General features: G+C 33.4%; 57 protein-coding genes (2 of these 57 cut by a window edge). 17 read left to right on the top strand and 40 right to left on the bottom strand.

What is annotated here, in order from left to right:
• From IRZ83_RS14840 to IRZ83_RS14740, 21 genes are all read right to left on the bottom strand, one after another.
• Window positions 1-15, bottom strand: the 5' end (the start) of a protein-coding gene (locus IRZ83_RS14840; protein WP_029272801.1) for an MDR family MFS transporter. It extends 1572 nt beyond the left edge of the window; the window shows 15 of its 1587 coding nt (coding positions 1-15); it begins with the start codon at window positions 13-15; its stop codon lies beyond the left edge, outside the window.
• A gap of 1 nt (window position 16) precedes the next feature.
• Entirely contained in the window at window positions 17-1096 is a 1080-nt protein-coding gene (locus IRZ83_RS14835; protein ID WP_029272802.1) for an HlyD family secretion protein, read from the bottom strand.
• Between the two features lie 12 nt (window positions 1097-1108).
• Complete coding sequence (locus IRZ83_RS14830) at window positions 1109-2440, bottom strand: TolC family protein (RefSeq protein WP_194569940.1); 1332 nt, start codon at window positions 2438-2440, stop codon at window positions 1109-1111.
• Window positions 2430-3059 carry a TetR/AcrR family transcriptional regulator gene (locus IRZ83_RS14825; protein ID WP_029272804.1) on the bottom strand — a complete coding sequence of 210 codons (630 nt, stop codon included), beginning with the start codon at window positions 3057-3059 and terminating at the stop codon, window positions 2430-2432. The genes IRZ83_RS14830 and IRZ83_RS14825 overlap by 11 nt, the downstream gene beginning before the upstream one ends.
• Before the next feature lie 258 nt (window positions 3060-3317).
• Window positions 3318-4079 (bottom strand): tryptophan synthase subunit alpha, encoded by a 762-nt coding sequence (gene trpA, locus IRZ83_RS14820; protein ID WP_194569938.1) that lies wholly within the window; start codon window positions 4077-4079, stop codon window positions 3318-3320.
• A gap of 242 nt (window positions 4080-4321) precedes the next feature.
• Window positions 4322-5059, bottom strand: coding sequence for a carbon-nitrogen hydrolase family protein (locus IRZ83_RS14815; RefSeq protein WP_194569936.1), 738 nt, complete (start codon window positions 5057-5059; stop codon window positions 4322-4324).
• A 16-nt stretch (window positions 5060-5075) separates the two neighbouring features.
• Window positions 5076-5393, bottom strand: coding sequence for a gamma-glutamylcyclotransferase family protein (locus IRZ83_RS14810; protein ID WP_194569934.1), 318 nt, complete (start codon window positions 5391-5393; stop codon window positions 5076-5078).
• A 137-nt stretch (window positions 5394-5530) separates the two neighbouring features.
• Window positions 5531-6712 carry a tryptophan synthase subunit beta gene (trpB, locus tag IRZ83_RS14805; RefSeq protein WP_029272808.1) on the bottom strand — a complete coding sequence of 394 codons (1182 nt, stop codon included), beginning with the start codon at window positions 6710-6712 and terminating at the stop codon, window positions 5531-5533.
• Between the two features lie 12 nt (window positions 6713-6724).
• Window positions 6725-7357: a phosphoribosylanthranilate isomerase gene (locus IRZ83_RS14800; protein WP_194569932.1), complete on the bottom strand. Its 633-nt coding sequence runs from the start codon at window positions 7355-7357 to the stop codon at window positions 6725-6727.
• Window positions 7358-7478: 121 nt separating this feature from the next.
• On the bottom strand, window positions 7479-8264 hold the full coding sequence (gene trpC, locus IRZ83_RS14795) for an indole-3-glycerol phosphate synthase TrpC (protein WP_194569930.1): 786 nt from the start codon (window positions 8262-8264) through the stop codon (window positions 7479-7481).
• Window positions 8265-8354: 90 nt separating this feature from the next.
• Complete coding sequence (trpD, locus tag IRZ83_RS14790; RefSeq protein WP_194569928.1) at window positions 8355-9347, bottom strand: anthranilate phosphoribosyltransferase; 993 nt, start codon at window positions 9345-9347, stop codon at window positions 8355-8357.
• 100 nt (window positions 9348-9447) lie between these two features.
• Window positions 9448-10014 (bottom strand): anthranilate synthase component II, encoded by a 567-nt coding sequence (locus IRZ83_RS14785; protein ID WP_194569926.1) that lies wholly within the window; start codon window positions 10012-10014, stop codon window positions 9448-9450.
• An 85-nt stretch (window positions 10015-10099) separates the two neighbouring features.
• Complete coding sequence (locus IRZ83_RS14780; RefSeq protein ID WP_194569924.1) at window positions 10100-10543, bottom strand: hypothetical protein; 444 nt, start codon at window positions 10541-10543, stop codon at window positions 10100-10102.
• 87 nt (window positions 10544-10630) lie between these two features.
• On the bottom strand, window positions 10631-12031 hold the full coding sequence (locus tag IRZ83_RS14775; RefSeq protein WP_029272815.1) for an anthranilate synthase component I family protein: 1401 nt from the start codon (window positions 12029-12031) through the stop codon (window positions 10631-10633).
• A 298-nt stretch (window positions 12032-12329) separates the two neighbouring features.
• Window positions 12330-13610, bottom strand: a complete 1281-nt coding sequence (locus IRZ83_RS14770; RefSeq protein WP_194569922.1) for a hypothetical protein — start codon at window positions 13608-13610, stop codon at window positions 12330-12332.
• 205 nt (window positions 13611-13815) lie between these two features.
• Window positions 13816-14382 (bottom strand): YceI family protein, encoded by a 567-nt coding sequence (locus IRZ83_RS14765; protein WP_029272817.1) that lies wholly within the window; start codon window positions 14380-14382, stop codon window positions 13816-13818.
• A gap of 32 nt (window positions 14383-14414) precedes the next feature.
• Entirely contained in the window at window positions 14415-15047 is a 633-nt protein-coding gene (locus tag IRZ83_RS14760; RefSeq protein WP_029272818.1) for an NAD(P)H-dependent oxidoreductase, read from the bottom strand.
• A gap of 5 nt (window positions 15048-15052) precedes the next feature.
• Window positions 15053-15514, bottom strand: coding sequence for a MarR family winged helix-turn-helix transcriptional regulator (locus tag IRZ83_RS14755; RefSeq protein WP_194569920.1), 462 nt, complete (start codon window positions 15512-15514; stop codon window positions 15053-15055).
• A 469-nt stretch (window positions 15515-15983) separates the two neighbouring features.
• Entirely contained in the window at window positions 15984-16463 is a 480-nt protein-coding gene (locus IRZ83_RS14750) for a DUF6691 family protein (RefSeq protein ID WP_194569918.1), read from the bottom strand.
• A 10-nt stretch (window positions 16464-16473) separates the two neighbouring features.
• Window positions 16474-17037: a YeeE/YedE family protein gene (locus tag IRZ83_RS14745; protein ID WP_029272821.1), complete on the bottom strand. Its 564-nt coding sequence runs from the start codon at window positions 17035-17037 to the stop codon at window positions 16474-16476.
• Window positions 17038-17125: 88 nt separating this feature from the next.
• A complete protein-coding gene (locus IRZ83_RS14740; protein WP_194569916.1) occupies window positions 17126-18541 on the bottom strand; it encodes an MBL fold metallo-hydrolase in 1416 nt (471 codons plus the stop codon).
• A gap of 227 nt (window positions 18542-18768) precedes the next feature.
• Here IRZ83_RS14740 and IRZ83_RS14735 point away from each other — a divergent pair, with 227 nt between their 5' ends.
• The 3 genes from IRZ83_RS14735 (at window position 18769) to cydB (ending at window position 22151) form a co-directional block, all read left to right on the top strand.
• On the top strand, window positions 18769-19362 hold the full coding sequence (locus IRZ83_RS14735; protein ID WP_194569914.1) for an HD domain-containing protein: 594 nt from the start codon (window positions 18769-18771) through the stop codon (window positions 19360-19362).
• Between the two features lie 363 nt (window positions 19363-19725).
• Window positions 19726-21072 carry a cytochrome ubiquinol oxidase subunit I gene (locus tag IRZ83_RS14730; protein WP_194570152.1) on the top strand — a complete coding sequence of 449 codons (1347 nt, stop codon included), beginning with the start codon at window positions 19726-19728 and terminating at the stop codon, window positions 21070-21072.
• Between the two features lie 2 nt (window positions 21073-21074).
• On the top strand, window positions 21075-22151 hold the full coding sequence (gene cydB / locus IRZ83_RS14725) for a cytochrome d ubiquinol oxidase subunit II (protein ID WP_029272825.1): 1077 nt from the start codon (window positions 21075-21077) through the stop codon (window positions 22149-22151).
• Window positions 22152-22586: 435 nt separating this feature from the next.
• On the opposite strand, the gene IRZ83_RS14720 is transcribed toward cydB, so the two are convergent.
• Entirely contained in the window at window positions 22587-23369 is a 783-nt protein-coding gene (locus tag IRZ83_RS14720; RefSeq protein WP_194569912.1) for a sulfite exporter TauE/SafE family protein, read from the bottom strand.
• Between the two features lie 207 nt (window positions 23370-23576).
• On the bottom strand, window positions 23577-24218 hold the full coding sequence (locus IRZ83_RS14715; RefSeq protein WP_194569910.1) for a Crp/Fnr family transcriptional regulator: 642 nt from the start codon (window positions 24216-24218) through the stop codon (window positions 23577-23579).
• Between the two features lie 386 nt (window positions 24219-24604).
• On the opposite strand from IRZ83_RS14715, the gene IRZ83_RS14710 reads away from it, so the two are divergent.
• From IRZ83_RS14710 to IRZ83_RS14695, 4 genes are all read left to right on the top strand, one after another.
• On the top strand, window positions 24605-24916 hold the full coding sequence (locus IRZ83_RS14710) for a rhodanese-like domain-containing protein (protein WP_029272829.1): 312 nt from the start codon (window positions 24605-24607) through the stop codon (window positions 24914-24916).
• A gap of 75 nt (window positions 24917-24991) precedes the next feature.
• A complete protein-coding gene (locus IRZ83_RS14705) occupies window positions 24992-26572 on the top strand; it encodes an NADP-dependent glyceraldehyde-3-phosphate dehydrogenase (protein WP_194569908.1) in 1581 nt (526 codons plus the stop codon).
• 230 nt (window positions 26573-26802) lie between these two features.
• Window positions 26803-28674 (top strand): M1 family metallopeptidase, encoded by a 1872-nt coding sequence (locus tag IRZ83_RS14700; RefSeq protein ID WP_194569906.1) that lies wholly within the window; start codon window positions 26803-26805, stop codon window positions 28672-28674.
• 152 nt (window positions 28675-28826) lie between these two features.
• Window positions 28827-29441, top strand: a complete 615-nt coding sequence (locus tag IRZ83_RS14695) for a tetratricopeptide repeat protein (protein ID WP_194569904.1) — start codon at window positions 28827-28829, stop codon at window positions 29439-29441.
• Between the two features lie 35 nt (window positions 29442-29476).
• Here the strand turns inward: IRZ83_RS14695 and IRZ83_RS14690 are convergent, their stop codons facing one another.
• Window positions 29477-30067: an outer membrane beta-barrel protein gene (locus IRZ83_RS14690; protein ID WP_194569902.1), complete on the bottom strand. Its 591-nt coding sequence runs from the start codon at window positions 30065-30067 to the stop codon at window positions 29477-29479.
• A gap of 144 nt (window positions 30068-30211) precedes the next feature.
• Between IRZ83_RS14690 and IRZ83_RS14685 the strand changes: the two genes are divergently transcribed.
• From IRZ83_RS14685 to IRZ83_RS14665, 5 genes are all read left to right on the top strand, one after another.
• Entirely contained in the window at window positions 30212-30616 is a 405-nt protein-coding gene (locus tag IRZ83_RS14685; protein WP_194569900.1) for a GNAT family N-acetyltransferase, read from the top strand.
• A 259-nt stretch (window positions 30617-30875) separates the two neighbouring features.
• Window positions 30876-31259, top strand: a complete 384-nt coding sequence (locus IRZ83_RS14680; protein ID WP_029272835.1) for a hypothetical protein — start codon at window positions 30876-30878, stop codon at window positions 31257-31259.
• Between the two features lie 175 nt (window positions 31260-31434).
• Complete coding sequence (locus tag IRZ83_RS14675) at window positions 31435-32517, top strand: efflux RND transporter periplasmic adaptor subunit (protein ID WP_029272836.1); 1083 nt, start codon at window positions 31435-31437, stop codon at window positions 32515-32517.
• A 127-nt stretch (window positions 32518-32644) separates the two neighbouring features.
• Complete coding sequence (locus tag IRZ83_RS14670) at window positions 32645-35812, top strand: efflux RND transporter permease subunit (RefSeq protein ID WP_194569898.1); 3168 nt, start codon at window positions 32645-32647, stop codon at window positions 35810-35812.
• The gene (locus IRZ83_RS14665) at window positions 35805-37244 is read left to right on the top strand and encodes a TolC family protein (RefSeq protein WP_029272838.1); all 1440 of its coding nucleotides are present in this window, start codon (window positions 35805-35807) and stop codon (window positions 37242-37244) included. Before IRZ83_RS14670 ends, IRZ83_RS14665 begins: the two co-directional genes overlap by 8 nt.
• 107 nt (window positions 37245-37351) lie before the next feature.
• Here IRZ83_RS14665 and IRZ83_RS14660 read toward each other — a convergent pair whose 3' ends face one another.
• Together IRZ83_RS14660 and IRZ83_RS14655 are read right to left on the bottom strand one after the other, a co-directional pair.
• A complete protein-coding gene (locus IRZ83_RS14660) occupies window positions 37352-39019 on the bottom strand; it encodes an ATP-binding protein (protein ID WP_317174570.1) in 1668 nt (555 codons plus the stop codon).
• Window positions 39020-39100: 81 nt separating this feature from the next.
• Window positions 39101-39283 carry a hypothetical protein gene (locus IRZ83_RS14655; RefSeq protein WP_194569894.1) on the bottom strand — a complete coding sequence of 61 codons (183 nt, stop codon included), beginning with the start codon at window positions 39281-39283 and terminating at the stop codon, window positions 39101-39103.
• A gap of 328 nt (window positions 39284-39611) precedes the next feature.
• Between IRZ83_RS14655 and IRZ83_RS14650 the strand changes: the two genes are divergently transcribed.
• On the top strand, window positions 39612-40241 hold the full coding sequence (locus IRZ83_RS14650; protein ID WP_194569892.1) for a hypothetical protein: 630 nt from the start codon (window positions 39612-39614) through the stop codon (window positions 40239-40241).
• A gap of 366 nt (window positions 40242-40607) precedes the next feature.
• Complete coding sequence (locus IRZ83_RS14645; RefSeq protein ID WP_194569890.1) at window positions 40608-40973, top strand: hypothetical protein; 366 nt, start codon at window positions 40608-40610, stop codon at window positions 40971-40973.
• Between the two features lie 14 nt (window positions 40974-40987).
• Here the strand turns inward: IRZ83_RS14645 and IRZ83_RS14640 are convergent, their stop codons facing one another.
• From IRZ83_RS14640 to IRZ83_RS14585, 12 genes are all read right to left on the bottom strand, one after another.
• Window positions 40988-42340 (bottom strand): GH1 family beta-glucosidase, encoded by a 1353-nt coding sequence (locus tag IRZ83_RS14640; protein WP_194569888.1) that lies wholly within the window; start codon window positions 42338-42340, stop codon window positions 40988-40990.
• 210 nt (window positions 42341-42550) lie between these two features.
• Window positions 42551-42760, bottom strand: coding sequence for a hypothetical protein (locus IRZ83_RS14635; protein ID WP_194569886.1), 210 nt, complete (start codon window positions 42758-42760; stop codon window positions 42551-42553).
• Window positions 42761-42777: 17 nt separating this feature from the next.
• On the bottom strand, window positions 42778-43191 hold the full coding sequence (locus IRZ83_RS14630; protein ID WP_194569884.1) for a hypothetical protein: 414 nt from the start codon (window positions 43189-43191) through the stop codon (window positions 42778-42780).
• 165 nt (window positions 43192-43356) lie between these two features.
• The gene (locus IRZ83_RS14625) at window positions 43357-43560 is read right to left on the bottom strand and encodes a hypothetical protein (protein ID WP_228520705.1); all 204 of its coding nucleotides are present in this window, start codon (window positions 43558-43560) and stop codon (window positions 43357-43359) included.
• 180 nt (window positions 43561-43740) lie between these two features.
• On the bottom strand, window positions 43741-44637 hold the full coding sequence (locus IRZ83_RS14620) for a hypothetical protein (protein WP_194569882.1): 897 nt from the start codon (window positions 44635-44637) through the stop codon (window positions 43741-43743).
• Window positions 44638-44641: 4 nt separating this feature from the next.
• Window positions 44642-45910 carry an ABC transporter permease gene (locus tag IRZ83_RS14615; protein WP_194569880.1) on the bottom strand — a complete coding sequence of 423 codons (1269 nt, stop codon included), beginning with the start codon at window positions 45908-45910 and terminating at the stop codon, window positions 44642-44644.
• Window positions 45911-45912: 2 nt separating this feature from the next.
• Window positions 45913-46308: a hypothetical protein gene (locus IRZ83_RS14610; RefSeq protein WP_029272849.1), complete on the bottom strand. Its 396-nt coding sequence runs from the start codon at window positions 46306-46308 to the stop codon at window positions 45913-45915.
• A gap of 21 nt (window positions 46309-46329) precedes the next feature.
• A complete protein-coding gene (gene yidD / locus IRZ83_RS14605; protein ID WP_194569878.1) occupies window positions 46330-46611 on the bottom strand; it encodes a membrane protein insertion efficiency factor YidD in 282 nt (93 codons plus the stop codon).
• The gene (locus IRZ83_RS14600) at window positions 46608-46841 is read right to left on the bottom strand and encodes a hypothetical protein (RefSeq protein ID WP_194569876.1); all 234 of its coding nucleotides are present in this window, start codon (window positions 46839-46841) and stop codon (window positions 46608-46610) included. The genes yidD and IRZ83_RS14600 overlap by 4 nt, the downstream gene beginning before the upstream one ends.
• 157 nt (window positions 46842-46998) lie before the next feature.
• The gene (locus tag IRZ83_RS14595; RefSeq protein ID WP_194569874.1) at window positions 46999-47667 is read right to left on the bottom strand and encodes a response regulator transcription factor; all 669 of its coding nucleotides are present in this window, start codon (window positions 47665-47667) and stop codon (window positions 46999-47001) included.
• A 7-nt stretch (window positions 47668-47674) separates the two neighbouring features.
• The gene (locus IRZ83_RS14590; protein ID WP_194569871.1) at window positions 47675-49384 is read right to left on the bottom strand and encodes a tetratricopeptide repeat-containing sensor histidine kinase; all 1710 of its coding nucleotides are present in this window, start codon (window positions 49382-49384) and stop codon (window positions 47675-47677) included.
• Window positions 49385-49438: 54 nt separating this feature from the next.
• The gene (locus IRZ83_RS14585; protein WP_194569869.1) at window positions 49439-49633 is read right to left on the bottom strand and encodes a hypothetical protein; all 195 of its coding nucleotides are present in this window, start codon (window positions 49631-49633) and stop codon (window positions 49439-49441) included.
• A gap of 344 nt (window positions 49634-49977) precedes the next feature.
• On the opposite strand from IRZ83_RS14585, the gene IRZ83_RS14580 reads away from it, so the two are divergent.
• Window positions 49978-50913 carry a hypothetical protein gene (locus tag IRZ83_RS14580; protein WP_194569867.1) on the top strand — a complete coding sequence of 312 codons (936 nt, stop codon included), beginning with the start codon at window positions 49978-49980 and terminating at the stop codon, window positions 50911-50913.
• 76 nt (window positions 50914-50989) lie between these two features.
• On the opposite strand, the gene IRZ83_RS14575 is transcribed toward IRZ83_RS14580, so the two are convergent.
• Window positions 50990-52573: a murein L,D-transpeptidase gene (locus IRZ83_RS14575; RefSeq protein ID WP_194569865.1), complete on the bottom strand. Its 1584-nt coding sequence runs from the start codon at window positions 52571-52573 to the stop codon at window positions 50990-50992.
• Window positions 52574-53118: 545 nt separating this feature from the next.
• Here IRZ83_RS14575 and IRZ83_RS14570 point away from each other — a divergent pair.
• Window positions 53119-54153, top strand: a complete 1035-nt coding sequence (locus IRZ83_RS14570) for an AI-2E family transporter (RefSeq protein WP_317174572.1) — start codon at window positions 53119-53121, stop codon at window positions 54151-54153.
• A gap of 6 nt (window positions 54154-54159) precedes the next feature.
• On the opposite strand, the gene IRZ83_RS14565 is transcribed toward IRZ83_RS14570, so the two are convergent.
• Window positions 54160-56790, bottom strand: a complete 2631-nt coding sequence (locus tag IRZ83_RS14565; RefSeq protein ID WP_194569863.1) for a glycoside hydrolase family 3 C-terminal domain-containing protein — start codon at window positions 56788-56790, stop codon at window positions 54160-54162.
• A gap of 221 nt (window positions 56791-57011) precedes the next feature.
• On the opposite strand from IRZ83_RS14565, the gene IRZ83_RS14560 reads away from it, so the two are divergent.
• Window positions 57012-57671, top strand: the 5' portion of a protein-coding gene (locus IRZ83_RS14560) for a LacI family DNA-binding transcriptional regulator (protein WP_194569861.1). 387 nt of this gene lie beyond the right edge of the window; 660 of the gene's 1047 nt are visible here — the first part of the coding sequence; the start codon lies at window positions 57012-57014; the stop codon falls past the right edge of the window.

Below are 57671 nucleotides of genomic sequence, written 5' to 3'. Positions count from 1 at the left end.
TTGTACTGCTGTCATTTTATTTTAAATGTACGTCTACATCAACATTCATTCCTGGTCTCAATAATTTTACTTTCTCAGGATCATTTGTTGGGTCTAAACTAATTTTTACTGGCAATCTTTGAATTGTTTTTACGAAGTTACCTGTTGCATTATCAGGAGGCAATAAAGAAAAACGAGATCCTGTAGCAGGTGAGAATGAAGTTACAATTCCTTTAAACTCATAATTAGGATAAGCATCAACTTTTAAACTAACTTTTTGTCCCACAATCATTTTGTTTAATTGTGTTTCTTTGAAGTTAGCTACAACCCAAGCTTCATTATTATTAATGATATAAAATAAAGATTGTCCTGGCTGTACCAATTGTCCTGGCTGAATGTCAACTTTAGAAACCTGTCCGTCAATTGCAGCAGTTACAACAGTATAAGTAAGGTTTAATTTTGCAACATCCAACATCGTTTTAGCTCTTTTAATGTTTGCTGCAGCAACCTCAGTTTGTTTGTCAGAAACTTTAGATTTTGACTGAATTACAGATTTTTGGTACGAACTTGCTCTTTGCTGTTGTTCTAAAACACGTACTTGGTTTTCTGCTTCGTCTTTTGCAGTCTGAGCTTGTTCAAATTGTTGTTTTGTAATGGTATGAGTTTTATACAAATTATTGTAACGGTTGAAATCATTCGTAAGCTGTCTCAATCTAATTTTTGCACTTTCGATAGAACCACCGGCAGATTTCATATTCGCATCAGAAACGGAGATGCTTGCATAAGCACTTCCAATATCAGCTTTTGCAGCTTCGTATTGACCTTCAGCACCTAGTAATGCAGCATTAGCTTCATCAATTTTCAATTGATAATCTCTCTTGTCGATAGTAAATAAAGTATCTCCTTTTTTTACAAAATCATTATCTTTTACATACACTTTGCTGATGTATCCAGATACTCTAGGAATAATTGGATTCATTTTTTTCTCAATTTGAGCATCATCAGTTTCTTCGTGTGCTAACGAGTGCATGTATTTTGTTATTCCGTAAGTTCCGCCCACCAAAATCAATACGGTTAGTATAATGATGAATTTAGTATTTGTTTTTTTCTTTTCCATGAGAGCTATCGATTATATTTTAGAAAGATTGAATGATTGAGATAATTGTCCTGATACTGAAAGTAATTCGTAATATTTTTGAATAATAGTTGCTTTAGACAAAGCTGTATTTATTTTGGCATTCAGATGTTCTACATCCGCTTCAACTAGGTCATTTGTATCTGATAAGCCATTGTCAAATTTATCTTTTACAAGTCTGTAGTTTTCTGCAGCTTGAAGAAGTGCTTCATCATAAACAACACTTTGATTAATAGCCAAGTCATAATCTTCTATAGATTTCTGAACTTCCACTTTAATACGATCTGTCATTACAGCTTCTGTGCTTTTTACTTCTAAAGCTCTGCTTTCAGCAGCTTTTACATTGGCGCTGTTTTTTAGAATTCCTGATAAATCATAAGATAAACCAATTCCAAAATTCATTGCATATTTAACAGTGATAAAATCTTTAAGATCCAAAGCTGTATAACCGCCTAATAATGCAAGCGAAGGATAATATCCTGATTTTGCAATCTTAATGTTGGCTTCGCTGGCTTTTTGCTGGAAACGAATTGCTTCTAAATCTTTTCTGTTCTCAAGTGCCAATGCATCAGATGTTGGCGCATTGCTTGTTTTTAAATTAAAGAAGTCAGCTTCATTAATCTGAAGTTTTACACTCGGATCTAATTTTAATAGCGTTGTCAGGTAAAAGTTGATGTTATTGATGTTGTTATTTGCTTCATCAATTGATAATTGCGTTTTTGAAACTAATAACTGTGATTTCAATAAATCATTTCTCGGAATGATTCCGTTTTTCTCCAATTCCGTAAAATCAGTTACACGCTGTTTTGCTTGTTTTTGATTTTCGTTTAAAAGATCTAATGTTTTTTGTGCTTTGTATAATGCAGTGTAATAGGTGATTACGCGTAAAGCAACATCTTCTTTGGTTTTTGCAGCATAAGAACTTTCCGCTTCGTATAAATTATCAGAAGCGATGATGCTGTTTTTAATTTTAAAACCTGAAAATATAGGCAAGCTAAGATTAGCCATTCCAAGCATCGCCTGATCTGGAGATGCCATAGGTTCAGCACTTGCTTGATCACCACCATTATTATGAAGATCAATAGAAGCTTTTGTCAATCTTTGGTATTGCCCTGAAATTTTTAGATCAGGATATTGATTGTTTTTAACCTCTTGTAATTCGTATTTTTTTGTGTTTACCTTAGTATTGGCAAGCGTAACTTCGTTACTTTTTTCCCAAGCCATTTTCACGGCTTCATCTAAGGTTAAACTTGTTTTTTCTTGTGCTTCTATTGATGATATTCCGATAAAGAAAATCCCAAAGAGCATTAATTGATTAATTTTCATAAACAAGTAGAGCTTTTATAGTTTGTTGAATGTGCTTTGTAAGACTGGTATTAATATAATCATTGTACAATGCTTCGGTATTTAAATGAAGCAAATCCTGAAAGAATAATTTGTTCATGTGAAAATGAAAAAATGTCCCCATTATAGTTGGGGTAATCAGCGGGATAATAATATCTTTTCTGAAAACGCCTTTTGTCTGACCTTCTCGGATAATGCTTTCCAGCGATTTTAAATTTCCTTTTTTCAGTTCTGTAAACGCCATTAAATTCTGTTCTCTTTTTTTTGAGGTAAATTCAAAGTGTAAGATTCTGAAAATTCCTCTGTTACAATTTATTCTGTTAATGTAAATTTCGATTAATTTATTGACTTTATCTAAAGGTTCTAGATTTTCCTGCAATAAATTTTCTAATTGTAATTTTAAATCAGAAGTTTTGTAAAGAATTAAAGCTTCAAGAAGTCTTTCTTTTGAACCAAAATAATACGAAACCATGGCAATGTTAATTTTTGCCTCTTTGGAAATATCCCGTATCGATGTACCTTCAAATCCTTTTTCTGAAAATAGCTTTTCAGCAACATCTAGAATCTGGATTTTTTTATCGTTTAATTCGATGTTTAACATGGTATTTTTTCTAATTAAGTACAAAATTAAACAAGCGTTTAATTTAAACAGGTGTTTAATTTTTATTTAACAAAATATTAACATAAAACGGTTTCGATTATTTAAAGCAAAAAAAAGCTGAAACACTTAGTATTTCAGCTATATTAGTTTATTTGAATCACACTCATAATTCGACAAAGATTGGCGGCTTTGCAAGCAGAATTTCTAGTGAGATTCCTCCTTCGTCGGAATGACAAACAGGATGTTTAGTTTCGATAATTAACGAATCTCCCCAACAAACTCTTTGATTTTTCCAGAACCGCTTTCACTCAAATGCTTAATAAAAGCACTTCCGATAATAGCCCCTTTTGCAAATTTAGTTGCTTGAGTAAAAGTTTCTTTATTTGAAATTCCGAAACCAATAATTTGTGGATTTTTCAAATTCATATTTGATATTCTTTCGAAATAATCTTCCTGAACATTTCCAAAACCAGATTGAGATCCCGTAACACTTGCAGAACTTACCATATAAATAAATCCGTTTGAAACGCTGTCAATAAAACGAATACGTTCGTCTGAAGTTTGTGGCGTAATCAAAAACACATTTATTAATCCGTATTTTTCGAAAATCGCTTTGTATTCATCTGCATAAACATCAACTGGTAAATCAGGAATAATAAGTCCGTCGATGCCAATCTCTGCACATTTTTTGCAAAAAGCCTCAACTCCATATTGCAACATCGGATTAAAATATCCCATAATAATCAACGGAATTTTTACGCTTTCGCGGATGTCTTTCAGCTGATCGAAAAGAACTTGGGTTGTCATTCCGTTATGAAGTGCCGCTGTAGAACTGGCCTGAATCGTTGGTCCGTCTGCCAAAGGATCGCTAAATGGCAAACCAATTTCAATTAAATCAACACCGTTTTTTTCTAAATCCTGAATAATCTGAACTGTATCATTTAAGTTAGGATATCCCGCAGAAAAATAAATAGAAAGGATCTTTTTATCTTCTTGTAATTTTTGAGTTATTCTGTTCATTTCGTTTTTTTTATTTTTTCTCCTAATAGGTTTCGAAAACCGGTTAGGTATTAGTTTTTATTTTTGCCACTCCCGAAGTTCTCGGGATAAAGGATTTTACGGATTAACTGCAACTTTATTTCACTGAGATTAAAATCTATTTAAGCCAATTTGCGCAGATCTTTTAATTAATTTAAATCTGCTCTAATCTGCTTAATCTGCATGAAACCAATTTTTTTTAATCTTTAATTTTGGTATTAATTTTAAATTTTCACTATCCTGCTTATCCAATTATCATTGTTCTTTTCTACTAATAATAATCCCGAATCCGAATCATTCATTTGTGCAATTAATTCGCCCTTATTATTCCAAAAAGCACTTTTTCCGCCCGACGGATAACCCCACGATTCACCGCTGAAGTTGGACATCAAAACATTCATTTTGTGTTTTTGAGCATAACTTTGCAAATCTCGATATGCATTCGGAATTCCGTTTGGGGAAAAGAAAATACTCGCAATGTAAATATCAGTTTCTTTTTTGCACGCATTTTCTGGATGCAGCGGATTATCAATATCGGCACAAATGGCAAAGGAGATCTTTTGATTTTCAATTTCCAGCATCGGATTGTAATCAAATGAAGATTGAAAAAAATCATCTTCGCCTTCATGTAGAAATTGTTTCGTGTAAATTGCAACCGAATTATCGGGAGAAATTACAAATTCGCCAATAAACAATTGATGTTCAATTTGAATTGGCGCTCCGGCAATAATTACAATATTATTTTTGACAGCTAACTTTTTCAGATGATCCAAACGTGCATCGTCTTTTTTGAAGGCTAATTTCTGTGCATTTTCTCTTTCATAACCTGAAATTGATAATTCAGGAAATGCAATTAATTGTGCTCCATTTTTTACAGCCAATTCGATAAGGCGATAATGATCTAATAAATTAGCCTCAATATTTCCTCTAGTTGGTTTTGTCTGTGCGGCAGCTAGAATCATTTTCTGTTTACAATTATTAATTTTCGATATATACCCAAGCAGTTGTTCCCGAATTTAAGGTAACCTGAACTCTTTTATAAGAATTAGATTCAAATTGATCTGCTTTAGCTAAATCAGCTTTAGAAATAGAGAAAGCAACACCATGTATAATTTCTGATGGATTTTCACTCGGTACTACCACAACATAGTCTGCCATTCCAAATTCTTCTTCGATCTGCAGGCTTTTTAGTTTGTAGCCAAGAAGCTGATCTGGAGTTCCGGTTAATAATTTATTAAAAACCCGCCTTTGAACTTCTTTTGATCTTAATGTTCCGTAAGAGAATAATTTTTCCATAATTGCTATTTGTTATTTTCCTCGTTATTTGTTTTTGCGTTAGGGATAGGAGCGGTATCCTTTTTTATGGCTTTTTCTGCCATAAAAAAGATATAGCGGATAGCCTGGTCGAAGGTAGCGCCCAAATTGCTATTCTGTTATAATTTAAAATAATCAATATAATTGTCTAAATCTTTATCACCTCTTCCGGAAAGACTAATAACCACAATATCTGTCGGTTTAAATTTTTTCTGATCTAAAACTGCAAAAGCGTGCGCACTTTCAATAGCCGGAATAATTCCTTCTAGCTTAGTTAATTGCAACCCTGCGTTCATAGCATCATCATCTGTTACAGAGAAAAATTCACCGCGGCCCGTTTGTGCCAAATGTGCATGCATTGGGCCAACACCAGGATAATCTAAACCTGCAGAAATAGAATACGGTTCTGTAATTTGTCCGTCTGAAGTTTGCATCAAAAGCGTTTTACAGCCGTGAATAACGCCCACTTTTCCTAATTTGCTCGTTGCTGCGCTGTGACCACTGTCAACACCTTTTCCGGCAGCTTCAACCGCAATAATTCCAACTTCTGGCTCGTGCAAAAAGTGATAATAAGTTCCGGCAGCGTTACTTCCTCCGCCAATGCAAGCTACAACATAATCAGGGTTTTCACGTCCTTCTTTTTCCTTTAACTGCCATTTAATTTCTTCGGAAATTACACTTTGAAAACGCGTAACCATATCCGGATAAGGATGCGGGCCAATAGCAGATCCTATAATATAATGTGTGTCAACCGGATTGTTGATCCAATCTCGAATCGCTTCGTTAGTTGCATCTTTCAACGTTCTTGAACCCGAAAGTGCCGGACGAACTTCTGCGCCTAACATTTTCATACGGGCAACGTTTGGAGCCTGTCTTGCAATGTCGATTTCTCCCATGTAAACGATGCATTCCATTCCCATCAAAGCACAAACTGTAGCAGTTGCAACTCCGTGCTGACCAGCTCCGGTTTCGGCAATAATTCTTTTTTTGCCTAAACGTCTGGCAACTAATATCTGGCCGATCGTATTGTTTACTTTATGTGCTCCGGTATGATTTAAGTCTTCTCTTTTTAAGTAAACTTTCGTATTGTATTTTTCAGACAAACGCTTAGCAAAGTACAATGGACTTGGGCGCCCAACGTAATCTTTCAGCAATTGATCAAACTCGGCCTTAAAATCAGGTTCGCTGGTTATTTTTAAATAATTCTGGCGTAATTCTTCTACATTCGGATACAGCATTTCAGGAATATATGCTCCGCCAAATTCACCGTAATATCCTTTTTCGTTAACGTTAAAATTCATTTTATTCCAATTTTAAAAGTTGGCAACATCAAATTTTCGTTTGAAATTGCTAAATAAGTTTCTGTTTTTAAGTCCCGGTTCGATTTCAAATTTACTATTTATATCGACTGCATAAATAGGAAGATTGGTTTTTGAAATTTCTTCGATCGCTTTTAATTCGTTTATTCCGATGCCACCGCTTAAAAAGAAGGGTTTATCAGACTTGTATTTTTTTAATATCGTCCAGTCAAAAGTGGTTCCGTTTCCGCCAGGTAATTTTCCTTTGGTGTCAAACATAAAATAATTGCAGACAGCTTCAAAAGGCTTTATAACTTCAAAATCGAAATTTTCATCGGCCGAAAATACTTTTATGATTTCGGTTTTCTTTGGTAATTGTTTTTTTAGTTCTGATAAAAATGCTACAGATTCATTTCCATGAAGCTGAACGGCTTGCAGATTGTATTTTGAAACTTTTTCGAGAATTTCTTCCTGACTCTGATTGACAAAAACACCCACTTTTTTGATTGTTTGTATAAGTTCCGGAATTTCTCCGTTAAAGTATCGCGCGGATTTCTCCCAGAAAATAAATCCCATATAATCGGGTAGGAGTGCGCCTACTTCGAGAATGTTTTCGGGATATTTCATGCCGCATATTTTGAGTTTCATTTTATTTTTGTTTTTGCCACGAAGGCGCTAAGACACTAAGTTTTTTTGTTTTTTTTGCCACGAATTACAGGAATTTCCACTAATTAAATTCGTGCTGATTTGTGAAATTCGTGGCAAACTTTTACGCTTTTAGATTATTTATAAATTCTGTTGCGGCTTGTCCGGCATTGTCGGTTTTCATGAAGTTTTCTCCAATTAAGAAACCTTTGTATCCGTAAGGTTTTAGTTCCTGAATGGCTTCGATTGATGAAATACCGCTTTCTGAAACTTTTACAAAATCATTTGGAATTTGCGATGCTAATTCTTTACTGAAATCCAGACTTACTTCAAACGTTTTTAAGTTTCTGTTGTTTACACCAATCATATCTAAACTTGGCATAATTGATTTTTCTAATTCTTCCTGATTGTGAACTTCCAATAAAACTTCTAAGCCTAATTTCTTTGCAAATTCAGATAAAGATTTTATTTCTTCGCGGGTTAAAACCGCTGCGATTAACAAAATTAAATCGGCTCCAAAAGCTTTGGCTTCTAAAATTTGGTATTCATCGACTATAAATTCTTTTCGCAAAAGCGGAATATTTACACTCGCTCTGGCTAAAAGTAAATCGTCAAGAGAACCACCAAAATATTTCCCGTCGGTCAAAACAGAAATACCGCAAGCACCTGCATTTTCATAACCTTTTACTACTTCTTCAACCGTAAAACTATGGTTGATTACTGATTTTGAAGGAGAACGGCGTTTGTGTTCGGCGATAATTCCGGTTGAACTTGTTTTTAGTTTCTGACTTAATGAAATTGTTTCTCTTCCAAAAAATACCGAAGCTTCCAATTGCGAGACTGGAATAATCGATTTTTTAAGAACGACTTCTCTTTGTTTGTCAAATATGATTTTATCGAGTATGTTCATTTTTTTATTTGTTTCAGGTTTCAGGTTTCAAGTTTCAGGTTCGCTCCAATAAGTTGAAACCTGAAACAAAGAAAACTTGAAACTAAATTTTTATTTACTTAATTCTTGTAACTTTTTTAGAGCTTGATGTCCTTTTCCGGAGAATAGACTTTCTTTTGCTAATTCAAATCCTTCTATCGGAGAACATTTGGTTACCGTTGCAATTGCCATTGCGGCATTGGCTAAAACCACATTATTCTGTGCTTCGGTTCCTTTTCCTGAAATGATGTTGGTGAACATTTCAGCCGATTCTTCGATAGTTTTTCCGCCTTCAATTTCTGTTTGTGATAAAAGACGAACTCCAAAATCTTCTGGTTTCAACATTCCTTCCATGTGTGATGTGATCGTTTTGGTTGGACCTGTTAACGAGATTTCGTCATAGCCGTCAAGCGAATGTAAAATCGTGAAATTGATATCAGTATTTTGATATAAATAAGCATACATTCTCGCCAATTCTAAGTTGAAAACACCAACCAATTGATTTTGTGGAAATGACGGATTTACCATTGGTCCCAACATATTGAAGAACGTTTTTACAGCCAATTCTTTACGAATTGGTCCAACATTTTTCATTGCCGGGTGAAATAGGGGAGCGTGCAAAACGCAGATTCCGGCTTTATCAATACATTTTTCTAAAAAGGATGGATCGTTGCTGAATTTAATTCCCATTTTTTCCATCACGTTGCTTGAACCTGAAATAGATGAAACACCGTAATTTCCGTGTTTTGCTACTTTTATTCCCGCTCCGGCTGAAATGAAAGAAGCTAAAGTCGAAATATTGAAAGTATCTTTTCCGTCACCACCGGTTCCGCATAAATCGATTGTGTTATAGGCTGATAAATCAACGCGAACACACAATTCTAATAAAGCTTCACGGAAACCCGAAAGTTCATCGATCGTAATGCTTCGCATCATAAATACGGTCAAAAATGCCGAAATCTGACTTGGATTGTACTGACCGCTTGAAATATTAATCAACACATTTTTTGCCTCTTCTTTAGAAAGCACTTCGTGATTGATTAGTTTGTTTAATATAGTTTTCATTTTTTTTAAGTTGCTAAGATTCTGAGGTTCTAAGTTTCAAGTTTCAGGTTTCAGGTTTCACGTTCCAACAACTTGAAACGTGAAACCTGAAACAAAAAAACTAGCTTCTAATCCAATTCTCTAAAATTCTTTTTCCTTTTGGGGTAAGCACACTTTCAGGATGAAACTGAACACCTCTTACATCAAAAATTTTGTGTCTTAGCGACATAATTTGTCCATTTTCGTCGATTGAAGTTGCTTCTAAAACATCTGGCAAATTAGCATCAACAACCCATGAATGATATCTTCCCACTTCGAATTCGTTTCCTAAACCTTCAAACAAAATTTCATCAGAAACTACCGTTTTTACATTTGTAGCAACGCCGTGGTATACTTTATCAAGATTTGAAAGCGTTCCGCCAAAAACTTCTCCAATGGCTTGTTGTCCTAAACAAACGCCTAAAATGCTTTTTGTTGGCGCGTATTTCTGGATTACTGCTTTTAATAAACCTGCTTCATCCGGAATTCCAGGTCCTGGAGAAAGTAATATTTTATCGAAAGAAGCGATTTCGTCAATTTCGAATTCGTCATTTCTGTAAACAGTTACTTCGCAGTTTAAATCTTCTAAATAGTGTACTAAATTATAAGTGAAACTATCGTAATTGTCTATAACTAATATTTTTTTCATCTTGTTTTTTGTTTAATGTTTCAGGTTTTTTTGGTTTCAAGTTCCAACAACGTGAAACCTGAAACTTTAAACCTGAAACTATTTTTTACTCTCGAACGTACTTTTCAGTGATAATACGGTTGATTCCTAATTTTTCTACTTTTTCGATTCCTTTTTGAATTAAGGTGTCGTTTTTAATTTTTACTACAAACTCAAATTTGCCGTTTTCCCATTGACGGTTATTGAAAAATTCCAGATTTTCTGTATAAATACTATCTTTCAAAGTATATTTTCCTCCTCCGCCAAAGAAAACTGCTGAACTGTCTTTTCCATTATTCAAATCATGATTAAAAAAAGCAAAATGAGTATCATTTATAATTTTAATCATTTTTGTTTTGGGATTAAAAGTCGAAAACGTCGAATCTTTTTCAGTCGTTTGTGCCGATATCAGACGCCAGGTTCCGGTTATCGGAATTGCATTTGATTCTTTCTTCGTCTCGCATGAAGCGAACAATAAAACAGCAATTACAAACGGAATTATATTTTTCATAAGTTTAAATTTTGTTTCAGGTTTCAGGTTTTTTTAGCTTCAAGTTTCACGTTCCAATAACTTGAAACCTGAAACTTGAAACAAAAATTAAATTTTCTCTGCCATTTCCAGCGCTGTATTCAGAGCTCTTAATTTATTATACACTTCCTGCATTTCGCTTTCTTCGTCAGAACTGGCAACAATTCCTGCGCCGGCTTGACAATGTAGTTGGTGATTTTTACTTAGGAAAGTTCGAATCATGATGGCGTGATTAAAGTTGCCTTCAAAATCCATGAAACCAATTGCTCCGCCGTAAAAATTACGATTCGTTTTTTCGTAATCTTCAATCAATTGCATTGCTCTGTGTTTTGGAGCACCGCTTAATGTTCCGGCTGGGAAAGTATCGGCAACGACTTGCATCGTCGTAGCTTTTTCGTGTAAATGTCCTGTAACTTTAGAAACTAAGTGAATAACGTGAGAGAAAAACTGAACTTCTCTGTATTTTTCTACGTTTACATCATGACCATTTCTGCTTAAATCATTTCTTGCCAAGTCAACCAACATAACGTGTTCGCTGTTTTCTTTTTTATCTTCAGAAAGTTCTTTGGCTAAAAGTGCGTCGCGTTCATCATTTCCGGTTCTTTTAAAAGTTCCTGCGATGGGGTGAATTTCGGCTTTTCTGTTTTTTACGATAATCTGTGCTTCGGGCGAAGACCCAAATATTTTGAAATCTCCATAATCAAAAAAGAATAAGTAAGGAGATGGATTAATGCTTCTTAAAGCTCTGTAAACATTGAATTCGTCACCTTTAAAACCTTGCGTAAAACGACGGGATAAAACCAATTGAAAAACGTCTCCTCTAAAGCAATGTTTCTTAGCCAAAGCTACATTATGTTTGAATTCATCATCAGTTAAATTTGAGAATCCTTCGCCTTCTTTTGTGAATTTATAGGATGCAATATTTCGTGATTGCAATAATTGTTCAATTTCAGATATGTTGTTTCTTCCATCTACACTGTGGCAAAAAATGTAGGCTTCGTTTTTAAAGTGATTGATGGCGATAATGTTTTGATAAACCGCATAAAAAACATCCGGAATTGAAGTAGCATTGTCTTTTTTGGCGATAGAAACTTTTTCGAAATAACGAACAGCATCATAAGAAATGTATCCGAATAGACCGTTATTGATGAATTTAAAATCGTTTTTCTCCGACTTAAACTGACTCGAAAATTCCTGAATTACTTCTGGAATATTGGTCGAAGCATCAATTGAAATTTTTTCTGAAGTTCCATCAGGAAAAGTCTTTGAAATAGTTTCGTTTTCAATTTTAATTGTTGCGATAGGGTTGCAGCAGATGTAAGAAAAACTATTGTCATTTCCATGATAATCACTACTTTCCAGCAATAAACTATTTGGGAATTTATCTCTAATTTTAAAATAAATACTTACCGGCGTAATCGTGTCTGCCAGAATTTGTTTGTAATGTGTGTTGAGTATAAAAGGTTTCAAAGTATGTTGTTTTTAATTTTTATTTATTTTTTCGTTTGAGTTATGACCAAAAAAAAAGGCTTGTCGTGATGACAAGCCTTTTATATTTATAGTTTTGAAAATACCATAGGAAGCTTAGTTCACGACGTTTGACGTAAATTCTTCCACCACCAAGTATTGTTCATTATTGTTCTCATATCTTATTTTGATTTCACAAAGATATAAATGTAATTTGGATTAGAATACATTTAATTTCAAAAAAATCTTTTCTAATTTTTGAATTTTGTTAAATTTTAGAATTTAAAGATTAGTCAGGACCTTAATTTCCAATTGCCAGCGTGTTGTTTACATTCATCCTAAAATCCGGATTTCCTTTGATGCTTGGCATAGTAAACAACTCACTATTTTTAATATTTGTGTATTGTATATCTGCTTCTGGCTTGTTATAAAAGCTTTGAATTTCTTTGTTTCCGCTTCCGGCTTCACTTGTAATACCGCCATTGCAATTGTTAACGACTAGGTTTTTAAAAGTAAGTTTAGCTAAATTTACTTCACCATTTCCAATGTTTCCTTCTAATAAAACAAAAGGTGTAAAACCAGAAATAATGCTGTTTGATAAATTAAAGAAAGTATCTTCTCTAACATAAACCGACTCTCTTACTAGTCCTTGATTGTTTTCTTCTAGATTGACTAAAGTGATATTGCTGGCATTAATTTTAGTCATTTTTTTGGTCATATCTGTATTTCCAATTTTATCGTAGGAATCAACTTCAAAACATCTTGAACCTGAGACATCAGATGAAAACGGATGACGAATAGCAATACTGTTATTTATATTGATTTGAGCGCCTTGTGTAAAATCAAAATCATCATCTGTAGTTCGGTAAGAAATTAAATTATTCAGGTTCAGATCGCCTCCATAACATTCAAAAGAATCATCATTAGAATAGCTGATTTGTATGTTGCTTAAAACTGTTTTTCTTCCAACTCCTGCTAAAGAAAGCCCATTAAGTTCTTTTAAAGCACTTAATTTTCTTCCAGAGTACTCAATACGAACATATTTTAAAATTCCAGAATTGTCTTCAGCATCCTGTCCTCCGTAATGATTTAGTCCAGGCTCCAAGTCAAAAGGCAATGTATGTAATCCGCCAAGGGTATTTATGGGTGCTTTTCCAAGAACAATGATACCGCCCCAATCACCAGGTTTTCTATCTGCTTTTTCTTTATTTGAAGTAAAAACAATGGGATCAGTTTCTAAACCTTCGGCCATAATTTTAGATCCGTTTGCAATAACAAGAGTACCGCAAGTTTTATCGTCGCCACGAATTACTGTTCCAGGTTCTATGGTTAAAACGGCATTATTGGTTACGTATACTACGCCAACAAGCTGGTAGGTATTGCGTTTTAATAATTTAGTGTCTTTATCTATAGTTCCGGCGATAATATTGGTTGCTTCGTTATATTCGGTATTGGCAGGTTTAAAATTGGTCCAGTTGCTCATCCAGTTGTTATTGCCTATAATTCCTTTGGGCTGTTGCTGGGCTTGAAGAAAAAAAGAGCTTAAAAGAGTAAGAATTGCAAATTGCATTTTTGTTTTCATAACTATGATTTTGATTTCTAGTTTTTGATTTTTTTTGTTAGCCCAAAATTAGAGGCCGAATGTTAATCAAAACACGGTCTGTTGTTATGAAAGTGTTAGTGCAGTATTAAGAACGTTATCTTTTTGAAAAGTAAATAAAATAACAAACCCCAATAACACTGGGCTATTGGGGTTTGTTTATGTAAGAATTACTTCGTTTAAAATATTAGAATTTTAAAGTTACAGCTAATTCGAAATCGTCATTGATAGTTTTGTCTCCTAAGTTTTCGAAGAAGTTACCAGAGTTGTATTTGATATCGTATTTAGTTCTGTCAACTTTGAAAGCAGTTGTAGCAGTGTTTCCAGCCACAGTGATGTCAAAAGTTACAGGTTTAGTAATGCCTTTGATAGTTAAATCAGCAGTAACAGTGTAAACATCAGTAGATTTAGCTCCGATAGTTTTGAAAACTAATTTTGCAGTTGGATATTTATCAGTTCCGAAGAAATCGTCAGCTTTTAAGTGACCATTCAATTTCCCTTGGTATTCTCCAGTTAAATCTGTAGAAGTTAATGAAGTCATATCAACAGTAAAGCTTCCTCCAGTTAATTTTTTTCCTTTGAAAACTAAAGCTCCATCTTTAAAGTTTACAGTTCCAGAGTGTTCTCCAGTTACTTTTTTTCCTACCCATTTAATAGTAGATGCTTTTACGTCGATTTTTTTAGTTTGAGCATTTACTGAAATACTAGCCGCTGCTACGAATAATGCTATTGCAATTGTTTTTAAATTTTTCATGTTGTTTAAAATTGATTTTGGATTAATATTAATTATATAGTGATAAATAATTCTTCTTGAGATTTTCTAACTTTTTTGTAATGCTGTGTGTCATCTTCTTCATGTCTGTAACCTACAGCGGCAATTACAGAAGCGTTTAAGCCTAGTTTGTCTAAACCTAAGATTTCATTGAAAGCTGTCGGATTAAAACCTTCCATTGGTGTTGCGTCAATTTTTAATTCTGCTGCAGCACTTAATAAGTTTCCTAAAGCGATATAAGTTTGTTTAGCTGTCCAGATTTTTTTAAGATCATCAGACATTGGACTAATAGCACCTTTCATATAGTCGCTAAATCCAGCTAATGCTTCTTCAGGAATATTTCTTGTTTTAGAAATGTTTTGAATATATCCATTAATATGTGAATCATCTACTGCAGTTTGACTTGCAAAAACAAATATTTGAGAAGCATCTGTAATTTGAGTCTGACCATAGGCAGCTTCTTTTAATTTTGCTCTAATTTCTGGATTTTCAACAATTATTACTTTGTATAATTGCAATCCATAAGAAGAGGCGCTTAGTCTAACAGCTTCTTTTATTGTATTTAAATCAGCAGCAGAGATTTTTTTTGTTGCATCGTACTTTTTAGTTGCATATCTCCAATTTAGATTTTCTAATAATGTGCTCATAAATATTAATTTTGTTGGGTTCGGTATTTTTCTAATAATTGATTTAATAATTCTAATTCCTCCTTGCTTATGTTCTCAGCAAATATGCGTTCGTGCTCATCTACTTTGGGGTCTAATTCCTTTAATACATCCAAACCTTTTTGGGTTATCGAAACTTCAATTTTACGTCGATTGCCAGGGCAAACATTTCGTGTCACAAAATCCTTCAATAACAGTTTGTCTACTAATCGGGTTGTATTGCTTGTTTTTGCAAGCATACGTTCCTGAATGACACACATATTAGCAGGTTTTCCTTTTTGTCCTCTTAATATACGCAACACATTATATTGTTCTCCAGATAAATCATACGGTTTTATCAACTCGTTGAAATGATCCTGAATCACATTTTGCGTGTACATGATATTCAGAATAACTTTTTTCGCATTATCCATCTTAACTGTACTTTTTATAACCTCTTCAATTGTCATAGTCGTAAGTGTATAATTTGTATATACAAATGTACAAGTTTTAATAGTTGTATATACAAATGTGATGTTAATTTTTTGTTAATTCAAATTTCATAGGTCATAACACATATCAAAACTAACTAAAAATGAGAATAAAAATAATTAATTTAAAAATGTAAAATATTGATTTTTTGATATTTAACTAAATCTTAAAGTTCTAATAGTAAAGAAATTAATCTAAATTTTACAAATTGGGGCGTGCCACCATCCCGATAAAAGGGCAAAATAACTATGCGCATATACGCCCTTTTATCGCGATGCTGTCGGGCTATCCGCACTGCTTCGGCAGTCAGCTCCTATCCCTCACGCGAGCACACGACATGAAAAACCCGGCATGTTTAGAAAAGATGCCGGGTTTGATAAGCATAAACCTAACAGGTTTTAAAAACCTGTTAGGTTTGATATAGTATATAAATAATAATTAGGAATCTTAATGAGGCAATTTATCTTTTATCAACCCATAAAACCAAGTTCCGGCAATTGCGCTCAATAAAGTAACTACAATTACAGTAACTCCAGTTCCAATTTGTGCAAATAGCGGTCCCGGACAAGCGCCAGTAATGGCCCATCCAAAACCAAACAGTAATCCGCCATAGATTTGTCCTTTGCTGAAAACTTTAGGCTGAATTTCTATTTTTTCTCCTTGAATGGTTTTAATGTTGAATTTTTTAATCAGTTGTACTGAAATGATTCCAACCACAACAGCACTTCCAATTACTCCGTACATAAAGAACGATTGCAATTGAAACATTTCTTGAATACGAAACCAGCTGATGATTTCGGCTTTTACGAATACAATTCCAAAAAAGATTCCAACCAGAAGATATTTTAAATTTCCTAATCCAGAATCTTTCAATTGACTTCCGTTGATTCCTTCTGTATCTGTATTTTTATTTTCTAAATTATTCATTTTTGAAATTTTAAAGTGAAAGAATATAAGGCAGAATCAAATTAGCCATAACAAAACCGCCAATCATAAAACAGATTGTGGCAACTAATGAAGGCCATTGCAAATTTGAAATTCCCATAATAGCATGCCCGCTAGTGCATCCGCCTGCGTAACGTGTTCCAAAACCGACTAAGAAGCCGCCAACTACAATCATGATAAAACCACGAAGTGTCAATAAACTTTCCCAAGAAAAAAGTTCTTTTGGCAATAATCCAGAATGATCTGTAATTCCGTAAGAAGCTAATTGTTCAGAAAGCTGTGGCGTAATTTCAACTGGATTTGGATTTGCTAACAAATAAGCAGCAATGATTCCGCCAAGAAAAATTCCGAAAACAAAAAATAAATTCCAGCTTTCTTTTTTCCAATCGTATTTAAAAAACGAAATATTCGCCGGAATACACATGGCGCAAATATGGCGCAATGAAGAGCTGATCCCAAAAGATTTATTTCCGATAATCAACAATACAGGCACAGTCAACCCAATCAACGGACCCGCAACATACCAAGGCCAAGGTTCTTTTATAATTTCTAACATTTTTTTAGGTTCAAAGGTTCAAAGGAACAGAGGTTCAAAGGGAAAAACTTTGCAGCTTTGAACCTTTGTCTCTCTGTACCTTAAAAATTTATTTTAATACTTTACTCTGACAAACAAAATCTGATTTTGGTATTTCGGTTTTTGCAATCGCTCCAAAACCGCCGTCAATTTCGCTGAAGTTTCTAAAACCGCGTGCCTGCAAAATAGAAGCTGCAATCATACTTCGATATCCGCCCGCACAATGCAGGTAAAAATGCTCGTTTGGGTTAATATCTTTTACCCAGTCATTTATATAGGCAAGAGGTTTGCTGTAAGCATTATCAATATGTTCCGCTTCATATTCAGTTTCTTTTCGAATATCGATTACTTTATCGTCTTCAATCTTAAATTCGCTTGCGAATTGTTCTGCGGTAATTCGATTAACGGTATCAACTTCAAAACCAGCTTTTTGCCAAGCTTCAAATCCGCCTTCTAAATGTCCGATAATCGAATCAAAACCTACACGGCTTAAACGTGTTACGGTTTCTTCTTCTAAGCCATTTTCAGTAACTAATATAATAGGCTGTTTTACATTCGCAATCAAAGTTCCAACCCACGGCGCAAAATCACCATTGATCCCGATATTAATTGACTGCGGAATAAATCCTTTTGCAAAATCACCGCTTTTGCGAGTATCTAAAACTAAAGCTCCAGTTTCTTCGGCGACAGCCTCAAAATCTGTTGCTTTAATAGTTTTCATTCCATTATGCAAAACCGATTCGAAACTTTCGTAACCTTGCTTGTTCATTGCCACATTCATGCTGAAATAGGCTGGAGGAGGCAATAGGCCGTCGGTTACTTCTTCAATAAATTCAGCTTCTGTCATATTCGCACGCAAAGCATAATTCGTCGCTTTTTGATTCCCAATTGTCGAAACAGTTTCTTTGCTCATATTTTTTCCGCATGCGCTTCCCGCACCGTGCGCTGGATAAACGATTACATCATCGGCCAAAGTCATAATTTTATTTCTTAAGGAGTGAAATAAAATTCCAGCCAATTCATCTTGTGTCATTCCAGCAGCTTTTTGAGCTAAATCTGGTCGGCCAACATCTCCAATGAACAAAGTATCACCAGAAAAAATAGCATGGTCTTTTCCATTTTCGTCAATCAATAAATACGTTGTGCTTTCCATTGTATGACCTGGAGTATGCAATGCTTTTATAGTAATTTTTCCGATTTTAAATTCTTGTCCGTCTTTTGCAGAAATGCAGTCAAACTCACAAGCCGCATTTGGTCCGTAAACAATTGGAGCCTTAGTTTCTTTGCTTAAATCAATATGTCCAGAAACAAAATCAGCGTGAAAATGCGTTTCGAAAATATATTTTAATGTAACGTTATCGCGTTCTAAACGATCTAAGTAAGGCTGGATTTCTCGTAAAGGATCAATAATCGCAGCTTCTCCGTTTGAAGTTATATAATAAGCACCTTGTGCCAGGCATCCGGTGTAAATTTGTTCTATTTTCATGATATGAATTGAAGAATGATGGGTTACAAAGATAACTTTGTTTTTCTAGAAAATAAGTGACTAATGTTACAGAAATTTGATTTTTAATTAAAAAACAATTTCACCATATAAATGATATAAATTTATTTTAGCTTCACTCAGATTGCAGATTGTTTTAGATTACTTATATCACTTATATGGTGCGAAAAAAAATCTATGTAATTTTACAACTGACCAAAATTATTGATATGAAGACAGAAGATTTATTGAATCAAATTGCTTTTATAAAAGAAATTGATAAAGTAAAATATATTCAGCGAAAAACAAAATTGTTTAACAGTGACCGTAATGAAAATGATGCAGAACACAGCTGGCATTTGGCTTTAATGGCAATTGTTTTGGCAGAACATTCAGATAAACCGATTGATATATTAAAAGTCGTAAAAATGGTTTTGATACACGATATTGTAGAAATCGACGCTGGAGATGTTTTTATTTATGATGAAGTAAAAAATCATTCAAATACCGATGAAGAACGTTTGGCGGCGAATCGAATTTTTGGTTTACTTCCAAAAAAACAAGCTGAAGATTTTATTTCGATTTGGGAAGAATTTGAAGCTGGAGAAACCAACGAAGCTAAATTTGCAAAATCGATGGACCGATTAGAACCTTTACTGCAAAACACTTCTAACAACGGAGGCACTTGGAAAGAGTTTGGAGTGGCTTACGATAAGGTTTACGAAAAAAAGAGTGTTATAAAAAATGGTTCAAAATCGTTGTGGAATTACGCTGAAGGTTTGATTCATGAAAGTGTCGAAAAAGGGATCTTGAAAAAAGATTAAATTGACGATGGTCCCCAAGTTTGAACCTTAGGCTATTTTAAACATAGAGATGTCAGAACATAGTCCATTGTTTCAACCATTGGAGCGCAAAGAATATACGGCGTAATTTGTCATTTCGACCAAAGGGAGAAATCACACGCGGTATTCGACAAAGATTGGAAACTTTGCTTGTGGAGCTTCTAGTGCGATTTCTCCCTTTGGTCGAAATGACAAACTTGGAGGAGTACAGCCAAATAAAATTGTAACGTACTCTTTTAAATTGTTGAAAAGTTTAACAAATATAAGACGATAAACTTTTTTTTAAGGCTAACAATTCGGGTTTTAATGGGTAAATTTGTGAGACTTCATAAACAAATTACCACTATGGAAGAAATGCTTTTTTATGACCGAATGCAATTCGCCTTCACAATTACCTTTCACTATCTTTTTCCGCAGCTTACAATGGGTCTTTCGCTCATTATTGTGTACTTCAAATGGAAATACTTAAAAACTAAAGACGAACAATACAATCACGCCACTCATTTCTGGATGAAAATTTTCGCACTCAATTTTGCGATGGGCGTTGTAACCGGAATTCCGATGGAGTTTCAGTTTGGAACAAACTGGGCAAAATTCTCTGAGTTAACAGGCGGTATTATTGGTCAGACTTTGGCAATGGAGGGAATGTTTTCTTTCTTTCTCGAATCGTCATTTCTGGGAATATTTTTATTTGGAGAAAAAATCCTCGGACATAAATGGCATTTTGTAACGGGATTATTAATTATGATTGGTTCTTGGGCCAGCGGTTTTTTAATTATTGCTACACATTCGTGGATGCAAAATCCAGTAGGTTATGAAATTCTCGAGAACGGAAAATTTGTTTTGAATAATTTTCAGGCCTTATTTCTAAATCCTTGGCTTTGGCCTTCTTATTTGCATAATCAAGCCGCTTCTTTAGTTACAAGTTCTTTTGTTGTGGCGGGAATCGGAGCCTTTTATATTTTGAGCCAAAAGAATGTTTCTTTCGGAAGATTGTTCTTAAAAACGGGTGTTACTTTCGGATTGATTTCTAGCATTGTTGTAGCCGTTCCTACTGGAGATTTACTGGCAAAAAATGTGGTTAAATATCAACCTGTAACTTTTGCCGGAATGGAAGGAATTTTTCATACCGAGAAAAAAGGCTCTGAGATTGTCTTAATTGGTCAGCCCGATGTAAAAGATAAAAAACTCGATAATAAAATTGCCGTTCCTAATATTTTGAGTTTTCTGACTTACGGAAATTGGGATCAGGAAATTAAAGGTTTAGATCAGTTTGAAGAAGATCTTCATCCTACTAATATTTCTGGATTGTATTATGCGTATCACATTATGGTCGGACTCGGAACGGTATTTATCGGATTAATGATTTTGGCGCTTTTTCAATTAATAAGAAGAAAATTATACGAAACTAAATGGATTTTATGGTCACTAATGTTCATGATGCCATTTCCGTATATCGCTAATACAACAGGCTGGTACACGGCTGAGTTAGGAAGACAGCCTTGGCTGGTCTACAATTTAATGCGAACTGCAGCTGGAGCATCGCCAACGGTTTCATCCGGAAACACCTTGTTTACTTTGCTGGGTTTTATAGGATTGTACCTTTTACTCGGAATGCTGTTTTTGCTTTTAATTGGAAAAATTATCAATAAAGGACCTCATCACGTGGAACTTTCAACAGAAAAAATATAAGTATGGAATTTTTTTGGTACGTAGTTTTAATGGGAATTTTAGCTGTTTATATTGTTTTAGACGGTTACGATTTTGGAGCAGGAATTATTCATTTATTTTTTGCTGATACAGAAAAAGATAAAAAAGCCATTACCAGCGCTATCGGTCCGTTTTGGGATGCCAACGAAGTTTGGATTATCGCTGCCGGGGGTGTTTTGTTTTTTGCGTTCCCAACTTTATACGCTTCTTCTTTCAGTGGCTTTTATCTGCCTTTGATTATGATTTTATGGCTTTTGATTTTCCGTGCGATCGGACTTGAAATGCGCGGTCAAGTACATCACCCGATGTGGGAAAGTATCTGGGATAAAGCTTTTGGAATCGCAAGTTTGCTTTTAGCGCTTTTCTTCGGAATTGCTTTAGGGAATATCGTACGCGGTGTAAATCTCGGAATGGTGCAAAATGGCGTTTCTACACAAGAACCGCATTTTTTCTTTTTGCCTTTATGGAATCCAACTTTTAGTCCGCAGGCGAATGAATTGGGAATTATAGATTGGTTTACGCTTTTCCTCGGAATCGTAAGTGTCGTTGCCTTAACGATTCACGGTGCAAACTGGATTATTTTTAAAACCAATTCGTCTTTAAATACACAACTTAAAAATGTGGTGTTTAAATTGAACATTGTTTTACTGCTTTTGGTTTTTATTTCCTTGGGAATTTGGCACTTTATCGAGCCGGAACCGTTTCATAATTTTGTCGAAAACCCGATTCTATGGTTTTTCCCAATTATGACTTTTGTTGGAATTGCAGGTTTATTCAAAGTGCGTTCGTTTCAAAAAGACGGTCACGGATTTTTATTTTCAACCTTATTTTTAGTGGGAGGTTTTGCTTCAACAGCAGTTTCTATTTTCCCGAATGTTTTGCCATCGACGAATAAAGTAAATCCATCCTTAACGATTTACAACACTGCCGCCGGAGAATACGGTTTAAATGCCGGATTGAGCTGGTTTTTTATCGCCTTGTTTCTGGTGATTATTTACTTTATAATTCAATATCGCGTCTTTAGCGGGAAAATGGATGAGGTTGGGTATGGGGAGCATTGATTTTTTTCTTACCATAATCACTACAATACCCAACGTTTGAAACAATTCAATGTTTTTCATTAATGAGAATTTAGCTAAGTATAAAATCAATAGCCTCCAGTTTTAACTGGAGGTTTTTTGTTTAAAATGAAGCAGGCTTTAGCCGAACTTTATAATTCGGCTAAAGCCTTTTTTGTATATATTTGATTATCTCCAGCTAAAGCAGGAGGCAATTCATAAGTAAAGAAATGAAAACAGATACGGTTTTGAAATTAAAATACTTGTAACCCAATGTTTGCGTTAGGGATAGAAGCGGTATCCTTTTTCTTGCTTCTTTAGCAAGGAAAAGATATAGCGGATAGCCCGCCCGGCCGGAGGAAACGCCCAAAATATTAAGATTCTATTTCTAATAAAAAAAAATCTTCTGAATCTGCCAGATCTGCGAGAGGAATAATCTTAAAACAAAACTTCTTTTGTAATAATATAAAATCCCATAACCAAAACAAACCAGCCAAAGATAGGCTTCAATTTAGTTCCGTCAATTTTTTTAGAAAGCTGGCTTCCGATAATCATTCCGAGAAGCGCCATTACAGAAACACCTAATAAAAAAGGATAATTTATTGGAGTTCCGATGTATAAATCACCCCCAAAACCTATAGAAGAATTGATTGTGATGATTAATAACGAAGTTCCTACTGCTTGTTTCATAGGTAAATTAGCGAAAAATAAAAGAGCAGGAATAATTAAAAATCCACCTCCGGCGCCAAGAAATCCTGTTATGATTCCGACAACAAAACCTATTATGCTTAATTGAATATAATTGGTTTCTGCTTTAATTTTGGGCTGGCTTTTTCTAATCATCGAAATTGCTGCGGTAATCATCAAAACAGAAAAGATAATCATGATCAAAAAATCTTTTGAAACAGAATAAGAAGCTATTGAAAATAAGGTCGAAGCAATTTGTGGAAAAATAACTTCACGTATAATCAAAATGGAAATTACAGATGGAATCGCAAAATACAATGCCGACTTTAATTTAAGATTTCCCATTTTATAATGACTGTAACTGCCAAACAAAGCGGTTAAACCCACAATAAATAAAGAATAAGACGTTGCCTGTTCCGGATTTACTTTAAATAAATACACTAAAATAGGAATCGTCAATATAGAACCGCCACCGCCAATTAAGCCAAGCGAGATTCCGATAATGATTGAAGCAAAATATCCTAAATATTCCATTGTATTTATTTTTTACAAAGGTGATTCGGAAATTATGAATCTACAGTAACATTTATCACAGAAGAGAATATTGATAAAAAATAATTTTACCATTAAGATATTAAGTTAATGAAAATGCAGCGCTTAATTTTTCCTGAGTAAATTAAGAGGTAAAAAAGTAAGCTTAATTATCTTAATATCTTAATGGTTAATCAAAAAAAATTAGTGTTAATCCGTGTAATTCGTGTTTAATAACTCAATTTGGTTTCGGTTTAATTTGACCAAACCTCGCTGTTCCATTTTTTTGAGTAATCTTGACACGACTTCCCTTGAAGTGTTTAATTCGGTTGCGATTTCTTGGTGCGAAAGTTTTACTTCAGAACAGCCACAGGCATCAGAATGTCTTTTTAAATAAAATTCTAAACGTTCATCCATAGAGCGGAAAGCGATATTATCGACAACTTCCAGTACTTCTTCAAAACGGCTTCTGTAAGTTTCTATAACAAATTCGTACCAAGATCTGTGTTCCATCATCCATTTGTCCATCATTTGCAAGGGAATCATCATGACGGAGACATCTTCTACGACCTTTGCCATGATTTGGCTTTTTTCGCTTTTGGCAGTACAAATCATCGAAATTGCACAGGCTTGACCAGGTTGTAAATAATACATTAAAAATTCGCCGCCATCTTCGCCTTCGCGATAAATTTTGATTTTTCCTTTGGTAATCAAAACCGTGTTTTTGATGTATTGTCCCGTGCGCATTAAAATCGTTCCGGCTTCAAAATCTTGCGCACTTCCGTTTTCTTCGATAGTCGAAATAAGTTCTGTAGAGAAAGTAGGAAATATGTTTTTTAATGAATTTTGCATTGATTTATAGTATTATGAAGCACAGATTTACGTATTGAACAGATTATCGCAGGTTTTTATTTTGTCACCATTTAATTTAATTTTTGCAAATTGATTATTTGCAGCACTTTTGTCAAAATAATATTAAAGCATATAATTTATTACAAAGATAGTAGATTGAATTGGCATTAATTATCAGAAAACTATTTTAAGATCCTTTTTATGAAAATGAAAAAATCCTATTTTCGATCGAGTTTATAGACTATATTTTTAAAAATAGTAAGTAAATTTGTATTTCACTGATTATAATCCTTTCTCTAAAACGTTTTCTGAGAATAATAATCGAAATCGCATTTGGCACGTTTTTAATTAATAGAAACGTCGTAATTTTACAAAAAACACATATTATGAATTTATCACAAGAAGATTGGGTTGCTCAGTTAAACGCTGACGAAAATGCAGTTATACTTGACGTAAGAACTGAAGACGAATTTAATGACGGCTATATTGAAAATGCTTTAAACATTGATATCAATAAAGGTCAAGGTTTTATTTATGAAATCGAAGAATTAGATAAAAATAAAAATTACTATGTGTATTGCCGTTCTGGAGCTAGAAGTGCTAAAGCATGTCAGATTATGAATGAATTAGGGATTAACAATGCCTATAATCTGCTTGGTGGAATTCTGGACTGGGAAGGGGAAACCGTGAATCCATAAAAAGAAAAAGAGGCATAAAAAAGCCTCTTTTTTCGTTTAATATGCTATTAATAACCAAATATAAATTACCAGATTATGAGTTTAATACCCGAAGAATTTCAAATTAATACGCTTATAAATCAAGATACTTATCTTGTAAATGGAGAATTAAAAAAATGGATAGGGCAAACCACACCTGTTTTTTCGACTATTTCTTCTACAGAAAAATACACGCCGACTTTATTAGGATCGATTCCGTTCATGGCAGAAAAAGAAGCCGCTGAAGTGGTTGATGCCGCAAACACTGCTTACAATAAAGGCCAAGGTTTATGGCCTACTATGAAAGTAGCTGACCGCATTAAATGCATGGAAAATTTCGTTAAGCAAATGAAAGAAACCCGCGAAGAAGTGGTAAAACTTTTGATGTGGGAAATTGGAAAAAACCTTGGCGATTCTCAAAAAGAATTTGACAGAACGGTTGAATATATTTATGATACTATTGCCAGCTATAAGGAATTAAACGGACGCAGTTCGCATTTTGAAAAAGTGCAGGGTGTAAATGCAATGATTCGCCGCGGACCGCTTGGCGTTGTTTTGTGCCTCGGGCCCTATAATTATCCGCTTAATGAAACTTTCTCTTTGCTGATTCCTGCTTTAATTATGGGGAATGCGGTTATTTTTAAGCCAGCAAAACATGGTGTTTTATGTATTTCGCCTTTATTAGAAGCTTTTAGAAGCAGTTTTCCTAAAGGAGTTATTAATATCGTTTACGGACGTGGCCGTGAAGTGGCTTCTCCGATTATGAAATCTGGAAAAATTGATGTTTTGGCATTAATCGGTAACAGTAAATCGGCGATTGCTTTGCAGGATCAACATCCAAATAAAAATAGACTGCGTTTGATTTTAGGTTTAGAAGCTAAAAATCCGGCGATTATTTTACCAGACGCCGATTTAGATTTGGCAATTCAGGAATGTATTGCAGGAAGTTTGTCTTTCAACGGACAGCGCTGTACAGCTTTAAAAGTGTTATATGTTCACGAATCAATTATAGAAGAATTCAACAGACGTTTTTCTGAAAAAGTAGACGGATTATTATTTGGAAATCCGTGGGAAAACGGCGTTTCATTGACACCGCTTCCAGAGACTGATAAACCAGCCTATATTCAAGGTTTAATTGACGACGCAACTTCAAAAGGAGCAAAAATATTAAACGAAAAAGGAGGAAAACATACCGATAATTATATTTTTCCGGCGGTTTTATATCCAGTAAATAAGCAAATGAGAGTGTATCATGAAGAACAATTTGGTCCAGTAGTACCTATTATTTCTTTTAAAGATATTGATGAACCTCTAGAAGATATGGCCGAGTCAAACTATGGTCAGCAAGTGAGTTTATTCGGAAAAGACATTAAAACTTTGGCACCGCTTATCGATTCATTAGTAAATTTAGTTTGCAGAGTAAACCTCAACAGTTCTTGCCAGAGAGGTCCTGATGCTTTCCCATTTACAGGGCGTAAAGATTCTGCCGTAGGAACTTTAAGTATTCCTGATGCATTGCGCTCTTTCTCAATTCGTACGTTCGTAGCCTCAAAAGATATCGCTTACAATAATGAAATTTTGCAGGAATTGCTAAACAGCAAAGAATCTAATTTCATTAATACCGATTATATTTTGTAGTTATCAAGGTTATATATTAATTGTAGAAGCCGTCTTTTCTTTTTAGAGTAAGACGGTTTTTCTTTTTAAAGTTGCTGAGTCACTCAGATAATAAGGTTCTAAGATTTCGTTCAAAATTATACTTTGGAATTTTAAATTTGGAATTTATTTTTTAAACAGATGTAACAAAAAGTTAAAAAACTCTTCTAATATTGTAATCACTATAAATCATCAAAATCTTAAAACCAGTTATGAAAAAAAAAACAGTTCAATTATTGTTAATTGCATTTTTGTTTTTAGCACAAAATAGCTTTGCTCAAGAGCTATATATGCCTAGAAATATAAAAAATGCTTACGAAAAAGGAACCCGTTCTATGGACGGAAAACCAGGGAAAAATTATTGGCAGAATCATGGAAAATACACTATGGAAATTACCGTAGATGCCAAAACAAAAATTGTAAGCGGAACAGAAACTATTGTTTATGAAAACAACAGCAGTGATACCTTAAAAAATCTGCCTATTCGTTTTGTAAATAATCTTCATAAACCCTCCTCACCAAGAAGCGGGAATGTAAATCCAGATTTTTTAAGTGACGGATTAACTATTACTTCACTTAAAATTGCAGATGAAGTTTATAAAGAAGACGGAAGAAAATGGGCAACAGTAGGGAATATAAAAATGAAAAAACCAGTTCCTCCGCATTCTAAAGTAACTATAAATATCGATTGGAATTATCCTTTATCAAAAGAGAGCGGAAGAGAAGGACAAATTGATGAAACTACATTTTTTGTAGCGTACAGTTATCCGCGTGTTTCTGTTTTTGATGATTACAACAAATGGGACAGATTGCCTCATACAGATCGCCAGGAGTTTTATAATGATTTTAATGATTATAGCTACTCTGTAAAAGCACCTAAAAATTATGTGGTGTACGCAACGGGAGATTTATTAAATCCAGATGAGGTTTTAAATCCAGAGTTTGCAGCGCGTTTAAAAAAATCATACACAACGGATGAAGTTTTGCATATTGCCAACGAGCAGGAAATGAAAAGCGGTGCAGTAACCAAACAAAACGATTGGAATGTTTGGAAATTTGAAGCTAAAAATATTTCAGATGTTTGTTTCGGACTTAGCGATCATTATTTATGGGATGCAAGCAGTGTTGTAGTAGACAAAAAAGCAAATCGTCGGGCGAGTGTTCAGGCTGCATATGATGTAAAAGGAACTGATTTTGTTAATTCAGTAAAAAACAATCAATATGCACTAGATTGGTTTTCGAACAATTGGCCGGGAGTTCCGTATCCGTTTTCTAAAATGACAGCGTTTCAAGGTTTTGCTGATATGGAATATCCAATGATGTGTAACGACTCTCAAATGGGAGATCCTGTTTTTGCACAATTGGTTCAGGATCATGAAGTAGCGCATACTTATTTTCCTTTTTATATGGGAATTAATGAATCGCGTTATGCTTTTATGGATGAAGGATGGGCTACTACTTTTGAATATTTAATTGGAATTGCTGAACACGGTAAAGAAGCAGCAGATAAATTCTACAAAGAATTTCGTGTTAAACAATATATCAACGATGCTTCAACAGAAGAAGATCAGCCGATAATCTCAATGTCATCTCAAGTTTCAGATGCAGGTTATGGAAATAATTCATATGGTAAGGCATCTCTTTCGTATATCGCTTTAAAAGATTTGCTAGGAGACGATTTATTCAAAAAAGCATTACACGCATACATGGAAAATTGGAATGGGAAGCACCCAATTCCGTGGGATTATTTTAATTCTATTAATTCGGCATCAGGAAAAAATCTGAACTGGTTTTTCAATAACTGGTTTTTTACCAACAACTATATTGATGTTTCAGTAAAAAGTGTTGCAAAAAATACGGTTTCAATTGAAAATGTTGGTGGTTTTGCCATTCCATTTGACGTAAATATCGTTTACGCAGATAATTCAACAGAAACAATTCACCAGACACCGGCTGTTTGGCAAGCCAATCAAAAGTTGGCAACAATTGAAGTAAAAAGCAAAAAACAAATCAAACAAATTACAGTTGACGGAGGTATTTTTATGGATGCAACTCCAGCAAATAATTCTTGGTCAGTAAAGTAATTTTTTTTATTTAATATATTTAAAACCGTCTTTTTCAATAGAATAAGATGGTTTTTTTTATAATTTTTTATTTTAGTAAGAAAATATGGAATTCCGTAAAATAGTATGGAATTTAAAAGTTATGTTTGCAGAAATTTAAAAACTCGCAATTAATGAAAAAGCCCCTAATTCTCATTATTTTATTGCTTTGTTTTAAAAGTTTTGCTCAAAACGATCCGAAAATCGCATTTCAGAAAAGCAGATATGATCTTGCTTTATCCTGTTATAAAAAAGCAGACTTTAAAAAAGCACTTGATTTGTTCTCTGTAGCATCTAGAATTAAACCCGAAAACGAAGTAGGCAGAGAGTCCATCAAAAAAGTAGATTCCTTAAAAATTATTTTAAGGAAAAACATTTTGGATAAAGCCATCGGAACTTGGAAAATGGCTGGAGATAAACCCGTTTGGTCTTCTACAGCGACGGATAATTCTACTAAAGAAATTGATGAATTTGTCGAAATTACTCAAAATCAGATTTCATTTTATGAAGTGGATAAAGAGACAAAAACGAAAAAGTTACTACATTCAGAAGCGTTAGTTTATTACAATAAGGATGCTTCAGATGCTATTTTTTCAGATGTCATTCTTTCTGACGGAACTATTTGGAGTTGTTTGCTGAGTGAGGATTCAAATACATTGCATGTAATTAATATTGCCAAAAAAGATGATACTGGAGTTCAAAAAATAACCAGTGACAATCTGGAACACTTTTATACTAGAGTAAAATAATTAAAAGGGAATCAATGGTGATTCCCTTTTTTAATTTATAAAAACTTAAATCCCAATGAAATATTTGAGATTCCGGTTTTAACATCTCTCCCTGACGGATCAAGATCAGTAATTCCGGCTAGGTATCTGTAATCGATAGTGAGTTTCCATAAGTCAACCCCAATACCGCCTAGAATACTGCTGTTATTGCGTTCTAGCGCAATATAATTAAGGCTGTTATTTGCATTTATATCCGAGTAATTTTTCCAATTGTATCCTGCAAAAATGCGAATATTGCCCAGCTTTCCTAAAGGAACCACTTTAAAACCTACAATTAAAGTCGCATCGGTTCCAGAAACTTCATATTCAGTTTCGCCAATTCCGGTTTGCGAAACACTAAATTTAGATTTCGCATAACCAAATTCACCTTGACCATAAAACAGCAATAAATTCACTCTTGCAAATCCGGCAACTCCCATTCCTGTTCCTGAACTTTTTGAGTTAAAATCATCTGTAATTGGCGAGGTTATATTGTATGAAACTTGTGGTCCAAACTGTATTAATTGTGCAAAACCATTTACACTAATACCTAATAAAAGGGCTAAAATGAATTTTTTCATAATGAATTTATTGGCAGTTGATTCCATAAAATTAAATATTAAAAATTAGATTCGAAAGATTTATCTTATTTATTTAGTATATGTTTTTGATAATTAGACAACTGTGATGTTGAGTGTTGAAAATTTTCAAAACTGTAAAATGATTAAATTTGTTTTTAAAAAAAGTATTTAATGGAAATTAGAAAAATTGAAGCTTCACAAACTTGGCAAATACGGCATGAAGTAATGTGGCCTGATCAGCCTTTTAATTTTGTTCAGCTGGAAGAAGACAATGTAGGATTTCACTTTGGAGTATTTGATCATGAAAAACTAGTTTCTATAGTTTCTTGTTTTTTTACTGATGAAGAAATGCAGTTTAGAAAATTAGCTACACTAGAAAAATTTCAAGGAAAAGGAATCGCAGGAGAATTGCTAAAATTTATTTTTGAGTATGCTAAAGAAAGAAAAATGAAAAAAGTTTGGTGCAACGCTCGAACCAATAAAAAATCATTTTATGAGAAATTTGGAATGGTTGATACCTCTAGAACGTTTATTAAAAAAGGACAAGAATTTACTATAATGGAAATTTTGCTCTAGAAAATAGGCTGAAAATTACATAATAAAATGTACAGCCTTAGATATTTATGATTTTGCTTCATTTCTCTGTGACTAATTTAAAGCAAGGATGAAATTCCACTTTCAAATTATATTTTTATGCGATTTTAACATAAAAACATCAATTTAATTATGAAATAGAGGACGCTAAAAAAAAGAAAACGTTTTCGCTAATTTCTTCATGTTAAGACTTTCTTATTTTATTTTTTTTGTTGCAATCTTTTATTACTTTCGCACCCAAATGAGAAAGTTAATAGTATTTTTAGTATTCATGAATTTGCTTCTGTTTGGCGGAGGTCAATATCTTAATGCCGGTACTTTACACAATTCTCATCTTCATACTTTTGAGAAAAAGCACCGAGTGAAATTCACCAATCAAGATCAAGGCAGTTCCGTTATTGAAGATGCTGCAGATATCGATCTTGAAGAAGAATATCTTGGAGGTGATCTTAATGATGGACTTACGAATAAGTTTTATGCAGCAAACTACAGCCTGCTTGACAGCTGGTATCTGACGTTCTCAAGTCAGAATGCAGCAAATGATTACAATCGTTTTAAAATCTTCGTGCCATTTTGTGGCCAATCAAATCCTATATATATTACGCAACGCGTTTTAAGAATTTGATTTACCAATATACATCGGTTACTTAAGTTGTAATCCTGCATATCTTGTTGATGTATATTTTTTCTACTTCTTCTTGTATGAAAGTTAAGTTATAACAAAGGTTGCCTGATGCATTTTTTCATCTAAAGGAATCACTGTATTCCAAGCATTCAATCGCTTAATTTCCAATAAAATCATGAAAAGAATTATCTTGTTCACAGGCTTATTTGCCCTTGTGTGCCTTACTAGTTGTACAACTAAAAAAGAAGAAAAAGAAGAAGCTGAAAAATTTACCGTTACAAATCCGGTAAGAATTGATACTTCGTTTACAAAAGAATATGTTTCGCAGATAAAATCTGTTCGAAATATCGAACTCCGTGCCCAGGAAAAAGGGTTTTTACAAAACATTTTTGTCGATGAAGGACAGTTTGTAAAAAAAGGCCAGCTGTTGTTCAAAATTATGCCAAACATGTATCAGGCTGAATTACTTAAAGCTCAGGCTGAACAAAAATCAGTAGAAATTGAATTGCAAAACTCTAAATTGCTTGCCGATAAAAACATCGTTTCTAAAAACGAATTGAGTGTGGCTCAAGCAAAATTGCAATCAGCAAAAGCTGAAGTTGCTTTGGCAAAACTTCATTTATCATTTACTGAAATCAGAGCACCGTTTGACGGAACTATTGATAGAATTCCATTAAAATTAGGAAGTCTTATCGATGAAGGTGAATTATTGACAAGCCTTTCAGACAACAGTCAAATGTTTGCATACTTCAACGTTTCTGAGCCAGAATATCTTCAATATCAAACTGATGTAAAAGACCGCGCTGGTAATAATGTGAGTTTGCTTTTAGCGAATGGCGACATTTTTAAAGAAAAAGGAAATGTAGAAGTGATCGAAAGTGAATTTAATAATGAAACAGGAAATATTGCTTTTAGAGCAAGATTCCCTAATTCAAATAAACTATTAAGAAACGGTGAAACTGGAAAAGTACAAATGCTTGTTCCGTTGAAAAACGCTATTGTAATTCCGCAAAAAGCGACTTACGAAATTCAGGATAAAAAATATGTTTTTATCGTTGACAAAAACAATAAAGTAAGTTCTAAAGAAATTACTATTACAGGCGAAATTCCAGATTTATACGTTGTAAGCAGCGGTCTTACTGAAAATGATAAAATCTTGCTGGAAGGAGTTCAGAAAGTAAAAGAGAATGATAAGATCAACTTCACTTACATCGCTCCTTCAAAGGTTATCAATAATTTACGATTAAAAGCGGAGTAAAGTTTTGTTTTAGGTGTTTCAGGTTTCAGGTTTCAAGTTTCAAGTTTCGCGCTGAATCTCAAACTTAAAATCTTAAACTTAAGACAATTGCAAATTCCAATTAGTTTAATCATTAAAAAATAAATAGATGTTTAATAAATTTATACAAAGACCAGTTCTGTCGATAGTAATATCGCTTATAATTGTCTTTTTAGGGGTATTATCGGTTATGAGTTTGCCGATTACCCAGTTTCCGTCCATTTCTCCTCCAATGGTAAACGTTACGGCGGATTATCCTGGATCTAATGGTGAGCTGATGATCAAATCTGTAGTTATTCCTCTAGAAAGAGCCTTAAACGGAGTTCCTGGAATGAAATATATGACTTCTGATGCAGGAAATGATGGTGAAGCAAGTATTCAGATCGTTTTTAACTTAGGTACAGATCCGAATCAGGCTGCAATTAACGTTCAGAATCGTGTGGCTTCGGTTACAAATAAATTACCTCCATTAGTAGTAAGAGAAGGGGTTAAGATTACGCGCGAGGTACCAAGTATGTTGATGTATGTGAATCTTTACAGTACTGATAAAAATACCGACATGAAGTTCTTATACAACTATGCCGATATTAATGTATTGTCAGAATTGAAAAGGGTAAATGGAGTTGGATCTGGAGATATCTTAGGAACACGTGAATATGCAATGCGTATTTGGTTAAAACCAGATCGTATGCTAGCTTATAAAATATCTGCTGATGAGGTAATGGAAGCATTATCAAGCCAGAGTTTAGAAGCTTCGCCTGGTAAAACTGGTGAGAGTTCTGGTAAACGTTCTCAAGCATTTGAATATGTATTGAAATATTCTGGACGTTTTACAACCAAAGAACAATATGAGAATATCGTTGTAAGATCAACTAGCAATGGTGAACTTTTACGTTTGAAAGATATTGCTAAAGTAGAGTTTGGAAGTTCGATGTATGATATTTATTCGAACTTAAATGGAAGACCTTCTGCAGCGATTGTATTGAAACAATCTTTTGGAAGTAATGCAAACCAGGTTATTGAAGACGTAAAAGCTAAACTGGAAAAAATTAAGCAGAAATTTCCAAAAGGAATGGATTATGAAATTTCATATGACGTTTCTAAATTCTTAGATGCCTCTATCGAAAAAGTAATTCACACTTTGATTGAAGCGTTTATATTGGTAGGATTAGTAGTTTTCCTTTTCTTAGGAGACTGGCGTTCTACGGTTATTCCAGCAATTGCTGTTCCCGTTTCATTAGTAGGAACTTTTGTGTTCATGACGTTTTTTGATATTTCATTAAACTTAATTACATTATTTGCTTTGGTTTTAGCAATTGGGGTCGTCGTCGATGATGCGATCGTAGTTATCGAGGCCGTTCACGCCAAGATGGAGGAAGAACATCTCTCGCCATTTAAAGCGACAAAAAAAGCGATGCACGAAATTGCAGGGGCAATTATTGCGATTACTTTCTTGATGGCTGCGGTGTTTGTACCGGTTGCATTTATGTCAGGACCTGTTGGAGTATTCTACAGACAGTTCTCTATCACAATGGCGACGGCAATTATACTTTCAGGTATTGTGGCTTTAACTCTAACACCGGCACTTTGTGCGATGATGTTAAAAAACAATCACGATCAGCCTAAAAAGAAAACACCAGTAAATAGATTTATAGATGGTTTCAATAACAAGTTTAACCTTGCACAAGGGAAATACCAAAATCTATTAGGTAAAATTGTAAACAGAAGAGCTGTTACTATTATTGCGCTTCTAGGTTTTTGCACTGGAACATGGTTGATCAGCAGCACAGTTCCATCAGGTTTTATCCCGAATGAGGATCAGGGTATGTTTTACGCTATTATTCAAACACCTCCAGGTTCATCATTAGAAAGAACAAATAATATTGCTGAGAAACTACAAAAAATTGCTGAAGGTGTAGAAGGAGTAAAATCAGTTTCTTCATTAGCAGGTTATGAAATTTTGACTGAAGGTACTGGATCTAACGCAGGTACTTGTTTGATCAACTTAAAAGATTGGAACGATCGTAAACAATCTGTACAGGAGATTATGACAGAACTGGAAGAAAAATCAAAAGATATTCCAGGAGCTAATATTGAATTTTTTCAACCGCCGGCGGTACCAGGATATGGAGCAGCTGGAGGATTTGAGCTTCGTCTGTTAGATAAAACAGGAACTAGTGATTTCAAAAAATTGGAAGCTGTAAACAAAGAGTTTGTTGAAGAATTGAACAAACGTCCAGAGCTTTCAAACGTATTTAGTTTCTTCAGTGCGAGTTTCCCTCAGTACATGATGAAAGTTGATAATGATTTGGCACAGCAAAAAGGGGTTTCTATCGAAAATGCGATGAATACTTTGTCAACTCTTGTGGGTAGTAACTATGAAATTAGTTTTATCAAATACGGAATTAACTATAAAGTAATCGTTCAGGCAGCACCAGAATACCGTGCACAGCCAGATGATATCTTAAAGCTTTATGTGAAAAATGATCGTGATGAAATGGTTCCTTTTTCAGCTTTTATGAGATTAGAAAAAGTATATGGTCTTTCTGAAATTACAAGACACAATATGTATACTTCTACTGAGATTAGTGGTGGTGCAGCTCCAGGATATAGTTCAGGAACTGCAATTAAAGTAATTCAGGAAGTTGCGGCAAAAAAATTACCTAGAGGATATGACATTGACTGGGCAGGTATTTCTGCCGATGAGGTTGCACAAGGTAATCAGGCAATTTGGGTATTTTTGATTTGTTTGGGATTTGTGTACTTGGTTTTAGCAGCTCAATACGAAAGTTTTATTCTGCCTTTATCAGTTATCTTATCATTGCCAGCGGGTATTTTTGGAGCTTTCCTTTTATTGAAGGTTGCTGGACTAGAAAATAATATTTACGCTCAGGTTGCCATGGTAATGCTTATTGGTTTATTGGGTAAAAATGCCGTTCTGATTGTAGAGTTTGCCATACAGAGACATGCAGCAGGAAAATCTGTACTCGAGTCAGCAATGGAAGGAGCTAAAGCGAGGTTCCGTCCTATTTTGATGACTTCATTTGCCTTTATTGCAGGATTATTACCGCTTGCATTTGCTACCGGTCCTGGTAAAATTGGTAACAGAACAATTGGTACTGCAGCTGCCGGAGGTATGCTTATCGGAACTATTTGTGGAGTATTTGTAATTCCAGGATTATATTACATTTTTGCCAAAATTGCAGAGAAACACAAACTGGTGAAACATGAAGAAGAGAATCCATTAACTGAAGAAATTGATAACAATCATGTCTAAATTAAAAATATATCAATATAGTGTAGCATTAGGTCTTTGCCTTGCTGTAGCGAGCTGTAAAGCTCCTGTCGCAGAAACTGCAACGACCAGTACACCAGTTCCTGAAGCATTTGGTACTGCTAAAGCTCAGGATACAATTACTACAGCAGCTGTAAAGTGGAATGAATTTTTCAAAGATCAAAACCTTGTTGATTTGATTGATGTAGCCCTGAAAAACAATCAGGAATTAAACATGACGCTGCAGGAAATAGAAATAGCAAAGAATGATGTTAGAGTTCGTAAAGGACTTTTATTACCATCTGCTGGTATTCGTGCCGGAGCTGGAGTTGAAAAAGTAGGAAGGTATACCAGCCAAGGTGCTGGTGATGCCACTACTGAAATTAAACCAGGTATAGAAACTCCGGATCCGCTTGGCGATTTTACAATTGCAGCATATGCAAACTGGGAAGTAGATATTTGGAGAAAACTGCGCAATTCTAAAAAAGCAGCAGTAAGCAGATATTTAGCATCAGTTGAAGGTAAAAACTTTGTGGTTACAAATCTTATCTCTGAGATCGCTGATAATTATTATGAATTATTAGCTTTAGACAGCCAATTAGATATTGTAAAACAAACAATTACTTTGCAGTCAAACGCTTTAGAAATCGTGAAAATTCAAAAGCAGGCTGCAAGAGCAACAGAATTAGGTGTTAAAAAGTTTGAAGCAGAGGTTCTGACTTCAAAAAGTTTAGAGTTTGATATTTTACAGCAGATAAAAGAAACGGAGAATAAAATCAATTTCTTGTTAGGCCGTTATCCGCAGGAAATTAAGAGAACAAACACCAACTTCTTAACGTTGCTGCCAGCTTCAGTGAGCGCTGGAATTCCATCTCAATTATTAATGAATCGTCCTGATGTAAAACAGGCCGAATTAGAATTGATCGCTGCAAAACTAGATGTAAAAGTAGCTAAAGCTGAATTTTACCCTTCACTGGATATTTCTGCAGCTTTTGGAGTACAAGCCTTTAAGCCATCTTACTTGTTTACGTTTCCAGAATCGATTTTATATTCTTTAGCTGGAGATTTAGCGGCGCCGCTTATCAACAGAAATGCAATCAAAGCAGAGTTTTCTAGTGCAAATGCAAGACAGCTTCAAGCTTTATATAATTATGATAAAACTATTTTAAACGCTTATTTAGAAGTATCTAATCAGCTTTCTAAGATCGATAATCTGCAAAAAAGCTATGATCTAAAATCACAGCAGGTTGATGCATTAAATACCTCAATTGATGTCTCTAATGATTTATTTAAATCGGCTAGAGTAGATTATTTTGAAGTTTTAATGACACAGCGTGATGCATTAGAATCGAAATTAGAATTGATCGATACTAAAAAAGAACAACTTAATGCTGCGGTTCATGTTTACAGGTCCCTAGGCGGCGGTTGGAAGTAGAATACCATTTTAATAGTTATTAGTAGGATACCTCTCAGAAGTAAAATTCTGGGAGGTTTTTTTTTGGAAATAAGTAGTTCTTAGAGAAGATTAAACTTGAATTATCTTTACTTAGGTATGGCTATTTTTGCTTTAAACCCTTTTCCAGGTTCTGTATCAAAATCAATGGTTCCTTTAACAGCCTGAATACGGCTTTCCATGTTTTGGAGACCATTTTTTATCATCTTACTTTTTTCGGCTCCTTTACCATTATCAGTATAGTTTATTAAAATTGATTTTTGATCACCTTCAAATTTTATAAGAACTAAACTTGCTGTACTGTGTTTCTTCATATTTACCATTAATTCCTGTAAAATTCGACTAATGGTAATCTTTTTTGTATCATCAATAACTTCCCAGTTTATATTTTCTAAATTAGTAGCAATGATATTTCTTTCGCTTGTATTATAAGCCAAAAGCATTTCTTTTATGCTATTGGTGAAATCTATACCAGTTTCAATTCTATTATTTTCTCTCGAAATTCCTCTTACACGTCCGTAAATATCGTCTAATTTTTGGAGTAGATTTTCTTTAGCGCTTTCCTTAGATAAGGGCTGAGATTCTGCATAAGCAATCACTTGAAATACATCGTTTGCCAACTCATCATGGATTTTTTTAGCAATTCGGGTTTCAGTATTATAAGAAGTCTTAAATTCAATGACTTTGTTTTTATTTTTATAATAACGGATCAAAATTGCTATTAAAATGACTAAAAAAACAAAAACAATTACAAATACAATCCGCATGTATTTGGCTCTTTGAAGCGATAATAGGTTTTCTGCTTTTTCTAGACGAAGTTTTGCGTTTTCATCTTTTTCTATTTTAGCATCGTATTTAATCTTCGCAAACTTATTTTTAAAGTTATTTCTAATCTTAATAATACTATCGTTTAAAGTAAAATACTTTTGTACATATTTGCTGTGATTCTCGCTGTGATTATTTGAAATTATAATTTGAAGCGATTCTAATCTTTCATCAACACTATTTAGTTTTGTAGCAATATTGTAAGCAGCAAAAGCATTTTCATCTGATTTTTGAATGTCTTTTTTAGCATAGTAATCGGCCAAGTGCAGATAGCTTTCAATACTTCCGTAGGTATCTTTAATTTTGTTTTTTATCTCGAGAGCCTCCTTCATTAAATTGAAGCCTTTTTCATCCATTCCTTTTTTAAAATAAGCATAACCAAGATTATCTTGCAATGTAGACTGAGATTCTCTTTTTAATATTTTTTTGCGTAAAATAGACTCTAAAATGGCAATTGCTTCGGAGTATTTTTTTTGTTGGATATAAAGAGACCCGATGTTGCTTAAAGGGACCTGCTTCACAATGGGATCAGTATATTCTTTTGCTGCTTCTTTGTAGTAAATAATAGCATCATTATAAAGAGAAAGTTCTTTGTCAGCCACACCTAATATGTTTTTTATCGAAGCTGTATATACGCTCTTTTTTTTAAAATAAGCCAATGCTTCCGTTACGGTTTCCTTACTACCATAGTAGTCTCCGTTTACTTGCTGAATAGATGCCATTTGAATGAGTATATATCCGATATTGGCACTATCTTTTAAAGTTTCATAAAGTATTTTTGATTTATTAAACTCATAAAAAGCAGCATTAAAATTTTGCTTTTCATAATTTAAAATTCCCTTATTTCGTAAACTAAGTGCTTCTTTTCGAATGGGTTCTATATTGGTATTAACAGTCTTTTTTTCTTGACAGGAAAAAAGAAAAAGCAACATGATAAAACAAAAAAAAGGGGACCGTAACATATAAATTTACTTTCCCCGAAAATAGTAATTAATTAAATACTAAAAATATATTTATTCATCAGTTGGCGGCGGTGGCGGCGGCAATTTGTCACCAGGACCATCATCAGCCTGAGTTGATTTTAAGTGATCAATTTTTTCTGTTTTCTTTTTTGGCTGCGTTTCATACTCGTCAGCGGTACAAGAAAATATAGTAAATAACAACGCAAAAGCGCTTAAAAGTAATAGTTTTTTCATTTTAATTTAATTTAGAAATTAGACATAGGTATTGCTGTCCGGAATGATCCAGAGTCTATTGAGACAATACCAAATTGATTTTGGGAAGTAGAGCGTGTAGGACTGTAAGATGTTATTTATACTTCCCGAATAAACTCAATCTTACGGTTTTCCACACTGTTAATTAGAACTAGTTTTATATTTTTGTTTTAGTCTGCAGACAAAACTTGAACTAATTTCTATGGCAAAGTAAAGGCGCTTTTAAACCATTGTAGATAAGGGATTCCCAGAATTCCCACGTTTTCCTGAGATTCCCATGAATTCCCAAAAATTCCTAAAAAAAAATACCATGCATACGATATTAGAAGAATATAAAAAAGAGATTAAGATTAAATACGAGACAGAAAAAGAAGGAGTACATTTTGATTATTTGTTCAGTCCTTCGCGCGGAAAACTCCGCGATTTGTGCTGGCTTATTTTCGAGAATAACCCAACACAGGATGATTTAAATGTTTTTAAAAATTTATTTTGTTTAGATTTTGATCACACCAAAAAGAATAAGTTTAAAGAACAAAAAGATAAGTTTAGACCTATTGAAACCTTTTTTAAAGGTGAAACAGATCCATCAAATATTGATGCAATAAACCTTGCCGCAATTATGGTCGATTTTCAACCGCGTCCTTTTAAAAAGTTTAATGAAAAGTATAGAATTGAAGAATCAAAACGAATTGAAAAAGTAGGCAAAGATGTAATTGTTGAAAGAGAGAATGAAGGCATAGAAAAAGTTGTTTTGGTGGAAAATAAAAATGAAGAATCGAAAGAACATCCTGAAAATGGAAATCTTTTCTTTGATTTTGCGACTAAATTTTCTAAAATAATGGCTCAGAAAATGTATCCGCAAAAAATAATTACGATTGGAATTGGAGCAATTGCTGTAGTGACTTCTGCGTGTTTATACTTTGTGCAGAAAAAAGATTAGACAAAATACTTTCTAAATGAAAGTCGGAAGCATTTGGAAAAATAGAATGCTTTGGAAGGTAAAAAGAATAATTTTTTAAGAAGTAATTCAGGCATTTAAAAAGTTTGTTTTTTGGCATATATTAACTGTTATTTATAATATAAAGATAAGAAAAAATAATCTATAAACCTAATAAAATCAGCAAAATAAGTGTTTATTTTGCTTTAAAAACAGTTTTTTTTCTTGAATTTATTTGTTGGCAATTGCTAATTTTAATGACAATAAAACATACCTTTTCTAGGTCATTAATTATCATAAAATTATTTATATTTATAAAAAATTATAAAAGATTTTGATCGTAACTATCAGTTCAAAAAAACATATTTTATGAAAAAGCTTCTCCTACTATTAATTGTTTTATGCAATTTTGGCTGTAAAAAATATGTTGTCTCGTTTGAACAGCCAACAGATATGAAACTGGATAAATTAAAACTGGAAGTATTTCTGGATAAAAAGAAAACTCAAGAAATTAACTTAAAGGCAACAAATGAAATGCCAAGTTATGAAACAGCAGAACTTTCAATATCAGATGAGGGAAAACATCTTCTTCAGGTTAAAGTAAAAGATACAACCTTTAGTTATGATTTAAATTACCCCCAAGAAAAATTTGTTCTTGTAACAGCTCATTTAAAACAGAATGGCAAGATTCATATCGGAATTTTAAAACAGCAATATCCGTTTAGATTTAATTGATATTCATATCAGTTTTAAGCTAAAAAATCTTTGAACCAAAATCCAGATTGCTTTATAGTTCTTTTTTGCGTTTCAAAGTCAACATGAATTAATCCAAATCTGGCGCTGTAGCCTTCTGCCCATTCAAAATTATCAGTCAAACTCCATACAAAATAACCATCGACACTATAACCGTCTTGTTTGGCTTTTAGAATTTGTTCTAAATGATCCTGAATGTAATGTGTTCGCTTAATATCGTATACTTTTCCGTTTGTAACGGTGTCTGGAAAAGCAGCACCATTTTCAGTAATTATAATTTTCCTGATGCCTTGATATTCGTTAAATCTTTTTAAGATATTGTATAGGGCAGGAGGATATACTTCCCAACCCATATCTGTCGCTATGACGTTTCTTTTTTCAGCGCTGATTAACTCGGCACCTATGTACGGAATCAATAATGAAGATTTTACGACTTCTCGTGTATAACATTGCAGACCAATAAAATCAAAATCGAACGCAAGATTATTTAGATCATCTTTTAAAATATAATTATTGAGTTTTTTAAGAACAGGCAAATCTTTCTGCGGATAACCAAGACCTAAAAGCGGTTCTATAAAAGTTCTGTTGAGTAAAGTATCGACACGTTTTGCGGCTTCAATATCTTTTTGGTTTTGAGAGAAAGGCTCAATGTGAGTGCAGGAAAAAGTAGTTCCGATATTCGCATCAGTTACTTTTTCGCGAAGTATTTTTGCGCCGGCAACAGTAGCTAAAGTAACGTGGTGCATGGCTTTTAGATAATTTGTAATTCCTTTTTTTCCGGGTGCGTGAATGCCTAAAAAATACCCGGCTCCTGTAAAAACAGATGGCTCGTTAATCACCATCCAATTTTTTACGCGATCTCCAAAATGTTTTGCACAAACTTCGACATATTCTGAAAACCAAGAAACCGATTCGCGATTGGTCCATCCGCCTTTTACTTCGAGCGCGTTAGGCAAATCCCAATGATAAAGCGTTACCCAAGGTTCTATGCCTTGTGCAAGTAAAGAATCGATGATTTTATTGTAGTAATCAATTCCGGCTTGATTTACAGGATGAATTCCGGTTGGCATGATTCGAGTCCAGCTGATGGAAAACCTAAAATTCGGAATATTTAATTGATTTATTAAATCGATGTCGCTTTGATACGAATTGTAAAAATCACAAGCGGTTATGGCATGATGACCATTTTTAATCTTTCCTTTTTGAGATGTAAAAACATCCCAGATTGAAGCGCCTTTTCCGTCAGCATCATGCGCCCCTTCAATTTGGAAAGCAGCAGTTGAGACACCCCACAAGAAATCGTCTCCAAATTGGTCTTTATGCAAAAATGAGTTTTCAACTTTATTCATTCAAATGTACTTTCCTTTTAAACTTGTAATTATTAATGAAGGAAAGTAGAATGCATAGCTCTTAAAAAAAGCCATTCTTTGAATGAAACCAAAAAATTTAGATTGAAGAATTTCATAACATTTAGTTTTACTCAAATTAATAAAACTAATGTGAATTTATTGTAAAGTGATTATTATCAAATGATTAAATATAAATTTTAACCAACACGACTAATCTTCCCATCCGCAAAGTGTGAGTCCGTAGCCTTGGGCTTGAGCAACGGAAACTTTTGTTATTTGATGCCGGCAGGCTGTTAAACCTCGACAGTTTTCGCTGTAATGATACTTTTTTGCTCCCGTCGGCCCGCAGATATATACTTTTGTTTCAACAGAATTAAAAGATGTCAGCAAAATAAAAAACACGATTCTCAGTTTTTTCATTTGATAAGATTTGGTGATCATTGATGTACGATCAAATAATATTCATTTCCTTTTTGGTCCGTTGCTTTGAGTTTTCCATATCCAATCCACTCTGCTTTAATTTCGAGATCTTTTATCGAATCAGAAATCAAAATTCCGGCACCATACTTTCCTTCGATATTAATGTTTCCAGAAACCGAATCTCCTTTTACATTAATGCCTACTACATCATAATTATATTCATAATGGCCACATTTTCCGGTTCTGTATTCATACTTGCATTTTTTATCAACATGATAGGTTTTTGCTTCTTCTGCAGTAATTACTTTGCGGTCGTCAGCAGTAATTACCTCCTTATAAAATGTATTAATTTGAGATGAAGCCGGCCCATCTGTTTTTTGGCAGGAAATTGTAACTAATAAAATAAGTAAAATCAGGTAGTTTTTTAGCATAGGCGTTTTATAAGGGTTACGTATTCGATAAAAGTAGTTGGAACTAGTATTGTTTGAAAGCGTATTTATACGTGAATCTATTTAGAATTAGTAGAACTAAAACTTGGAGAAATTTAGAATTTTAATAAAAATTTAAATATTCCTCCAAGTTTTCTGAAATTTATTCTAGCTCGTGTGGCAATTAGGACAACATGTTTTGCAACCATTCGATTGAGAGTAGGTTTTTTTTGCTTCATCGACAGCAGGTTTACAGCTAGAATAATCACCTAAGTAATTTCTATTTACCAAAGAAGGCAAATATTCGCAATTTTCTGTATGCACTTCATGGTCTCCATTTGATTGTGCATTTTGGTTTACATAGTAATTCATAATTTTTAGATTTTAATTAATATTTCAATTGTTTAATTATTCAAATGTAAAACCAATCAAAATCAGTATTTTATGGAAATCCGTAATTTAGACATTTTATAATGAAGTTTTATTATATGAATTTAAAACAAAAAAAGAGGACATTATATTTCCTCTTTTTACACCTACGTTTTGACTTTATTATTTCTCTAAAATAAAATCCTTAATTATTTTATCCATATTAGATGGCAGATCAGCATTTTTGATTTCAAAATGTTTTATTTTCATTTCAGTAAACCATTTGCTCCAATATGTGCGAATCACTTTTTCTTCATAAGGATTATTTTTGCTCGGATTTATTCCGACAACTAAAACTTCAAGATTAGATAAGTTATAATTCGTTTTGATAAAACCAAAATCCTGGTCGTGTAATTTTTTCTCCCAGTCTACAGTATTTAATCCATTTTTTCTAATTAACTCTGGAGTGATGTATGATGTGCGATTTCCTTCTTTTATGACAGTATTATCGTAAAACATGTATCCATCAGTTAATATAATAAGTATGTTTCTGTATTTTTTGTCGATACATTGATCTTGTATCTTATTGTCAAAAAAACTCCAAATGTCTGAACCAATATAATTGTTGTCTTTTATAGCCGACTGGTAAATTTTTGATGTACTAGACGCATAATTTTTGGTAATTGAATTCAAAAATTCTTTTGAGGCATTATTTTTATCAATAGTAATTTTTAAATTTTCAGCAATTGAATTTATCTCTGGATCTTTTGGTTCAGGATTAAAAAATAATTGCATTTTATCATTCATTTGTCTTATCCTTTTTGATTTTAAATGCTCTGTAAAAGCTTCGGAAACTGACTTTATATATCCCAAATCCCTTTGATAATATTCCATCGTTGGGTTAGCATTTTTTTCTAAACTTATTCGATCTGATAAATCAAGAAGTATACTGATGTTATAATTTTCTGCCACAGAATTTTTAACTGGAATTTCTTTTTCTTCTTTATCAGAATCTTTCTTGCATGAAAAAAATAAAATCAATAACAACGACATCGCCATTTTTAGTAAAGTGTTTTTCATAATATTAGTTTTTAAAATATACTAAATGTTGAAAATTAGGATCGATTAAATTCATTCTTCCAAGATGTTCTTCGGATAGATTTTCGCATCCTTCGAGCAATTCTACTTTTTCTTTATGAGGTAAAGCGATTTCAGTATTAATGGCTTGAAACCATCCTTCTTTGTATTGATGATGATAATGAAGATATTCTTTTACAGGAAACACAAAACCATCGATTTTTAATTGAAGTTCTGAAATCTTCCCATTTATAGTAACAATTTGCTCTTTAAAATCATTGATTTTATTAATGTACTCTGTTTTAAATTTTTCTAGGTTTAATAAATTTTCTTTTTTACCTCTAATAAAAGCCCTGATTTTATCAATGTTTTCAAATTCTTTCATAACAAAATCGAACACAAGTCCCCAAATAATATACACTACAAATCCAGCAAATATGATCATCCAGAATTCAGATTCGCCAAGCGCGATATTTAAATCATATGGAGAAGATTCTGTTGTTTTGTTGAATTCATATATTTTCTTTTCTATTATGTAAGCCAGTAATGCATCAAACAAAAATGTTGTTGCAAACAAAGCAATCATTCTGAAGACATTTTTAATTCCTTTACTCTTTTGTACCATATGAATAATATAGCCCAGACCCATAAAAACAAACGGAATCGTGATTACTAAAACACCTTCGAGCCAGCTTGCCTTAAAAGAATTTGTCAGCGCATCTGCGTCAAAAATGGCCGCTGTTAAACTATCATTTGAAAATTCTTTGAAAAAAGCTGAATATGATGCTGAGATATAAAATACTAATAAATAAAGCGTTATCGGCAGTAGCAAAAATAATCCGATATAAAATTGCGCTTTTAATCCTTTCCCATCCTCAATTCCGAATTTATCAGGATTGCGTTTGACTTCAATAATGTCACTTTTTATTTGATCGATTTCATCGTTTATATCTTGTTCTTTCTTTTCGTAAATACCAATTGCGGCTTCAGATTTTTTAAGTTCAGTTCTGCTTTTTTCCTGTTCTTCTCTATAAGGCTGTTTTAATCTGTCTTGTTCTAGTTTTTGTTTTCGGCATTGATCTTCAAAACTCATATATAAATTTTGAAGGCATGCTTTTAGAACAATAGGTTTTCCCGTTGCCTTTACTGATGCAGCAAAACCACTTTGATAATAGGTTATTCTTATTTGTTCTCTGTCATTTTCATCTTCTCCAAAAGTATTTGCTGGCGCATCTTCTACTTTTTTCAAGCTAAATAATTGTGTAAGTGACTTCATTTTTAAGAGTTTAGCTGATTGATAATTTCTTCTTTTTGAATGTTTTTCTGAACACAGTCAATGAGATAATTAGATAAATCGTTGATGTTTTCGTCGAGAAAATTAAATTTTCTGCAGTATTTTTTAAGCATATTTAATTCGTCATCTGTAATTTTTCCATCTGCCCAAATGATACGCGTAAAGTCATATAAATACTCTATTCTTGTATTTAATTCTTCAGGAATAAGAAGTTCCGTATTAATCGGATTTAAAAAAAGTTTATCCAGTTCTTCACGCGGAATTCCTCTTTCATCAGCAAAATGATACATCATTTGCAGTTCTAATACATCAAATTGATCGTCAGATAATGCCATTTGATATAATCGCAAAAAATGGCTTTTTAGTTCTATTGTTATCATGGTTTTAAAAATAATGTTGGTTTATTTAATTAATCTTTCAGCAATTTCATCTTTGTCAATTATTAATTGAGAAGGAAGAATCATTTGAATTTTATTATCAATTGGATTCTGAAAAATTGAAAAATTTGCTCTACAGTTTTTATATCGAAATTGAAATGCTTTTAATCCCATTATAAATCCTTCTTTTTGAGTTATTTCAAATACATGATTTGAACATGATTTTTTAAAAATGCATTTTCTTCTATTAGATGGAGGAATAATCTTCCAATATATCCGAATAACTATTAGTATTATATATTTCATTTTTTTTGAAAAACAATCATCTGGCTATTTGTCGTATAACCTGGTTTGGCTCCAAATCCAAAACATCCACTATCTGGGTGAACAAATGTTGATACACTTTCTAATCGTACATATTCCCAACCTTGATTTGTGTAGTTTTTCACTAAACTTTCAAGTTGATCAGCAACATGATTTGAAGTTCCTTTTTTTGGATCGATTGAAGCTACGAATGGCACTACTTTGTATTCCATGATTTTTTGATTTTAATTAATATTTGAATTTTTAACAATCCAAACTTAAACCTATTTAAAACCAGTATTTTACGGAAATCCATAATCCGTAATTTTTATCTTCAAGAAATAAAAAAAGCTCCCGAAGGAGCTTGAAGATTTATGATAATAATGAGATCTAAATAATTCCCATATCTTTTGCAATAGAAACCAAATGCACAGTATTGTTTGCCTTAAAAAAGTCTTTGAGTTTAGAAAGTCTTTTTTCCATGGCGCTTTTACTGCTCGGTTTTAAGCCTAAATCTTTCAGAATAACTATAATATCGTCTTGTGGTGTTCCAGATGATAAATGTTTTAGAATTAAAATATCAAAATCGTCTATTTCGTAATTGTTTTTTTCATGAAGTGCAGAAGCAATTTCAGGTGAAATAAATTTTTGATCAGAACTCGAAATAATATTGATCGCTTTTTTAAGCTCTTCGATACTATTTAAGCCTTTTAATACAAAAGCATCAATTCCTGCATTATCAAAAAGAGATTTAATTCGGTAGCTTTTGTCTTCTACAGAATAGGCTATAATTTTAATGTTAGGCTGCAGTTCGCGAGCTTTTTGAACCAGCTCATCTCCATTAACAATTTCTGCTTTGCGATGATCAGCTTTGAATGAAAGATCGCTTATCAATAAATCATAAGGTTCATTTTGATGAATTGCGGCGCGTATTTTTAAAAATGCTTCGTCACAAAATTTTGAATGCTGAAAATCTACTATATTCAAATCTTTTAAAACTTGTTGAATTCCTAAATTCATCACGTCGAGATCTTCGGCAATTATTACTTTTTTAAACATATGGCTTTTATTTAGGCAGCGTTATTTTTACTTTAAAACCTTTATCTGGTTCAGTGTCAAAAGTAATAGTTCCTTTATTTGCCAGAATACGGTTTTCCATATTTTGCAGACCATTTTTTATAATTTGTGTTTTTTCGTGGCCTTTTCCATTATCAGTATAGTTTATAAATAAAATATTTGAGTTGCTTTCAAACTTTACAACCACGATAGAAGCCTCACTATGTTTTTTCATGTTGACCATTAATTCATGCAATACGCGCTGTATTGCAATTTTTTTTAGGTCTTCAACCAAATCCCAATTTACTTTTTCTATATTATTAATAATAACATTCGTGTTGCTGCTATTATAGGTCGAAAGCATTTCTTTTAAATTATTCGGATAATTAGCACCAGTGTCTATATCATTGTTTTCTCGTGAAATCCCTCTGACTCGATTGTAAATATGATCTAGTTTTTGTAATAAGGTTTCTTTAGAACTTTCGTTAGTTAAAGGCTGTGTCTGCGTGTACGTGATCGCATGAAAAACGTCGTTCGCTAATTCGTCATGAATATCTTTGGCAATTCTGGTTTCAGTATCATACGCCGTTTTTATTTTTTCGACTCTGCTTTTATTTCTATAGTATTTTCTCAGATAAATTAAGGCGAAGAATAATATAATGATTCCGGAGGCAAACAAAATTCTTTGGTATTTTGCTTCCTGAAGTGCTAATAAATTTTCAGCTTTCTCTAAACGAAGTTTCTGGTTTTCGTCTTTCTCTTTTTTAGAGTCGTATTTAATCTTGGCAAATTTGTTTTTAAAGTTGTTGCGGATTTTTATAATGCTGTCACTTAGCGTGATGTATTTTTTTGCATATTTCGTACTTTGATTTTTATAATTATTTGAAATCAAAAGCGATAATGCATCTAGACGTTCATCAATAGTATTTAATTTTGTTGCCTCATTATAAGCATCTAATGCGTATTGATTTGTTTTCTTTGGATCTGTATTAATAAAATATTCGGCTAAATGAAGATTACTTTGAAGAGTGCCATAGGAATCGTTTATTTCTTTTCTTAAATCAAAACCTTCATTCATCAACAAAAAACCTTTGTTGTTAATTCCCTTTTTAAAATAAGCATAACCCAGATTATCTGTAACTCTGGCTTTGGTTGTTTTTAGCGAATTATCGTTTAATATTTTTTTGCTTAAAATAGATTCTAAAATAAGGATCGCTTTATCATATTTTTTCTGTTGAATATAAACAACTGCGATATTATTTAATGGAGATTGTTTTGATATGGAATCAGTGCAGTCTTTAATTGCCTCTTTATAATAATAGATTGCATCATTATAAATAGCAAGTTCTTTATCTGCTATTCCGAAAAAATTATTAATAGAAGCACTGTAAACATTTTTTTTTGTAATAAAAGGCAATGCTTCAGTCAACGTTTCTTTGCTTCCATAATAATCGCCATTGATCTGCTGAATAGAAGCCATCTGAATTAGATTGTAAACGATATTGGCACTATCTTTTAGCGTTTCAAAAGCTATTTTTGATTTATTGAAGTTATAAAAGGCGCTATTAAAATTTTCTTTTTCGAGGTTTGTTATTCCTTTTTCTCGAAAAGCTTTGGCTTCTTTATTTAGAGAGTTTTTACCACTAATAGATCCCGTTTTTTCCTCACAGGAAAGAAGAAAAACAAAACAAATAAAATATAAAAACGGGGATCGTAACATAAAGTTTACTTTCCCCGAATTTACTAATTAAATTTATAGTAAAACTAATTTTATTTAGTCCTTAGTTGGCGGTGGTGGTACCTTAATCGGATCATCATCTGGACCATCAGCATAAGATGGCATTGCAGGACTTACCGCTTTTTTTACCTCAGTTGCAGCTTTGTTTTCTGTCGTATCTTCGTCAGCTGTACAAGAAAATAATGTAGTTGACAATAGCGCGCACGCTCCCAATAAATATAATGTTTTCATTTTTTTAGATTTAAAAATTGGACATGGGTAGGGCCGTTCGGAACTTTTCCGAAATTTGTTAAATGGCAATACCAAGTTTTGTTTGGGAAGTGAAGTGCGTAGAACAGTAAGATTTTCATTTATACTTCCCAGATAAATTCCGTCTTACGGTTTTCCACACTTTTAATAGAACTAGTTTTGTAATTTTGTCCTAATCGCGAATCGAACAAGAACTAATTCTAAGGCAAAGTAAAGCCGATTATAAGCCTGCATTGATACGGAATTCCGGGAAGTATTAACTTTACCGAGATGCGTGAAAAATCCTGAAAAATCCCAGAAAAAATCCTGAAAAATCCTCAAGGCATATGAAAAAAATTACTCAAAGTGATATTGAAAATGAATACAAAGAAGCTATTCGAAATAAATATAGAAGTGAAAAAGTTGAAGGGAAATATTCACATTATTTAAACAATCCTTCGCAGGCACTTTTAAGGGATTTGTGTTGGGAAATTTTCAGTTCAAATCCAAAAGAAGGAGATTTACTTGTCTATCGTAATTTTTTCAAGTTTGAATTTGACTCAAAACAAGAAAACACTTTAACTGGATACACAAATAAATTTAAAAAAGTAGGTGGGTTTTTTAGAGGAGGGATCGAACCAGCAAAAATTACTACAGTAGAATTAGCTGCGATTTTGGTAGATTTTGAAGATCGACCTTTCAATAAATTTAAAAAAACAATCAATATCGAAAGTTTTGAAACTGAAAAAAATGAAGAATTGTTGAAAAGTCCTGTTTTGGAGTCGGGAGTTAAAATAGAAGAAATAAAAAAGGAAAATGAGAGTTTAAAAGAAAATTTACCAATACGTTTTCAAGGAAATTTTAAATACAATTTCTTTGAAAAGCTATTTAATAAATCAAAAACAGCAATGATTATTACAGCTGTTATTTTTGGTTTAATAGCAACAACAATTTATTTTGCTTTTACTAGAAATAAATGCATGCAATGGTCGCACGATCATTATGAAAAAGTAGATTGTGATTTGAGCGCTAATGGATACTTGACTAATGATGGAGTAGAGCCATACAATGAGAATAAATACGCTCTCAAAAAAATCACAGTTTACGATACTACAGCTTGTTTTAAAAACGGTGAGGCAATTATTTGGTATGCAAAAATTGGGAATGATAAAGCAGATTTTTTTAATACACACGGAAGACATCCTGAAAACGATAAACCACTCCGACCTGTAACACGATATATTTTAGATAAATACGCCAAAAAAACTAATTCTAAAAAATAAAAAAACCTCCAAAACTAATTTTGGAGGTTTCTATATAATCTTAATCTTTCCTCTTTAATCTTTCCTCTTTAACTTCTTAATTCTTAAACCCAGTATCTTCCGGAAATAAAAGACTATTCAAATGAGTATCTCTATCATAAACATCTGGAAAAAAGCCAATTTGACCATCTCGATCTACCCAAGCCGTAAAATAACCAATGTAGATCGGAATTTTTTTCTTAAGCATACAAGGTGTTTCTTTTTCGCCGCTCATTGCTGCGTTAATTTTTTCAACTGGCCAGTCTGGATAATCGCGTAACATAGAAATAGCCAATTCTTTTGCTTTTTCAACATTAATACATCCGTGGCTGAAAATGCGTTTTTCAAATCCGAACAAGGTTTTAGATGGCGTGTCATGCATGTAAATGTCATTCGGATTTGGGAACATAAATTTCACCAAACCTAAAGCATTTTGTGGACCCGGTTTTTGTCTGACATTCCCGCCGTTCCATTCCATATTATGATCGGCTAGGTAATTTTTATCCTCAGCCATTTTTAGTTTCAGTTCGTTCTTAATTATACTGCTCGGCACATACCAATACGGACTAAAAACAATACGATCGATCTGACCGCTAAAAATTACAGTTTTAGTTAATGGAGTTCCGATAAAAACATTCGAAACAATATCATAATTTCCGTTTCTAACATAATAAAGCATGAAAGACGGAATATTAACCATGACAAATTCATCCTGCTTTTCTAACGTTGGCGGAATCCATCTGCAACGTTCCATATTTAGCATAAGCGTTTTAATACGGTCGCTTATAGGCTCATTCATCTGATCTATAAAATCTTTTGTAATGATATAATTTGGTTTAAGGGCATAACGTGCTTTGTATTTCATGATTCCATCCATTAGCTCTTGGTCGTAGAAATTGCTTTTAGAATCTTTGGCTAAATCTCCAACAACAGCCAAACGCTGTCTAATGTCTGCAATGGTTTGTGAAGTAGCATCAGGTCTTAAATCTTGAAAAGGCGTATCCATAGCTATTTTATTCCATGTTCCATTTTTTTCGATGGTTCGATATTTTTTCAGTACTTCCTGAAGTTTATAATATTGACTGAAAAGTACCTTATCATTTTTCTGAAATAAATTCGGATTAGTAACAATAGAATCGAGCAAGGTTTGATAAGATATTTTTTTCTTTGGCAAATACCATTGAATTTTATCTTGTTCCGCCGCATCCATACCTTGATAGACATGTTTTGCATATAAAATATACATCGAAGTTAATAGAAGTTCAGTGTCAGAATCTGAAATTTTTGAAGTTGAATCTTCATCAAAAACTTCATCAATTTTATCTTTATACGGAATCTTTATTTGAACGCCCTCTTCGTAAGTCGAATTTAATTTATGATATAACAAATGCCCAAATTCGTTTATATCATTGCCATCATACCAAATTGCTTTGTATGCTTTTTTTGTATATAGTGCAGCAACGTCGTTTTGGTATTCCTTTAATTCAGTGTATTTTTTAAAAAAAGCAACGATCGAAGCGCTGTTTATAGTTGGTTCTGCTATGATAGTTTTCGCTGTTTCTAAATTATTTTTTGAATGAGCAAAAGTAGTGATGAAAAAAGTACTCATTAAAAAAATGGCAGTAAGGGTAAAATTTTTCATTTTTTATATTTTTCGTTACTAAGTCTTTTAAAAATTGATACAAAAACGGGAAATTTAAAAAAAATGACTTGGGGTAAATGCTATAGAAAAAAATTTTCTACATCAAATTTATAAAAAATATCTTTCAGATTTTCGAGTAAATCAAGGAAATATAATTTTAGCCGTTAACTCTAAAGAGAACGGTAATTTGAAATGAAAATAAAGAAGTTTATTTAACATAAAAAAGACTTATTTTTAAGAAGCGGTAGCAGCCAAAAAAAAGTCTTTCTAACAAAACTGCACAGGCATCGATATTATTGGCTTATAAAGATATTTATCTCGTTATGACAGCAGTATGCTTTTTGCCCATTATAATTATTCTGCTTTTTAAGCTTTGGCGTAGACCAATTGAAAGGGTAGAACTGGAGCCAATCCCAATTTGATAGTGGAGAATTTCGGAATTAAAAAAAAGTATGTAAACAATATCCCTCAAAAACAATAAAAATGAAAAATTCTAAAATGACTAACCGGAAAGAGCTTTTTGAAACTATTTTGCATCTTTTTTTATTTTCCTGATTGTCGGCTTTTGTTTCAAATTAATGTTGCCCTTTATAATGCCTATGATTTGGGCGGTAATATTGGCTATCATTTTGCATCCGTTTTTTAATTTTCTTCAGAGAATTTTTAGAGGACGTAAAACTTTGGCTTCAATTGTAATTACAGTTTCTATTATAATATTGATGATTTTGCCTGTATTGTATTTCCTAAACTCAGTTACATCCAATTTCTTAGAATTAAAACGCGGTTTTGAAGACGGAACACTCAAAATTAGCACACCGTCAGAATATATCAAAAACTGGCCAGTAATCGGAAAACCTTTGCACAATTTTTTAGATTCATTATCTTCTGATCTGCAAAACAGTCTTCTAAAATACGGTCAGGAAATCAAAGATGTTTCAAAAGTAATTATGGCAGGAGTATTAAGTTCGGGATTGGCGTTTCTTCAGTTTCTTTTATCGGTTGTTATTGCGGGAGTTTTGCTTGTATCTACTTCTGCCAAAACAATGGCTACTAAATTTGTTATGAGAATTGCAGGAAATAAAGGCGAAGAAATTTTAGCGATTTTGGTTTCGACAACCTATCAAGTGGTAAAAGGTATTATTGGAGTGGTAATTATTCAAACTATTATTCAGGCAATCGGTCTTTATTTTGCAGAGATTCCTTATGCAGGACTATTAACTCTTTTATGCCTGATATTTTCAATCCTGCAAATTGGCCCTTTTATAATCAATATCGGAATTATAATTTATCTTTTCTCAACAGGAAATTCAGTCTATGCTATTTTCTGGACAACCTACTTTATTATAAGCGGACTTTCAGATAATATTTTAAAACCGCTTTTATTAGGAAAAGGCGCAATGGTTCCTATGCTTATTATTTTTTTAGGTGTTATTGGCGGCTTTATAATGTCTGGATTTATAGGATTATTTGTTGGACCAATTGTCTTTTCAATAGGTTATAAATTATTTATAGCCTGGCTTGATGACGAGCCGGAAAATGAACCTTTGCTTGAAGAGGACATTCCGTTGCATGATGAATAAATCTGGTTATTGAATTAAAATAGTTTTACTGATAATATTGCTCGTTGCTTGATTAGGTTCATCCGGCTGGTGACCGCCAACAGCTATTTTTAATTCGCCTTGATATTGTTGGTAATTACCTTCTGCGGTAACATACGAAACATCTTCAGGAGAAAGTGTAAAGTGTATCGTTTTGCTTTCTCCTGCTTTAAGATAAAGTCTCTGAAAACCTTTTAAAGTTTTTAAAGGTGCTTTTATAGCTAAATCTTGATTTATGATGTAAAGTTGAGCGACTTCTTCTCCAGCGATTTTACCAGTATTTGTTAACTGAACCGTAACCGAAATAGTTTTTCCTTTGACTGTTTTAGCAGGTATTTTTAATTCGTCGTATTTAAAAGTGGTATAACTGAGTCCGTAACCAAATCCGTATTGAGGCGTTCCTTTAAAATAGCGATAAGTACGATTATCCATTTTATAATCTACAAAAGCAGGTAAATCTTGATCGCCTTTATAAAAAGTAATCGGCAGTCTTCCGGCCGGATTGTAATCTCCAAAAAGAATATCAGCCACCGCAGTTCCTGCAGATTGGCCTCCATACCAAGAGTTTAAAATTGCAGGAATATTTTCTGCCTCCCACGGAATGGCAATTGCACTTCCTGTCATCATTACAAAAGCAACTGGTTTTCCTGTTGTTTTTAATGCTTTCATCAAATCAGTCTGAACAGCCGGCAATAAAATCGAAGTACGGTCTCCACCAGAAAAACCAGGATAATTTACTTTCATTTCTTCGCCTTCAAGCTGAGGTGAAATACCGCCGACAAAAACAAAAGCATCAGCATCTTTTAAGCGATTAACCAGCGCATTGAAATCGGTTTTTTGATAATTTCCTGCATGCAGAGCTACATTTCCTTTTCCGTCTCCCTGCCAATATTCTACAACTAAATTGTAAACTGTATTTTTTGTTGTTTTTAATTGAAAAGTTTGTCCGCCCCAGCGATTTTTTGTCCATGCATTTAAAACTTCTTTTCCATTAATAATAAAGCGGTAACCGTCATCTGCAGTAAGTTCAAATGTAATTTTGCCGTCTTGATTGGCGGTGAAATTAGTTGTGTATCGTGCTGCAAAATTATTGGCTTTAATGTCTTTTGCAAAAGCTTCGCCTTCCTGCCATAAATTATTAATTTCTGATTCAGTTCTGGTGTAAACGGGTTCTCCAGATAGGTTTTTATTATTGTAATATTCGGCTTTAAAACCTTGTTTGCCTTCAAAATTATATTGGTTTTTAAAATCAGAATACACGAGCAGAGTATCACTCGTAAAGTTGATGGCTTTTTCATAAATCACTTCCGTATCTTTTCCTGCTTTCTCTTTTATACCTTGCAAAACAGTTGACAAATGAGAAGGAGTTCCGTTGTAATTTCCTAAAATAGCAATCGAATTATCAGCATTAGGACCAAGAATAGCTATCTTTTTTAATTTTTTGCTGAAAGGCAGTGTGTTGTTTTCATTTTTAAGGAGAACCATCGATTGCTGTGCCATTTTTAATGCATGAGCTGCGTGTTCTTTACTTTCTAAAACAGATTCCGGAGTTTGAGCATATTTTACCATAGAAACCGGATCAAACATTCCGAGTCGAAATCGGATCATATAAAGTCTTCTTACCGAGATATCAATTTGATCTTCGCTTATTTTGCCATTTTTAACAGCTTGTACCAAAGCTTTGTATGCATCAGTACCACAATCGATATCAGTGCCGTGAAAAACAGCATCTGCAGCAGCAGCTTCAGCGTCAGGATGTGTTTTGTGATTTTTAAAGAAATCGTCAATCGCCCAGCAATCTGATGTTACGTAGCCATCAAATTTCCATTGCTTGCGCAAAATATCATTCATCAAAAGATCGCTAGCACAACAAGGCTGTGTTCTAAAAGCATTGTAGGCACACATTACGCCGGCTACTTTCGATTCGGTTACTAATTTTTTAAACGCTGGCAAATACGTATCCCAAAGTTCATAAGGCGTTACATCTACATCAAATGTGTGGCGTAAAGGTTCAGGCCCGCTATGTACGGCGTAATGTTTGGCACAAGCGGCGGCTTTTAAGTATTTTGGATCGTCTCCCTGCAAACCTTCAACAAATGAATTTCCTAATACAGCTGTCAAAAAAGGATCTTCGCCATAAGTTTCCTGCCCGCGTCCCCAACGTGGATCACGAAAAATATTGATGTTGGGAGTCCAATAGGTTAACCCCAGATAACGCTCATTAGTTCGGCCTAAAGCAACAGCCTTGTTATAAATGGCTCTTCCTTCTAGAGCAGCATAATCGGCCATTTTATAAAGTGAGTTTTTATCGAATGTCGCCGCCATAGCAATGGCCTGCGGGTAAACAGTAGTTTTAAAAGGAGTTCGTGCTACGCCATGCAGTGTTTCATTCCACCAGTCGTAAGCCGGAATTCCTAAACGCGGAATAGCCGGAGATGAATTCAGCATCTGAGAAACTTTTTCTTCTAGAGTTAATCGGCTAACAAGATCGTTTACTCTAGTTTCGAAGGTTAAATTCGTATCCTGAAAAAGGAATTTTTCTTTTTTTTCCTGTGCTTGGCAGTAAATTGAAATAAATAAAAATATAAGGATTCGAGAAGCAGTAGCTAATTTTTTCATAGGATCTTATTTTTGTCAATTTAGTTAGAATTCCGGTAAGCAAATGATGAGATAAAATTTAATTGCAACCGATTGTGTAAAGAAAGAAAAAATAATTTAATTTTATCGCAAAAAAAGTAAGAATTTAAATCTTAGAAATGACATTCAGGTGATCTCCTTCAGCTTTTAGTGTAGATTTAAAAAACGTATATTTGCGAATTATTTTATTTATTAAATTTTTTATGGAAGAGAGTAAAGATGTTACCATTTATGACATTGCCCAGAGGTTAAATCTTGCAACTTCGACAATTTCAAGAGCTTTAAAGGATCATCATACAATAAGTGATAAAACGATAAAAAAAGTAAAAAAAGCAGCCGAAGAAATGGGTTTCCGCCCAAATACTTTAGCCGCTGGGCTGCGTGGCAATCAAACTAAAATAATTGGCGTTTTAGTTTCCAGAATCAACAGGCCTTTTATTTCTTCCTTGATCAGCGGTATTGAAGAAACCGCACAAAAGGCAGGCTATAGCGTCATGATCACCCAAAGCCACGATTCTTACACAGATGAGGTAAATTTATCGAAAGTGCTCTACGATAGCAGGGTCTGCGGTATTATTTGCTCACTCGCGATGGATACACGTGATACCTCTCATTTTCAGAAATTTATAGATAAAAGTATTCCGTTGGTTTTTGTAGACAGGGTTCCCAAAGATTTTAACACGTATCGTGTTATGATTGATAATTATTCGGCTGGCTACAAGGCAACTAAACATTTAATAGAACAAGGATGCAAGCGAATTGCACACATTACAGGTTCACAATACAGAAACACTTACAGCGAGCGCCGCAGAGGTTATGTTGATGCTTTGTTAGAAGCTAATCTTACTGTTGATGAAGATCTT

The organism is Flavobacterium sp. JLP, assembly GCF_015350755.1.
Classification (GTDB): Bacteria; Bacteroidota; Bacteroidia; order Flavobacteriales; family Flavobacteriaceae; genus Flavobacterium.
This window is presented reverse-complemented; position numbering and strand designations above follow the sequence as displayed.

Excerpts from the sequence above, each read along its gene's own strand:
- IRZ83_RS14835 (WP_029272802.1), bottom strand. The coding sequence starts at position 1,096 with ATGGAAAAGAAAAAAACAAATACTAAATTCATCATTATACTAACCGTA.
- IRZ83_RS14830 (WP_194569940.1), bottom strand. The coding sequence starts at position 2,440 with ATGAAAATTAATCAATTAATGCTCTTTGGGATTTTCTTTATCGGAATA.
- IRZ83_RS14825 (WP_029272804.1), bottom strand. The coding sequence starts at position 3,059 with ATGTTAAACATCGAATTAAACGATAAAAAAATCCAGATTCTAGATGTT.
- trpA (WP_194569938.1), bottom strand. The coding sequence starts at position 4,079 with ATGAACAGAATAACTCAAAAATTACAAGAAGATAAAAAGATCCTTTCT.
- IRZ83_RS14815 (WP_194569936.1), bottom strand. The coding sequence starts at position 5,059 with ATGATTCTAGCTGCCGCACAGACAAAACCAACTAGAGGAAATATTGAG.
- IRZ83_RS14810 (WP_194569934.1), bottom strand. The coding sequence starts at position 5,393 with ATGGAAAAATTATTCTCTTACGGAACATTAAGATCAAAAGAAGTTCAA.
- trpB (WP_029272808.1), bottom strand. The coding sequence starts at position 6,712 with ATGAATTTTAACGTTAACGAAAAAGGATATTACGGTGAATTTGGCGGA.
- IRZ83_RS14800 (WP_194569932.1), bottom strand. The coding sequence starts at position 7,357 with ATGAAACTCAAAATATGCGGCATGAAATATCCCGAAAACATTCTCGAA.
- trpC (WP_194569930.1), bottom strand. The coding sequence starts at position 8,264 with ATGAACATACTCGATAAAATCATATTTGACAAACAAAGAGAAGTCGTT.
- trpD (WP_194569928.1), bottom strand. The coding sequence starts at position 9,347 with ATGAAAACTATATTAAACAAACTAATCAATCACGAAGTGCTTTCTAAA.
- IRZ83_RS14785 (WP_194569926.1), bottom strand. The coding sequence starts at position 10,014 with ATGAAAAAAATATTAGTTATAGACAATTACGATAGTTTCACTTATAAT.
- IRZ83_RS14780 (WP_194569924.1), bottom strand. The coding sequence starts at position 10,543 with ATGAAAAATATAATTCCGTTTGTAATTGCTGTTTTATTGTTCGCTTCA.
- IRZ83_RS14770 (WP_194569922.1), bottom strand. The coding sequence starts at position 13,610 with ATGAAAACAAAAATGCAATTTGCAATTCTTACTCTTTTAAGCTCTTTT.
- IRZ83_RS14765 (WP_029272817.1), bottom strand. The coding sequence starts at position 14,382 with ATGAAAAATTTAAAAACAATTGCAATAGCATTATTCGTAGCAGCGGCT.
- IRZ83_RS14760 (WP_029272818.1), bottom strand. The coding sequence starts at position 15,047 with ATGAGCACATTATTAGAAAATCTAAATTGGAGATATGCAACTAAAAAG.
- IRZ83_RS14755 (WP_194569920.1), bottom strand. The coding sequence starts at position 15,514 with ATGACAATTGAAGAGGTTATAAAAAGTACAGTTAAGATGGATAATGCG.
- IRZ83_RS14750 (WP_194569918.1), bottom strand. The coding sequence starts at position 16,463 with ATGAATAATTTAGAAAATAAAAATACAGATACAGAAGGAATCAACGGA.
- IRZ83_RS14745 (WP_029272821.1), bottom strand. The coding sequence starts at position 17,037 with ATGTTAGAAATTATAAAAGAACCTTGGCCTTGGTATGTTGCGGGTCCG.
- IRZ83_RS14740 (WP_194569916.1), bottom strand. The coding sequence starts at position 18,541 with ATGAAAATAGAACAAATTTACACCGGATGCCTGGCACAAGGTGCTTAT.
- IRZ83_RS14735 (WP_194569914.1), top strand. The coding sequence starts at position 18,769 with ATGAAGACAGAAGATTTATTGAATCAAATTGCTTTTATAAAAGAAATT.
- IRZ83_RS14730 (WP_194570152.1), top strand. The coding sequence starts at position 19,726 with ATGGAAGAAATGCTTTTTTATGACCGAATGCAATTCGCCTTCACAATT.
- cydB (WP_029272825.1), top strand. The coding sequence starts at position 21,075 with ATGGAATTTTTTTGGTACGTAGTTTTAATGGGAATTTTAGCTGTTTAT.
- IRZ83_RS14720 (WP_194569912.1), bottom strand. The coding sequence starts at position 23,369 with ATGGAATATTTAGGATATTTTGCTTCAATCATTATCGGAATCTCGCTT.
- IRZ83_RS14715 (WP_194569910.1), bottom strand. The coding sequence starts at position 24,218 with ATGCAAAATTCATTAAAAAACATATTTCCTACTTTCTCTACAGAACTT.
- IRZ83_RS14710 (WP_029272829.1), top strand. The coding sequence starts at position 24,605 with ATGAATTTATCACAAGAAGATTGGGTTGCTCAGTTAAACGCTGACGAA.
- IRZ83_RS14705 (WP_194569908.1), top strand. The coding sequence starts at position 24,992 with ATGAGTTTAATACCCGAAGAATTTCAAATTAATACGCTTATAAATCAA.
- IRZ83_RS14700 (WP_194569906.1), top strand. The coding sequence starts at position 26,803 with ATGAAAAAAAAAACAGTTCAATTATTGTTAATTGCATTTTTGTTTTTA.
- IRZ83_RS14695 (WP_194569904.1), top strand. The coding sequence starts at position 28,827 with ATGAAAAAGCCCCTAATTCTCATTATTTTATTGCTTTGTTTTAAAAGT.
- IRZ83_RS14690 (WP_194569902.1), bottom strand. The coding sequence starts at position 30,067 with ATGGAATCAACTGCCAATAAATTCATTATGAAAAAATTCATTTTAGCC.
- IRZ83_RS14685 (WP_194569900.1), top strand. The coding sequence starts at position 30,212 with ATGGAAATTAGAAAAATTGAAGCTTCACAAACTTGGCAAATACGGCAT.
- IRZ83_RS14680 (WP_029272835.1), top strand. The coding sequence starts at position 30,876 with ATGAGAAAGTTAATAGTATTTTTAGTATTCATGAATTTGCTTCTGTTT.
- IRZ83_RS14675 (WP_029272836.1), top strand. The coding sequence starts at position 31,435 with ATGAAAAGAATTATCTTGTTCACAGGCTTATTTGCCCTTGTGTGCCTT.
- IRZ83_RS14670 (WP_194569898.1), top strand. The coding sequence starts at position 32,645 with ATGTTTAATAAATTTATACAAAGACCAGTTCTGTCGATAGTAATATCG.
- IRZ83_RS14665 (WP_029272838.1), top strand. The coding sequence starts at position 35,805 with ATGTCTAAATTAAAAATATATCAATATAGTGTAGCATTAGGTCTTTGC.
- IRZ83_RS14660 (WP_317174570.1), bottom strand. The coding sequence starts at position 39,019 with ATGTTGCTTTTTCTTTTTTCCTGTCAAGAAAAAAAGACTGTTAATACC.
- IRZ83_RS14655 (WP_194569894.1), bottom strand. The coding sequence starts at position 39,283 with ATGAAAAAACTATTACTTTTAAGCGCTTTTGCGTTGTTATTTACTATA.
- IRZ83_RS14650 (WP_194569892.1), top strand. The coding sequence starts at position 39,612 with ATGCATACGATATTAGAAGAATATAAAAAAGAGATTAAGATTAAATAC.
- IRZ83_RS14645 (WP_194569890.1), top strand. The coding sequence starts at position 40,608 with ATGAAAAAGCTTCTCCTACTATTAATTGTTTTATGCAATTTTGGCTGT.
- IRZ83_RS14640 (WP_194569888.1), bottom strand. The coding sequence starts at position 42,340 with ATGAATAAAGTTGAAAACTCATTTTTGCATAAAGACCAATTTGGAGAC.
- IRZ83_RS14635 (WP_194569886.1), bottom strand. The coding sequence starts at position 42,760 with ATGAAAAAACTGAGAATCGTGTTTTTTATTTTGCTGACATCTTTTAAT.
- IRZ83_RS14630 (WP_194569884.1), bottom strand. The coding sequence starts at position 43,191 with ATGCTAAAAAACTACCTGATTTTACTTATTTTATTAGTTACAATTTCC.
- IRZ83_RS14625 (WP_228520705.1), bottom strand. The coding sequence starts at position 43,560 with ATGAATTACTATGTAAACCAAAATGCACAATCAAATGGAGACCATGAA.
- IRZ83_RS14620 (WP_194569882.1), bottom strand. The coding sequence starts at position 44,637 with ATGAAAAACACTTTACTAAAAATGGCGATGTCGTTGTTATTGATTTTA.
- IRZ83_RS14615 (WP_194569880.1), bottom strand. The coding sequence starts at position 45,910 with ATGAAGTCACTTACACAATTATTTAGCTTGAAAAAAGTAGAAGATGCG.
- IRZ83_RS14610 (WP_029272849.1), bottom strand. The coding sequence starts at position 46,308 with ATGATAACAATAGAACTAAAAAGCCATTTTTTGCGATTATATCAAATG.
- yidD (WP_194569878.1), bottom strand. The coding sequence starts at position 46,611 with ATGAAATATATAATACTAATAGTTATTCGGATATATTGGAAGATTATT.
- IRZ83_RS14600 (WP_194569876.1), bottom strand. The coding sequence starts at position 46,841 with ATGGAATACAAAGTAGTGCCATTCGTAGCTTCAATCGATCCAAAAAAA.
- IRZ83_RS14595 (WP_194569874.1), bottom strand. The coding sequence starts at position 47,667 with ATGTTTAAAAAAGTAATAATTGCCGAAGATCTCGACGTGATGAATTTA.
- IRZ83_RS14590 (WP_194569871.1), bottom strand. The coding sequence starts at position 49,384 with ATGTTACGATCCCCGTTTTTATATTTTATTTGTTTTGTTTTTCTTCTT.
- IRZ83_RS14585 (WP_194569869.1), bottom strand. The coding sequence starts at position 49,633 with ATGAAAACATTATATTTATTGGGAGCGTGCGCGCTATTGTCAACTACA.
- IRZ83_RS14580 (WP_194569867.1), top strand. The coding sequence starts at position 49,978 with ATGAAAAAAATTACTCAAAGTGATATTGAAAATGAATACAAAGAAGCT.
- IRZ83_RS14575 (WP_194569865.1), bottom strand. The coding sequence starts at position 52,573 with ATGAAAAATTTTACCCTTACTGCCATTTTTTTAATGAGTACTTTTTTC.
- IRZ83_RS14565 (WP_194569863.1), bottom strand. The coding sequence starts at position 56,790 with ATGAAAAAATTAGCTACTGCTTCTCGAATCCTTATATTTTTATTTATT.